Here is a 48,784-nt window from a genome sequence, read left to right as displayed (position 1 = left end):
CGTTTCTTCTTCATCGGCATATCCATGATCTTTAGTCCTCATGATATGCCCCGCCCACAAAATCCCGGATAGGCCCTGCCAGACGCGTGCTACGACATGTCCGCCAGGGGCGGATTCAACAGCCGATCTTGGCTTCCTGGCCGTAGCCGAACGGCCAGCGGCGGCGGGTGGGTTCGGGCTTGGTGGTTTCTTCTTGCATGGTCTTCTCCTTGTCTTGCATTCCCGAGGATTCTATTTCCCCGGATGTAACAGCATTGCAAGTGATCGTTAGCACTCTATCGGTCGAGGCGTCGGATGTGGCCACGGTGTCTCAATCGGCCGCGAACAGGGTGACCTGGCGTTCGAGCGCGTAGGTGGCGCGGTAGCTGGCGGGCGTGGCGCCGCGGTCGATCAGGAGCAGGCCTTCGCGTTCGGCGGCGGCCAGGACGTCGCGCAGCTTGGGGCCGCTTTCCAGGCCGGTGGCCTCTTGCAGGCGGCCCAGCGGCAGGTAGTCGCCGTTTTTCACGCCGGCCAGGCGCGGGAAGGCGCTGAGCCAGATGCTGCGTGGGGGCGGGGTGTTGATCAGACTGGTCATGGTCGGGCCTCCCGTGCGGTCTATGTACTGTATGAATAAACAGTATATCCGATCAGTCCTATTTCGCTGGGTGGTGATGTCGCATCGGTCTGATATTGGCCGCGCCCGTATGCGCCAGCAGGCAGGCGACCAGCGCGTCGAACACCACTTTGCAGCGCGGGCTGGCGCGCAGGTCTTCGTGCATGGTGATCCACGTTTCCAGGGGAAAGGCAGCCTGGCGCGGCAGCACGCGCACCAGGGCCTTGTCGCGCCGGGCCAAGGCGGCCTGGCAGACGCCGATGCCGGCGCCGGCGCGAATCAGCGCCAGTTGCGCCAGGTCGCTGTCGGCACGCAGCGCGAAGGCGTCGCGGTGCCAGGGGATGGGGAAGCGTTTGCCGGCTTCGCGCAGAAAGGGCGTCAGTGCGTCGTAGCCGATCAGGGCGTGGCTGGCCAGGTCTCTGGGCTGGGTGGGGGTGCCATGGCGGCGCAGGTAGTCTTTGTGGGCGAACAGGCCGATGTCGACGGCGCCGACCGAGCGGGCGATCAGCTGTTCCTGCTTGGGTGGGGCCATGCGCACGGCGATGTCGGCTTCGCGCAGCAGCAGGTTCTGCACGCTGTTGGTGGGCGCCAGTTCAAGGGTCAGGCCGGGATGATCGCGCCGCAGTTGCGCCAGGACCGGCGGCAGCACTTCGATGCCGATGACTTCGCTGGCCGAGATGCGGACGGTGCCGGTGACGCCTGGGCCGTGGCCGGACGCGGCGCGTTCCAGTGCGGCGGCGTTGCTCTGCATGGCTTCGGCGTAGCCGCGCAGCGACAGGGCGGCGTCGGTGGCGAGCAGGCCGGTTTGCGACCGGGTGAACAGCACCTGGCCCAGGGCGCTTTCCAGGGCGGCGATGTGGCGGCCCACCGTGGGCTGGGTGATGCCCAGGGCGCGTGCGGCGCCGGACAGCGAGCCTTCGGCCAGGACGGCCAGAAAGCTGCGGTAGAGTTCCCAGCCGATCGTGTTGGTCATGCATAAATGTATAGCTGCTAGGCAAGGTTCAGCAATTTATTTATTGCTAGCTCGGCACCAGAATGTTTGCCATGGGACGACAGGAGCAAGACCATGAGCATGGCAACGATGATTCAGGCGCAGCGGCCAGGCACGGCACTGGTGTTGGGCGCCACCGGCGGGGTGGGCGGTGAAACGGCGCGCCAGTTGCGCGATGCCGGTTGGGGCGTGCGCGCCCTGGCGCGAGGGCTGGCGACGGAAACGGCGCAGCAGGACGGCATGACGTGGCTGCGCGGCGACGCGATGAACCGGCAGGACGTGGCGCGGGCGGCGATGGGGTGCGAGGTGATCGTGCATGCCGTGAATCCGCCGGGCTACCGCCGCTGGGGCGAGCTGGTGCTGCCAATGATCGACAACACGATCTCGGTGGCGCAGGCGCAGGGTGCCACCATCGTGCTGCCGGGCACGATCTACAACTACGGGCCGGATGCGTATCCGGTGCTGACGGAAAGCTCGCCGCAGCATCCGCAGACCCGCAAGGGGGCGATCCGGGTGGAACTGGAACATCGGCTGCAGGTGGCCAGCGGCCGCGGCGTGCGTGTGATTGTGTTGCGGGCGGGCGATTTTTTCGGGCCGCGCGCCGGCAACAACTGGTTCTCGCAAGGGTTGGTGAAACCGGGGCGGCCGGTGACCGTGGTGCAGGCGCCAGGCGCGCGTGGGGTGGGGCATCAATGGAGCTATCTGCCGGACGTGGCGCGCACGTTGGTGGAGGTATTGGCGCGCCGCGACGCCTTGACGCCGTTCGCGGCATTTCATATGGCGGGGCATTGGGATGCGGACGGCACGCAGATGTCGGCCGCGATCGTGCGGGTGGCAGGGCGTCATGGCGTTCGGCCGCGAGTGCGCGCGTTTCCGTGGTGGCTGCTGCGGCTGGCCGCGCCGTTCGTGCCGACGCTGCGCGAGCTGATGGAAATGCGGTATCTGTGGCGCCAGCCGCTGCGCATGGACAATGCGCGGCTGGTCGAGCTGTTGGGCGCGGAACCGCTGACGCCGCTGGATGAGGCCGTGGAGGCGACCTTGCGCGGATTGGGCTGCCTGCCCGAGTCGCCTGTCCGGGCCAAGGCGTTGGCCTGACCGGGCAGGCAGGCAGGCAAGCAGGCCCGCATGCAAGCAGAGACACCCAGGCGACCAATCAGCCAAGCCAGCCAGCCTGTCGGCCCGCCCGGCTTGCCCCCGTCAGACCCGGACATGCACAATGGCGCCACGCGGCCGTTGCCGCGCCGCGGGAGCCCCCGATGTCCGACCTGCCTTTTCCCGCGCCGCTGGATGCCAGCGAGCGGGTGACGATTGCCTTTGGCCCCCATCGCGCCGAGTTCGCGCCGGGGGGCGGCGGGCGCCTGACGCGCCTGTCGACCGACGCGCACGACTGGATCGTGCCGTTGGCCGAATCCGAATGGCCACCTGCGAAGTGGCCGCGCGCGGGTTCCTATCCGCTGGCGCCGTATTCCAACCGGGTGCGCGATGGCGTGTTTACCTTCAACGGTGCGCGGCATCCCTTGCAGTCGTTGCCGGGACGGCCGCTAGCCATTCACGGCAGCGCTTTGTACCAGGCCTGGCAGGTACGCCACCTGGCCGACGATGCGGTGGATCTGGTGCTGGACCAGCCCGCCGGCGTGCTGGGTTGGCCTTGGGCATTTGAATGCGTGCAGCGCTATCGGCTGGACTCGCGCGGCCTGTCGCTGACGCTGCTGATGATCAACAAAGGCGATTCACCGATGCCGTTCGGCTGCGGCATTCATCCCTATTTCACGGCCGAGCGGGTGTCGCTGCATGCGCGCCGCCACTGGCCGGCGGATGCCGATGGCTTGCCCACGGGCAGCCAGACCACCCATGTGCGCGAGTTGGGTTGGTCGGCCGCGGGCTGCGATACCTATCTGTCGCAATGGGGCGGGCGTGCCACGCTGCATTGGCCGGATGGACACGAACTGGCGCTGCACGCCGATCCGGCCTTCGCGCACCTGGTGGTGTACACGGCGCCGGGCTCGTCGTTCCTGTGCGTTGAACCCGTGACCAACGTGGCGGATGCCTTCAATCTGGCGGCGGCGGGGGACACTCGTACCGGCCTGCAAGTGCTGGAGCCCGGCTCGCGTTTCAGCGCGACCCTGCTGCTGGCGCTGCAACCGCCCCGTTGAATCTGCCGGCCGGTGTGAATGTCCGCTGGCAAGCGCCCGCTGCTACGGCGATAATCCGGCAAAACCAGTCCAGGAGTCGTTACGTGAAAAAGCTCAGCACCGAACAATTGCAGGCCGCGGCCGAGACGCTGCGCCGGGTCCAGGCCAAGCTGGCCCGCTCGGGCAACCTGCCGCTTGAGCCGACGATCTACGCCAGCGCCAAGGGCTTTCGGCGCAACGTGCCGGAATACGTGTGGTCGTGGCTGTCCGGCCTGCTGGCGCCGCACAAGAGCCTGTCCGCCTGGATGGATGCGCATCAGCCGGGCTGGCGTGAAGGCAAGACGCCGTCCGCGGTGGTGTATGCGCGCACCGAGAATGGCTGGTTCGATTGGCTGATCGCTCAATTGGATGCCGAGATCAGCGACCCCCATGCCCGCGCCAAGCGCGAGGGCCAGGCCTGACCCGGCGCGGTCTGCGCCCAGGCCGAACAGGGCGGGTGATTGATCCGTACCAACGGCCCGCGCCGTCAACGACGCCGCCGCATCCCGCCTATTTCACGACGATGGCGCGGCCTTCCACGAATTGGGCGGTGACGTCGCTGCTGCTGGCGTGGCGGCTGTGCTTGTCGTAGGTCGTGGTGGTGTCGGTACCCGTGACGCGTGCGCCATTGCCGGTCAGCAGGACGCCGTTGGCCCCCAGGCTGGCGGCCTGTTTCTTCAGTTCCTCGATGGCGTATTCCATCGATTCCTGCGCGCTGATGCCGGCCGAGCTTTCGGCCTTGACCAGGCCCACGACTTCATAAGGCGCATGCGGCGGGTCGGAATACAGCCGTACCGACGACGCCAGCGACGGCGCGTAGCGGTTGCCGGTGGGGATGGCGGTGCCGTCGGCGCAGCCTGCGCAGAGGGCCGCCAGGGACATGAGCACGGCGGCTCGGGCGGTTTTCATGGATCGATCTCCGAAGGGAGTCCACGGCCGTCGGGCGGCCGGACATTCGGCATTCTGATGCCGGCGGCCAGCGTTTTTTAACGGGATTTGATCAAGCTCTGTGAAGAAGCTTGCAGCGGCGTCAACGGGATGTAACCGCGCCGCCGACGGGGGCGGCATAGCCTGCCTTGCGGGTCAGGTCCGGGACCGCAGGCTGCGGGCGCGCAACCGCTGCAGCAGCAGGAACAGCCCTTCCAGCACGGCGGCCACCAGCAGGGCGGCCAGCACCGACCCCAGCACCAGCGAATCCCACATGCGCGGCGGGCCGACCCGGAACTGGATCGTGTCGAACACCAGCCCGGCGGTGACCCCGGCGACGACGGCCGCTTTCCACCCTTGCAGGGGGACCAGCCGCAGCATCAGCAAGGCGAACGCCACCATGCCCCAGAGCATGGGTTCCGCGGCTTGGCCGAACAGGTGACAGATCAGAGCAAACTCCTGAAAACGCGGCGACAAGCCGAAAGCCTGCCGCGCGCAGTCGAGTTTGTACCTCTTTCTTTACGGCAATGCGAGACAGCCGTCCTATTTTTTTCAGGGCCCGCCCGCGTCGTTTCTGAAACGGGCGGGTGGGTGTCAGAAGCCTTCCAGCACTACCTTGCCCTGGGCCTTGCCGCTTTCGATGAAGGCGTGCGCGCGGCGCAGGTTTTCGGCGTTGATCTTGCCGTAGTGCTCGCCCAGCGTGGTGCGCAGGGTGCCGTTGTCGATCAGCCGTGCGGCCTGGTTCAGCAGTTCGTGCTGGGCGATCAGGTCGGGCGTGCCATGCAGCGGGCGCGCGAACATGAATTCCCAGTGCAGCGAGGCCGACTTGCCCTTGAGCAGGCGCACGTCGATGGCCGCGGGATCGTCGATCAGGGCGATCTTGCCTTGCGGGGCGACGGCCTCGGCCATCTGCGCGAAGTGCTTGTCGGTCTGGTTCAGGCCAGCAATGAAGCTCACTTGCGGATAGCCGATGCGCTTGAGTTCTTCGGTCAGCGGCTTGCTGTGGTCAATGACATGGTGGGCGCCCAGCTCGCGCACCCACGCCTGGGTTTCGGGCCGCGACGCGGTGCCGATGACGGTCAGGCCGGTCAGTTGGCGGGCCAGCTGGACCAGGATGGACCCTACGCCGCCCGCCGCGCCGATGACCAGCAAGGTGCCCTGGCTGGGGGCGGCGTTGTCCAGCACGCGCAGGCGGTCGAACAGCAGTTCCCACGCGGTGATGGTGGTCAGCGGCAGGGCGGCCGCCTGGGCGAAGTCCAGGCTTTGCGGCATGCGGCCGACGATGCGCTCGTCCACCACGTGCAGCTCGCTATTGGCGCCGGGGCGCGTCAGGGCGCCGGCATACCAGACGCGGTCGCCGGGCTTGAACAGGCTGGTCTTGGCGCCGACGGCGCGCACGATGCCGGCGGCGTCCCAGCCGATGATTTCGGGCTGGCCGTCCTTGGGCTTGCGGTTGGCGCGGATCTTCACGTCCACCGGGTTGACGGATATGGCCTTGACCTCGACCAGCAGGTCGTGGTCGCCGGGCGCGGGGTCGGCGGCGGTGATGTCCTGCAGCGATTGGGGATCGTTGGCGGGCAGGTTCTGGAAGTAGGCGATGGCTTTCATGGGGGCTCGATGAGTCAGGGTTCGAAAAGGGGGGATCAGGCGATGGTGCGCACCACGCCGCCATCGACGCGCAACGCGGCGCCGTTGGTGGCCGATGCCTGTTTCGAGCAGGCGTACACGACCATGTTGGCGGCTTCTTCCACGGTGGCCAGGCGGCGCAGCAGCGAGCTGGGGCGGTGCTGGGCGATGAAGTCGCGTTCCATCTGGTCTTGCGACACGCCCTGTTCCCTGGCCATTTCGGCGAAGAAGTCGGCCACGCCTTCCGAACGCGTGGGGCCGGGCAGCACCGCGTTGACGGTGACGCCGGTGCCCGCCGTCAATTCCGCCAGGCCGCGCGACACGGCCAGCAGCGCGGTCTTGCTGACGCCGTAGTGGATCATTTCGGTGGGGATGTGCAGCGCCGATTCGCTGGAAATGAAGACAATGCGGCCCCAGTTGGCGGCCAGCATGCGCGGCAGGTAGTAGCGAGACAGGCGCACGCCGCTCATGACGTTGGTGTCCAGCATGGTCTGCCAGTCGTCGTCGGTGATTTCCGTGAACGACTTGGGCTCGAAGAAGCCAGCGTTGTTGACCAGGATGTCGATGTCGGGATGCGCGGCGCAGATCGAGGCGGCGCCGTCGGCGGTCGCGATGTCGGCCTGCACGGTGCTGACCTGCGCGGCGGGATATTGGCGCGCGATGGCGTCGGCGGCCTGCTTGAGCTTATCGGCGTTGCGGCCATGCAGTACGACTTGTGCACCGGCCTCGGCCAGGCCCTGGGCGATGGCCAGGCCGATGCCGCCGGACGATCCGGTGACCAGGGCCTTCTTGCCGTTCAGTTCGATTTTCATGGGGGACTCCATTGCAGGTTCGGGGGGGTATGGCCATGATTACCTGTCCGCGGACAATGAAAAACCGGCTAGCATCGGACTCAGTTTCAATAATTTTTTGAAAATGAGCCCATCATGCTTCGGTTTGAAGACCTGCGGATCTTTGTCGCGGCGGCGGATCACGGCAGTTTTTCAGCGGCGGCGCGCGAGCTGGACCTGACGCCCGCGGTCGCCAGCGCGGCGCTCAAGCGGCTGGAACTGACGCTGGAAACACGGCTGTTCGTGCGGTCCACGCGCAGCCTGCGCCTGACCAGCGACGGCGAGCGCTACCTGGAATATGCGCGCGCCGCGCTGTCGACCTTGCAGGCGGGCCAGAATGCGCTGGCACGCGACAAGACCGCGATTTCGGGCACCTTGTCGGTGTCGATTCCGTCGGACCTGGGCCGCAATGTGCTGCTGCCCTGGCTGGACGAATTCCAGCTGCGCCATCCGCGCGTGAGCTTCCAGGTGCGCATCAGCGACCGGCTGGCCGACCTGTACCGGCAGCCGGTCGATATTGCCCTGCGCTACGGCACGCCCAACGATTCCAGCCTGGTGGCGCTGCCGCTGGGCGAGCACAACCGCCGGGTGGTGTGCGCATCGCCCGCGTATTTCGCGCGCCATGGCATGCCGCAGGCGCCGGCCGACCTGCGCCGCCACAACTGCCTGTGTTTCGTGCTGGGCGAATCGCTGCATGACCGCTGGATGTTCGAGCGCGGCGGCGCCAGCCAGGTGGTGCCGGTCAAGGGCGACCGCGTTGGCGACGACGGCGACCTGGTGCGGCGCTGGGCGCTGGCCGGGCACGGCGTGGCCTACAAGTCGCGCTACGACGTGCTGGGCGACCTGCGCGCCGGCCGGCTGGTCGAGGCGCTGCCCGACTACGCCAGCGAGCCGTCGCCGCTGTACCTCTTGTGCGTGCACCGCATGCTGCTGTCGCCGACGGTCAAGCGCTTGCGCGAGTTTCTGCAGGCGCGCTTGCGCGACTTCGAGGCGGGCGTAGAAACCGGGCAGTGATGCGGCAGCAAGCATTGCCCGGCAACGCTGCCAGGCATCAATGATGCGCGGCGGCTCGTGCATTCGCCGCCCGGGTGCGCGCCGCCTTTTTGGCCGCAGCGGAACGGCCCGCCGCGCCCTTGGTGGCCGCGGCTTTCTTGGCGGCAGCCGAGCGCTCCGCGGCGGTGCGCGATGTGGCCGCCTTGCTGGCATGGCGCGACAACGCGGCCTTGGAGGCCGGCTTGGTGCTTTCCTGCTTCAGGGCGCGCGTCGTGGCGCGGGCGCGCGTGGCGGACTTGGCGTGGCCGTCGTGGGCGGCCTGGCTGTCTTGTTCCGCCTTGCGTTGGGTGGCGGCGCTGGCCTTCTTGGGGGCGGGCAGGGCGACGCCGGCGCGGCGCGCCTGCGACAGGCCGATGGCGATGGCCTGCTTGGTCGAGCGCACGCCGTGCTTGCCTTTGCGGACGCGGTCGATTTCGTCGCGGACGAATTCGCCGGCCTGGGTGGATGCCGATTTGCCTTGCTGCTTGTCGCGCGAGGCGCGTTGCAGGGTTTTCCGTTCTGGCATGACGAGACCTCCTTGCTAGCGGTTGCGAAAAGCGAGTGGCGGGTCGCGACCGAGGCCGCGGACGTCGGAACTCGTAACACCACTCTAGCGCGCAGCAGGTATCCTGGGTGTTCGAATGGATTGCCGGTCGTAAGCGCCGGAACATCGCGCGCTGCCGACGATTCGCGACTCACCCCTCTACACCGGAGACGAGCTATGTCGAACCATGTCTACAAGCAGATCGAATTGGTGGGCTCTTCCACCAAGTCCACCGACGACGCCATCACCCAGGCCATCGCGCGCGCATCCGAAACCCTGCGCAATCTCGATTGGTTCGAAGTCACCGAGGTGCGTGGCCACATCAAGGACGGCAAGGTGGCCCACTGGCAGGTCGGGTTGAAGATCGGCATGCGCCTGGAAGGCAACGAAGGCTGACGACCGCGCCGCGGGCGGGACGCTGTGCCGCGGGACGTGTCCGCGCGGATGCCCGGAAGGCGGTCGGGCTTGCCGGGCGTCTGCTCATTTTGTGAGCGCTCATTCCAAGTGATTGTTGGATAAGGCGTTTTTCAGCTTGTCATGCGGCTGTTCAGAGGTTTGTCCACATTCCATGGGGACAAGCTTGGGCCGCCATGGGCTGCCGTCGGGATGCCGGTCCGCGGATGCGGACTGGGCCCCGGCCTGATCGTTTATTGCCCGCCCCTCGCAAGGTCTTGCTGGCAAAGGAATTTTTGCGTCTGCCCGCAGGCTGTCCTCAGCCTTATCCACATTTCCCGGGGACAACATGGCGCCATCCCCCGCCGATTTGGGCCTTTCTTGACCACCCCTTGCAGGTCATTGATGCGCAAGGGAAATATGTACCTGCCCTCAGTCTGTCCTCATGCTTGTCCACAGAATGCTGGGACAAATGCACAACCGCGGCATGAGGCGGCGCGGCAACGTCTGGCAAGGCCCGATTCATCCCCATGGCAGTGGATAAGTGGCCCAAAAATGAGCCAAATGGACGATTGCGCAATTTTTGACCGGCTATCGCAAGTGCTTGGCGCCACACGGTTTTTCGAGACTGCCCCACACCTGTCCTCAAGCTTCTCCACAGTTCAGGGGGATAAGACGCGCGCATAAAAAAACCCCCCGACGTATCGGGGGGCTTGATCGCCCGGAGGTAAGCGGGCGATCGGTGCCGGGCGGGGAGGCGCCCCGGACCCGGCCACGGCGGCGATCAGGCGTTGAACTTCTTGATCCAGTCGACGTAGCGGTCGATCCAGCCTTGCAGGAACTTGCGCGTGCCTTCGTTGGTGATGTTGTACTGATCGTCGACCAGGCCATCGGTGTACTGCAGGAAGACTTCCGGCGTGGTCAGGGCCGCGGCGCCTTCGGCAGCCAGGATGTTGCGCAGGTGCTGCTGCATGAGCGCGGTGCCGGCGGCGCTGGGCGAGGTGCCCACGATGCCCACGGCCTTACCGGTCCAGGAATTCTGGCCCCACGGACGCGAGCCCCAGTCGATCGCGTTCTTGACGGCGGCGGGCAACGAGCGGTTGTGCTCGGGCGACACGAACAGGATGCCCTGTGCGTCCTGGATCTGCTGCTTGAGCTTGGCGGCGGGCGCGGGCAGGTTGTTCTCGTTGTCCTGGTTGTACAGGGGCACATCGCCCAGGCTGACGTAGTCGAACTTGAAGTCCGCAGGTACCAGTTTTTCCAGCGCACGGGCCAGGCGCAGGTTGATCGACGCGGCGCGCAGGCTGCCGACGAAGACAGCGATCTTGTAGGTGCTCATAGGGCGGATGCTCCAGGGGACTAGGGAAAGGCCAGTGTAGACCTGTCCTCGTGACGGCTCAATGCCATAGGGCCAATAAGGTTATGGCGCGGCTTGAAGCGGGTCAGGCCTTGCTGCCGGGTCAGCCCGCCATCAGGCTGACGTGGGCCGACACCACGCGCCAGCCCGCTGGCGTGCGCAGCCAGGTCTGGCTCTGGCGGCCGATGCGGTCGCTGCCGTCGCGCTGGAATTCGATGTTGGCAGTGGCGAAATCGCGGCCATAGGTGGTGATCGCCGTGCGCAGTACGCGGCGCGCCAAGCCTTGCGGCGAGCGGCCCGCGCGGAAGGCGCGGATGGCGTCGTAGCCGTACAGGTTTTCGCCGGCGCCATAGCGCAGGGTGTGGGGACTGTTCCAGAACAGCTCGTCCAGTACGTCGACCTGGTTGTTGACCAGGGCGGTTTCATAGCGGGCGAAAGCGGCGGTGACCTCGGCGACGACGTCGGGCAGATTGATGTCCATCGAATTCCTGCTTGCTCATGCACCGTCATGGTGCGTTATTTAGGGTAATCACCAATATGGTGTCTGCTGCGGTGCGCAATTTCTGCGGCGGTGGTCAATATCGCTCTTGCTGCGGGGCAGATGCTGCGCTGCAAGGCTGGCATGCGGCTTGCTAGGGTAAACACTGCATAACACGCTGTACGCTGCCCCAGGAGTTCCGCCATGTCCAGTTCCGCAGTTTCCGCCCCGGTCACCATGCTGGTCACCCGTCACATCACGCCCGAACGCTACGGCGATTTCCTGTCCTGGATGCGCCAGGGCGAAATCCTGGCCGCGGGCTTTCCCGGCTTTCTCGGGTCGGGCGTGCTGCAACCGCCCGAAGGCGGCGACCAGTACCAGATCGTGCTGCGTTTCAACGACGAGGCCAGCCTGACGCGCTGGGAAAAGTCCTTGCCGCGCCGCATGTGGCTGGAACGCGGCGCCAACCTGGTACGCGCCAGCCATGCGCGCCGCGTCAGCGGCATGGACGCCTGGTTCGGCACGCAAAGCAGCAGCACGCCGCCGCGCTGGAAGCAGGCGGTCAGCATCTGGCTGGCGTATTTTCCGGTGCTGCTGGCGTTCTCGTTGCTGGTCAGCGAACACCTCACGGTGCTGCCGGTGTTCTGGCGCGCACTGATCACCAGCGTCGCCCTGACGCCGGTGATGGTGTACGTGTGCATCCCGTTCGTCACGCGGCGGCTGGACCGCTGGCTGCGGCCGCGCTGAACGACACGGTGCCGCGGGCGGCGGGCGCAGGCCCGCTCGCTGCGCGGTGTCGGTTGTCATGCCGAAGCGCCTAGGCCGCCTGCGCGCGGCGCGTGGCGTACATGCGATGCAGCGTGATCTTGCGCACGGCGGCCTGGCTGTCGCCGATATGCGCTTGCAGCAGCGCGGTCGCTTGCCCGGCATCGCGTTGCAGGATGGCGGTCAGGATGGCGCCGTGTTCGGCATAGGTGCGGGCGATGCGTTCAGGCTGGGTGAAATCCAGTTGCCGCACGATGCGGATGCGCTCGGTGGCCGCGCGGTGCACCCGCGCGATTTCGGGGTTGCCGGCCGCGGCGACCAGGTCCATGTGAAAGCGCTCGTCCAGGTTGGCCAACCATTCGCCATCATGGGAATGGTCTTCGGCATCCACCAGCCAGGTGTCCAGCAGCGGTTGCAGCGCGCGCAGGGGATCGGGAATCTGGCCTGGTGCACACAGGGTGCGCACCGCCGCCGTTTCCAGCACGCTGCGCAGTTCGTAGAAGTGGTCCAGCGTGTCGAAGTCCAGCGGCTTGACCAGCCAGCCGTTGCGCTGGCGGACCTCCAGGTAGCCCTCGCGTTCCAGGCGGAACAGGGCTTCGCGCACCGGCGTGCGGCTGACGCGCAAGCGGTCGGCGATCTCGGTTTCGGTGAAGCGGTCGCCGGGCGCCAGCCGGAAATCCAGGATGTCGCGCTTGAGCGTGCCGTAGGCGGCATCAGCCAGGTTGCGGGGCGTATCGAGGACGGCGAATGGGGAGTCCATGGGGGGGCCTGGGGTGACGGTCGATGGGCGGATTTATGCCGCAGCCTCTGAGGCGGCTGGGGCGGCGGCTACAGCGGCCGTGACGGTGCGCACGCCTGCCGCGCCGGCCTGCTCCAGCCGGTGTGCGGCCAGCAGGCAGTCGGCTTCGCGCCACGGCGCGCCGATCAATTGCACGCCCAGCGGCAGGTGCGCGTCGCGGCCGACGCCTGGCCAGGTCGGCGCGGCGCACACAGGCAGGCCCAGGCACGAGATCGGCTGGGTCAACAGGCCCATGCTGGCGCGCGCGGGTAACTGCCGGCCGGCCAGCGTCAGGCTGTCGGTGCCGATCACGGTGGCGGGCACGGGCGTGGCGGGGGCGATCAGCACGTCGTAGTGGTCGAACAGCGCCAGGGCTTCGCGGTACACGCGTTGGCGGATGCGCTGCGCCTGCTGCACCCAGGCTGCGGGCACGAGGCTGCCGGCCGCCAGGCGGGCGCGGGAATGCGGTTCGTAGTCGTCGTATTGCGTGGTGAGGCGGCGGCGATGCAGCGCACCGCCTTCGGCCGCCGTGATGATGAAGGCCGCGGCGCGGGCCTGCTCGGCGCCGGCCAGCTCCACGGTATCGACGGCGCCCAGCGCGCGGGCGGCGATGTCGACGGCCAGGCGGGCCTCGGGGCCGGTCCAGTGGGCGAAGTAGCCGCCCAGCACCGCCACGCGCAGCGGCCGGTCCGACGCCAGGCCGGCCAGTGTCGGTTCCGCGGCGCGTTGCGCGCAGGCGTTGTCGTCGCGGTCGGGGCCTTGCAGCGCGTCGTAGGCGGCGGCCAGGCCTGCGGCATCGGCGGCAAAGGGCCCCAGATGGTCCAGGCTGCCGACAAAGGGGTAGGACCCGGTGCGCGCCAATCGGCCGAAGGTGGGCTTCAGGCCGAACACGCCGCACAGTGACGCGGGCACGCGGATCGAGCCGTTGGTGTCCGACCCCAGCGTCAGCGGCACCAGGCCGCCGGCCACCGCGGCGGCGCTGCCACCCGATGAGCCGCCCGCGATGCGGGTGACGTCGTGCGGATTGCGGCAGGCGCCGTAGTGGGTGTTTTCAGTGGTGAAGCCGTAGGCGTGTTCGTCCATGTTCAATGCGCCCACCAGCACGGCGCCGGCGTCGCGCAGACGCGTCACGAGCGTGGCATCGCGTGGCGCGGGCGGGTTGCCGGCGTTGACGCGGCCGCCGGCCAGCGTGGTCTCGCCGGCGATGTCGAACAGGTTCTTGACCGCGTAGGGTACGCCAGCCAGGGGCGGCAGAGTCTCGCCGCGCGCACGTCGGGCGTCGATGGCGGCGGCCTCGGCGCGGGCGCGGGCCTCGACGACGGCAGTGAAGCCGTTGTACTGCGGGTCAAGCTCGCGCACGCGGGCCAGCGTGGCCTGCAGCACCGCGACGGCGCTGCGTTCGCCGCTGTGCACCTGCCGCGCAATTTCCAGGACGGCGCTGCTCACGGGCGGAACACCGATGCCGATTCCAATTCCACCGGCAAGGCCTCGTCGATGAACGTGGCGGCGATGTCCTGGATGCGCGAGAACTGCTGCACGACGTCGGCAGTATCCGCCTCGCGCAGCGCATAGCCCGACAGCGCCAGTGCGCTGCGGACGTATTGATCGATGGTTTCCTGGGTCATGGCGGATTCTCCGGAAAAGGGCGGGTATGACTAGCGGCGCACTTCGCGCTGGAAGATTTCCAGGCTCAGTTTCTTCATGCCGATGAAGTTGGGTTCGGACAGGGTCTCGACGGTGCGGGGACGGGCATCGCCGTAGTCCAGGATTTCGGCCACGCGGGTGGGCCGCTTGGTCAGCAGCAGCACCTGGTCGGCCAGGTACACGGCTTCTTCCAGATCGTGCGACACCAGCAGCATGGTGGTGCCCGTCTGCATGAAGACTTCCTGCAGCTTTTCGCGGATGAACAGCGTCATCTCGAAATCCAGCGCGGAAAACGGCTCGTCCAGGAACAGCACTTCGGGGCCAGGGGCCAGCGCGCGCATGATCGAGGCGGTCTGCTGCTGCCCGCCCGACAGTTCATACGGATAGCGTTTGAGATCGAACTTGACGTCGAACGACGCCACCAGTTCTTCCACCCGCGCGTCGACCTCGGCCTTGCTGCGGCCTTCCAGCCGCAACGGATAGGCGATATTGTCGATGGTGCGCAGCCACGGGAACATGGCTTCGCGGTAGTTCTGGAAGACGTAGCCGATCTTGGTCTGCGCCAGCGACTTGCCGTCGAACAGGATCTCGCCGGCATCGATGGGGATGAGCCCCGCGATCATGTTGATCAGCGTGGACTTGCCGCAGCCGTTGGGACCGAACACCGAGACGATCTTGCCCTTGGGGATGTCCAGGTTGAAGTTCTCGTACAGCGGCCAGCCGGCGAAATACTTGGTCAGGCCGCGAATCGTGATGTGCGTGCCGGCCGGGCCCGGCTCGAACGGCGCGGGCGCGGGGGCAGGGGCGATGACGGGGTTGATGACAGTGGACATGGTTATCGGCCGCTCCAGTGGACCACGCGCTTTTCCAGCACCAGAAAGACAATGTTCAGCACATAGCCGAGGGCGCCTGCGGCCAGGATCGACGCGTACATCTCGCGCACGTTCAGCACCTGCTGGGCATTGATGATGCGATTGCCCAACCCGCTGTCGGCGCCGATGAACATCTCGGCTACGATCACGATGACCAGCGCCATCGACACGCCGCTGCGCAGGCCCACGAAGGTCGGCTGCAGGCTTTCCCAGATCAGCACGTCCTTGAAGATCTGCCAGCGTGAAGCGCCCATGACCCGCGCCGCCATCACGCGTTGCTTGCGGGCGTTGATGACGCCATAGGCGCTGTTGAACAGGATCACCAGCACGGCCGCGAAGGCGGCGATGGCGATCTTGTTCATGTCGGTCACGCCGAAGATCATCAGGAACAGCGGAATCAGCGCGGACGACGGCGTCGAGCGAAAGAAGTCCACCAGGAATTCCACGCTGCGATAGGCCTTTTCGTTGCTGCCCAGCAGCACGCCCAGCGGCACGCCGATCACCCCGGCAATCACGAAGGCTTGCAGCGTGCGGTTGACGGACGCCAGGAAATCGCCCAGCAGCGGGCCGCCTGCCATGCCCTTGGCCAGCGCCACCAGCGTGGCGCCCGGCGTGGGCAGCAGCACGGGGCTGACCAGTTGCAGCCGCACCACCAGGTCCCACACCACGAACAGCGCCAGCGGGCCGATCAGCGGCAACAGGCGTGTGGCGGTCCATTTGCGCGGCGGGCGTGACGTCGGCGCGCCAGTGATGGCAGGGGGCGTCACCGTGGCGGCCGGCTTGGCGGCCACGGCGGCGGCCGGTGCGCCGGGCGCGCGGTTGGCGTTGATCGCATCCATGGCTCAGCCCTTGTACAGCATCGAGGCCACGTCGACCTTCTGCGCGAAGATGCCCTTGTCGGCGAACAGGTCGAAGAACTTCTGGAAGTACTGGATGTCGCCGGGGGTGAACTCGTTGTAGAGCGTGTAGGCGGCCAGCGGCACGGCGTCGGTCATGGGGCCTTCGATGGCGGTGTAGCCCTTCATGAAGGGGCGCGCCTCGTCCGGTTTGGTGCGAATCAGCTCGATGCCGCGCGCGTACGCGGCGATGAATTTCTTGCTTTCCTCGGGATGCTTCTTCAGGAACGCGGTGGTCAGCGAGGCCGAGCCGCCGAACCACGGCGCCATCGGATCGCCCAGCACGTACTTGGCGATCACGCCCGCTTCCAGCACGCGGGTGGTGCCGTTCAGGCGGCCGACCGTGCCCGTGGGTTCCAGCGTGTAGCACGCGTCCAACTGGCCGGCGGCAACCGCGGCGACGTGCTGGCTGATTGCCAACTCGACCACGGTTGCCCCGGTTGCGCCGGCGCGCTCCAGCACTGCTTTGGCCAGCGTGGCATTCTGGATGCCGGGTCCAGAACCGACCTTTTTCCCCTTGAGGTCTGCGATGGATTGGATGGGACTGTCTTTCGCGACGATGAACTCGTCCAGCACGTTCTTGGCGTTGCTGGGGTTGGACGCAAAAATCTTGAACAGGCCGGGCGAGGCGATCTCGCCGATGGCCAGGTTGGCGGAACCCGTGCCATTGGCGCTGCCGTCGGCGCGGCCGGCCAGCATGGCTTCCATGACCTGCTGGGCGCCGGCGAACTTCAGCGCCTCGACATTCAGGCCGGCTTCCTTGAAGTAGCCCTTTTCGATGGCGGCATAGAACGGCAGCCCGGCTGCCACCGGCCAGTAGCCGATGCGGATGGTCGGGCCGGATTGCGCGCGCACCAGCGCGGGCGCGGCCAACGCGGCGGCCCCCAGCGCGGCGCCCTGCATCAGCTTGCGGCGGGTGGCGTTGAAGGCAAAGGGCGCGGGGCGGTCGGTCATGCGGAACTCCTGGTCGGCGGGATGGGCGCTTGTAGACAAGCTTGCATACCAGGGACACAAGCAAGACGCGTGCCAACTTGTAAACATGGCAGGGTCTCCCGGGGCGACGCACGGGGCGGCGCCATCGTTGGGGGCCGGCGTGAACCAGATTGGTGCATGATCGGCACCGCGGCAGGGCGGCAGTGGCGGCCGTGCGCCGTCAGGCGGTAGGATGTGGGCGGATCAAGGCTTGCCGCCTTGGCTTACCTGGAAAGGGGCGCGTCGCCAGGCGCGCCGCGCATATGAATACCCGTTTTGTCGAAGCATTTCTGTGGTCCGCCCGCCTGGGCAGTTTCCGTGCGGCCAGCGACCGCCTGCACATCACCCAGGCCGCGGTGGCCAACCGCATCGCCTCGCTCGAAGAGGACATCGGGGCGCGGCTGTTCGAACGCGATGCCAAAGAGTTGCGGCTGACGGCGGTGGGCACGCGCCTGCTGGATTACGGTGAACGCCTGCTCGAACTGCGCCAGCAGATCCTGTCGCTGGGCCGCACCGGCGACGAAGTCTTCGGCCTGGTGCGTATCGGCGCCATCGAAACCGTGGTGCATACCTGGCTGATCGGCTTTCTGACCAACCTGAGGTCCACCTATCCGGGCATCGAGGTGCAGCTGACTTCCGAAACCACCCGCGCACTGCATCGCGGCCTGCGTGAAGGTACGCTGGACATCGCCTTCCAGACCGACTTGCTGACGGACACGGGCGTCATCAGCACGCCGTGCCTGCCGATGGAGATGGGCTGGGTCGGGCCGGCGGGCGACGAAGAAACGCTGACGGTGCAGCAATTGCTGAGCGAACCCGTGCTGACCATGAGCCCCGGGTCGCAACCGCACGAAGCGCTGAAGAACCTGTTTCGCGAGGCCGGCATTCCGCTGGGCAAGGTGCACTGTGTCAGCTCGATCTCGGCGCTGGCGCGACTGGTGCGCAGCGGTTTCGGCCGTGCGCTGGTGCCGTTACCGCCCATCTACGAATACGTGGCGCGCGGCGAGATGCAGGTGATTCGCAGCGACATGCCCGTGCCGCCGCAATTGCTGGTGGTGAGCTACCTGGAAGGCGCCGGGTCCGATGCCATTCGGCTGGTGGCCGAACTGGCCAGCCGCGCATCCGACCAGTACACCGCGTCGGTCACGTCGCCTAAATTCGGTTCGACGCAATAGAGTTATCCCTTAGTGGGCTTTCAGTAATTCTGTTGCCGCCGCGAAAAATTACTCGTTTGGCTGGAAAAGGCCTGTCGGCCGAAGATGACCCCCTTCTGCAACCGAAGGGTTTTTCTTCTTGCCATGAGCCAAGCCAACACGTCTTCCACGCTGCCGCCCAACGGGATGCTGTTCGTCGCCTGCGACGTCGATCCCGCATTCGAAACCGATTTCAATCGCTGGTACGACCGAGAGCACGTCCAAGAGCGCGTGCGCATCCCGGGCTTCGTGTCGGGGGCGCGCTATTTCTCGCTGTCGGGCGGACGCAAATACCTGGGCCTTTACCGCACGGAATCGCTGGGCGCCTTCACCACCGCCGACTACCGCGCGGCATTCGAACGCCAGACGCCGTGGTCGGTGACCAATCTTGACCGTATGCGCGACCCGATGCGCCGCGTCTGCGCCGTGCAGGCCGTGACCGGCTTCGGCAGCGGCAGCCATATCGCCGTGCTGCCGCTGGTGTTCGGTGGCGACGCCGCGGCGCTGGTCGACCGCGCCGCCGAGACAGGCGCCACGCTGGCCAAGACCGACGGCTTCGTGCAGTCGTACCTGCTGGCGCCGGATGCCGCCCTGAGCGGCCCGCTGCCGCGTGAGTCCACCGAAAACCGCCGCCTGGACCCGCTGTTCGTCGTCGAGGCCAGCTCGGCCGACGCGGCCCGGGCGCTGGCCGAGCAGGCAGCTGCGGCGCTGGGCGTACGCGCCGCCGACGCCTGGCTGCTGGCGCTGGGCTGGAAGCTGGCGGACGCCGACCTGCGCTGATCTGCGGCGCAATCCACACACCACACATGGGGAAACACAATGGCTGAAAACACGCTGCATGCGCCGGCAACCGCGCACCCGGCGGCCTCGCCGGACAAGATGAAACGGTTGGCCATGGCCAGCTCGGTCGGCACCACGCTGGAGTGGTACGACTTCACCATCTACAACCTGATGGCCGCGCTGGTCTTCAATTCGATCTTCTTTCCATCGTTCGATCCGCTGACGGGCACCATCCTGGCGTTCTCGACCTATGCGGTCGGGTACGTCTCGCGGCCGCTGGGCGGCTTCGTGTTCGGTCACCTGGGCGATCGCCTGGGCCGCAAGTTCGTGTTGGTCGCTACCTTGGTGATCATGGGCATCTCGACCGGCCTGATGGGCATGCTGCCCACCTACGCCAGCTGGGGCGTCTGGGCGCCGGTGGCGCTGGTGGCCTTGCGCTTCATCCAGGGCGTGGCGCTGGGCGGCGAATGGGCCGGCGCGGTGCTGCTGTCGATGGAACACGGCAAACCCAACCAACGTGGCCGCAACGCCTCGTTCACGCAGGTCGGACCGTCGTGCGGCACGCTGATCGGCACCGGCTTCATCGCCGTGATCTCGGCCTGGCTCAGCCCCGAGGAATTCCAGGCCTGGGGCTGGCGCGTGCCGTTCATTTCCAGCGTCGCACTGGTGCTGTTCGGCCTGTGGCTGCGCCGCGGCGTGGAAGAAACGCCGGTGTTCCTGGAGATGGAACAAAAGCGCGAAACCGCCAGCACGCCCATCAAGGACGTGCTGGGCCAGCACTGGCGCCAGTTGCTGGTGGCCGGCGGCTCACGCATCGGCTCGGACGTGCTGTACGCGCTGGTGGTGGTGTTCACGCTGACCTACGTGACGACGGTGCTGCACCTGTCACGGCCCATGGCGCTGACCGCGACCATGCTGGGCGCGGCATTGAATGCCCTGGCCGTGCCGCTGTTCGGGCACCTGTCGGACAAGATCGGGCGTCGTCCGGTGTACCTGGCCGGCGCGGCGCTGGGCATGGTGTGGGCGTTCGTCTTTTTCACGCTGATGGACACCGCGCACCCCGTCGCCATCTGCGTCGCCGTGGTGGTGGGCCTGTTGATCCACGCAATGATGTACGGCCCCCAGGCCGCCTTCATCACCGAGCAGTTCCCGGGCCGGGTGCGCTACGCGGGGTCGTCGCTGGCCTACACGCTGGCGGGCATCGTGGGCGGGGGCTTTGCGCCGCTGATCATCGCCAGCCTGTTCAAGTCGTGGAACGCCACCCTGGCGATCTCGCTGTATGTGGCCGCCGCGCTGCTGGTCACCGCCATTGCGGTGCTGGCGGCCAAGGAAACGGCCAAGGCGCCGCTGCAACGCTGATGACGCGCCGGGGCCAGGCTGGCCCCGGCTGCGCGACAGGGCCCGGGCCTTTTTTTCGTCTGGAGACCGGAAAATAGCGGTGGATTCGTTCGGTGAAATGTCAGGTATCTGACTTTTCGCTGAATATCAAACGAAAATTGTTTACACTCGCATCCACAAAATTCAAGGTTGAATGGGGCCGCCGCGGGGCGGAACTCCATTCGAGTTACGGGAGAAAGTCGATGCGCAAGTTGTTGTTGGGAGCGGTACTGGCTGCCGCGGTATTCGGGGGAACGGCGCACGCCGCAGTGCAGCCCAAGGCCGTGGTCACCACGTATTCGGACCTGGCGCTGGCTGGCTACGAAGATTCGCTGACCGCTGCCAAGACGCTGCGCGATGCCATCAATGCCCTGGTACACAAGCCCAGCGAGCAGACGCTCAAGGCCGCCCGCGACGCCTGGCTGGCCGCGCGCGTGCCCTACCAGCAGACCGAGGCGTACCGCTTCGGCAACCCCATCGTCGACGACTGGGAAGGCCGCGTGAACGCCTGGCCGCTGGATGAAGGCCTGATCGACTACGTCGATGCGTCCTACGGCACCGAAAACGACGAGAACGCCTACTACGCCGTCAATGTCATCGCCAATTCCAAGATCTCGGTGGGCGGCAAGACGGTCGATGTCAGCAAGATCACGCCGCAACTGCTGTCCGAAGTGCTGCACGAAGCCGACGGCAACGAAGCCAACGTGGCCACCGGCTACCACGCCATCGAATTCCTGCTGTGGGGCCAGGACCTGAACGGCACCGGCCCCGCGCCGGCCGACCGCAAGGGCACGCCGCAAGAGCGCCACGCCGGCAACCGCCCGCACACCGATTTCGATCCCAAGCAGTGCACCGGCGGCCATTGCGAACGCCGCATCGAATTCCTGAAGGCCGTGACCGACCTGCTGGTGACCGACCTGGAAGAAATGGTGGGCAACTGGAAAAAGGACGGCGCCGCGCGCAAGGCGGTCGAAGAAGACCCCAAGGCCGGCCTGATCGCGATGCTGACCGGCCTGGGCAGCCTGTCGTACGGCGAACTGGCTGGCGAACGCATGAAGCTGGGCCTGATGCTGCACGATCCCGAAGAAGAGCACGACTGCTTCTCGGACAACACCCACAATTCGCACTTCTACGACCAGATCGGCATCCGCAATGTCTACCTGGGTTCGTACACGCGCATCGACGGCAAGACCGTGGAAGGCGCCAGCCTGTCCGAACTGGTGAAGGCGCGTGATCCCAAGCTGGACGTCGAAGTGCGCGCCAAGCTGGACGCCACCGTGGCCGCCATGCAGGCGCTCAGGGTTCGCGCCGAAACGATCGAGACCTACGACCAGATGATTGCGGACGGCAACAAGGAAGGCAACGCCGTGGTGCAGGCCGCCATCGACCGCCTAGTCGACCAGACCCGCAGCCTGGAACGTGTGATCACGTTGCTGGACCTGGGCAAGGTCGCCATCGAAGGTTCCGACAGCCTGGATAAACCCGACGCCGTATTCAAGTGAAGCTCGTATTCGCCGCTGTACTGGCGGCGTCGGCCCATGCCGGCGCCGCCGCCGCTCCCCCCGCGCCCGCCGGGCGCGATGACCTGACTGCCGAAGACCTCAAACGCGTCCTCGCCATTACCGCGCCCACGTCGGACTTCTCCAAGGCCGAGACCTTCGAGACCATGCAGGCGGGCGCCACCACCACCAACAAGCTCATCAACGCCGACATCTTCTCGCAGCCGTCGGCCAACATGAGCTTCGAACGCCGCCAGGAATTCCAGGTCGGCAATGGCCTGTTCCGCAAGGACTGGGTCTCGGCGCCCGCGTCCACGCAGGCGTCCGATGGCCTGGGGCCGCTGTTCAATGCGCGGTCGTGCCAGGCCTGTCACACCAAGGACGGGCGCGGCTCGGTGCCGGGTTTTGATCCCCTCGAACGCCCCGATGCCGTTGCATTGCTGCTGCGCCTGGCCGTGCCGCAAGGCCCGGACCGCGGCCATCCCAAGCTGGCGCCGGGTGAACTGGCGATGCTGCCCGAGCCGGTCTACGGCGTGCAGTTGCAGAACTTCGCGGTGGCGGGCCTGCCCGCCGAAGGCCGCATGGAAATCGAATACACACCGGTCACCGTCGCGCTCAATGGCGGCGAAACCGCCACGCTGATGCAGCCCGTGTACCGCATCGAAAACCCGGGCTACGGCCCCATGCGCAAAGACACGCAGATCTCGCCGCGCCTGGCGCCGCCGATGATCGGCCTGGGGCTGCTGGAATCCATCCACGAATCGGACATCCTGGCCAACGTGGGCGCGGACAAGCGCGACGGTATCGTGGGCAAGCCCAACTGGGTCACCGACGTGCGTACCGGCGCGCGGGTGCTGGGCCGCTTCAATTTGAAGGCCGGCCAGCCCACGGTCGAACAGCAGAGCGCTGCCGCCTTTTCCAACGACATGGGGCTGTCTTCGCCGCTGTTCCCCAACCACTACGGCGACTGTACGCCGGCCCAGACGCAGTGCCTGAAGATGCCGCATGGCGCACAGCCGCGTTTCGGGCCCGAGGAAGTGCCGGCCAAGCTGATGGACTTCGTCACCGTCTATTCCACCAACCTGGCGGTGCCGCAGCGGCGCGACGCCGACGATGCCCGCGTGCTGGCCGGCAAGAAACTGTTCTACGAGGCCAACTGCGTGGCCTGCCACGTGCCCAAGTACGTCACCAGCCGCAACGCCAGGCAGGCCGAACACCGCTTCCAGCTGATCTGGCCCTACACCGACATGCTGGTGCATGACATGGGCGACGACCTGGCCGACGGCGTCGCCGACGGCGAGGCCACGGGCCGTGAATGGCGCACGCCGCCGCTGTGGGGCATCGGCCTGACCAAGACCGTGAACCCCACCGCCACCTGGCTGCACGACGGCCGCGCCCGCACGCTGCTCGAAGCCGTGTTGTGGCACGGCGGCGCGGGCCAGCCCGCGCGCGATCGCGTCGTGGCGATGACGCCCGAAGAACGCGCCGATCTCATTCGTTTCCTGGAGTCGCTGTGATGCCATTCCCTGTTGCACGCCGGTCCCTGCCGGCCAAGGCCTCGGCCGCCGCGCTGTTGCTGGCCGGGGCATCGGCCTGGCCGCTGGCGGCCCGCGCCGAATTGCCCGCCGACCTGGGCGAGCGCCTGGCGCAGGGCTACGCCCGGCCAGCGGTGGCCGCCATGGCCGAGGCCGCCGGCGCACTGGAAGGGGCGCTGGGCCCCTGGTGCAGCAAGCCGGACGTGGCGGGCGCCAAGCGCGTCGAAGACGCGTTCGCCGGGTTGGCGCAGGCGTGGGCACGCATCGAGTTCCTGCGCTTCGGGCCGCTGGTGCAGGCGAACCGCTTTGAACGGCTGGCGTTCTGGCCGGACACCCGCGGCGTGATGCCCAAGCAGGTGCAGGCGTTGATCGCCGCGCAGGACGCCGAGTTGCTCAAGCCCGGCGCGCTGGCCGGCCGCAGCGTGGCCGTGCAGGGCCTGCCGGCGCTGGAATACGTGCTGTATGGCGAACCCGCGCTGCTCAAGCAGGCGGGCACCACGCAGCCCGCCACGCCGACATTCCCTTACGCCTGCGGCTACGCCGTGGCGGTGTCGGCCAACGTGGCCGCCATGTCGCGCGACGCGGCCCAGGCCTGGAGCGCGCAGGGTGAATTCGGTCGCCAGTTCACCCGACCGCAGGCCGGCAACGACCTCTATCGCGATCCGCAGGAAGTGGCGGCCGAAGCGATGAAGGCGCTATCCACGGGCTTGCAGTTCGCACGCGACGTGAAGATCCTGCCGGTGCTGGGTGATTCAGCCGCCAACGCCCGGCCCAGGCGCGCCGCCTTCTGGCGCAGCGGCCTGACCACGCGCACGCTGGCCGCCAGCCTGGACGGGCTGGCGGCGTTCTACACCGCGGGGGGCTATGTGCTGCCCAAGGGCGGCGAATGGATGGCGGGATCGGTGCTGGGTGAATTGGCCAGCGCGGCGGCGACGCTGCGCGAGGTGCCTGCGCCGCTGGACCAGGCATTGGCCGACGCCGAGGGGCGCCGGCAGCTGGAGCTGGCCGCGCTGACCTTGAAGAACGGCAAGGCTATCGTCGACCAGGACCTGGCGCCCGCGCTGGGCGTCACCATCGGATTCAACGCGCTCGATGGCGACTGATCGTTCCTCGGCGCGCGGGGCAGGGCGGGCTGGCGGGCTGCCGCCCGCGCAGCTGACTCGCCGCGACTTCCTGGCGCGCGCAGCGGCCAGCGCCTTGGGCGTGCGATTGAGCGTGGCCCTGGGTGGCACATTCGGTGGAACACTCAGTGCTGCAGCGGGCGGCATGGTCGGTGCCGGCCTGGCTTGGCCGGGGGGGGCGCAGGCCGTGCCATCGCCGGGCGACGCTGCGCTGTACGTCACGGCGCGCCAACGCGGCGGACGCGACGAAGTGGTGGTGCTGGACGCCACCGGCCAGGACCACCGCGTGCTGCCGATGCCCGCGCGCGGTCACAGCTTTGCCATCGATCCGGCCGGCGAGCGCGCCGTGGTGTTCGGCCGCCAGCCGGGCTTTTTTGCCCTGGGGTTCGACCTGCGCGGCGAGCGCGCGCCGGTGGAACTGCCGTTGCCCGACGACCGGCATTTTTTCGGCCACGGTGCCTATTTCGACGGCGCCCGGCTGCTGGCGGCCACCGAGAATGACTTCGACGGCGGCCGCGGCGTGCTGGGCCTCTACGATGCCACGCCGGGCGGCAACTACCGCCGCATCGGCGAATTCGACAGCGGCGGCATCGGCCCGCACGAAGTCGTATTGATGCCCGACGGCAAGACGCTGTGCGTGGCCAACGGCGGCATCCTGACGCACCCTGACTACGGCAAGCTGGAACTCAACCTGGACACCATGCGCCCGTCGCTGGCGTATATCGACGCGGCCAGCGGACGCCTGCTTGAACGGGTCGAACTCGCGCCTGAACTCCACCGCCTGTCGATCCGTCACCTGGCGCTGGCGGCCGACGGCAGCGTATGGTTCGGCTGCCAGTACATGGGGCCGGCCGGCGACCGCCCCGCGCTGGTCGGCCGCCACCGCCGCGGCGCCGCGTTGGAACTGTTCGCCGGGCCCGCGCAGGCGCTGCGCGATATGCGCAACTACGTGGGGTCGGTGACGGTGGATGCCGCCGGCAAGGTGGTTGCCACGTCCAGCCCGGTGGGCGGACAGGTGCTGTATTGGGATGCCGAAAGCGGCCGCAGCCTGGGGCTGACGCGCCTGGCCGACGGCTGCGGCGTGGCGCCCGCGCAAGAGGCGGGCTTCCTCATCAGCAGCGGCCTGGGCGCCATGCTGCGCACCGACGCCGCGGGTGCGGAACATCCGCTGTTGCCGCCTTCGCGCGAGCGGGCCTGGGACAACCACTTCCGCAAGGTCGCCGGCGCGACGCGCGGAGCGAATCCTTACAAAGCTTGACACACCGGCTTCATCATCTCGCCCTGCCTGCAAGCCGCATCTGATAAAGTTTTCGGCTGTCTTTTTGCAAGAGGGAGCGTTAACGATGGAAGACGCCTTGAACGAATTCAATGCCTGGGCCCCCAGGTTGGTGGACATGGGCATCAATCTGCTGGTGGCCCTGCTGATCCTGGTCATCGGCTGGTGGGTGTCGGCGCTGCTTGGCCGCTGGGTGCGCCGCATCGCCACGCGTTCCAGCAAGATCGATCCGACGATCGTGCCGATGTTCTACAGCACCGTGGTGTGGGCGGTGCGCATCTTCACGCTGATCGCGGTGCTGGCGCGCTTTGGCGTGCAGACCGCCAGCTTGATCGCGGTGCTGGGCGCTGCCGGCCTGGCCGTCGGCCTGGCGCTGCAAGGCACGCTGCAGAATATCGCGGCCGGCATCATGCTGTTGATCCTGCGGCCGGTGCGCGCAGGCGAATACGTGGGCTTGAGCACCGGCGCCGAGGGTACGGTCGAAGAGGTTGGCCTGTTCCTGACCCGGCTCGTGCAAGGCGACGGCATCCACCTGACCTTGCCCAACAGCACGGTCTGGAATGCCACCATCACCAACTACAGCCGCAACAAGACGCGTCGCCTGGATATCCCCGTGCCGGTGCGCTATGGCGACGACCTGAACGCCGTGCTGGTCAAGCTGCAAGGCATCGTCGATGCCAACGCCAACGCCCTGAAAGACCCGAAGCCCCTGGTGAAGGTCGTCGACTACAAGGAAAACGGCGTGGTCGTGAACGTGCGCGTGTGGGCCGAAGCAGGCAAGTATTGGGACCTGCGCTGGGGCCTGTACCAGGAAATCCGCAGCTCCCTCGAAGCCGCCGGCTTCCAGGCGCCGATCCCGCTGCGCGAGATCCAGAACCCCAAGACCGGCGCGCCGGCCTGAGCGGTTCGCGCAAACAGAAAGGGCGTCCGTGCTGGCACGGACGCCCTTTTTTTGTGGGCAACACGGGCGGCCAGGGCGGTGTTGCAGGCGAGGGTTTCGCCGCCGGCCTGTTGGCGGTCGGTTGCCGGGCCCGGCGTCAGGCCTGCACGGCCAGCCGCGCCAGTTCGCCCTTTATCCACCCCGCGATTTCGCGCTGGCGCTGCGCCGGCATGCGGTCGATGATGGCCGTGACGCTGACTGCCAACAGCGGCGCGCCTTGCGCATCGAGCAGCGCGCAGCCCACGCCCAGCGCGCCGCGCACGGCGTGGTTGCCCACCACCGAATAGCCGCGTGCACGGGTGTTTTCGATCAGGCGGAACATTTCCTGAGGCGTCATGCCGCCGTACTCGTCCAGCCGGCTGGAATTGCGCTCGACGATGCCGCGGGCAACGTCGTCGGGCAGCGCGGCCAACAGTGCCATGCCGCCCGATCCCACGCCCAGCGGCTGGCGCTTGCCGGCATAGGTGGCCAGGATCTGCACCGGGTAACTGCCGATTTCTCGGTGCAGGCTGATGGAATCGTCGTCGTCGCGCACGACCAGGAACACCGCGTCGCCGGTCCGGTCGGCCAGCCGGCGCAGCACGGGCAGCAATTGGCGCACCCGCGGATCGCGGGAACGGGTGTCGGGGTCCACCGCCAGCTGGGCACGGTATTTCTTGGTGCCCGTGACAGGCAGCACCAGGCCCGCATCGAGCAGGGCGGCCAGCAGCCGGTAGATGGTGGGACGCTGTATGCCCGTGAGCCGGGCGATATCAGTCACGCTGAGCCCGTCGGGCCCTTGGTCCCGCAGGGCGGCCAGAACGGCCAATCCGCGCCGCAATGTGCGTGGGCCTGCGGCCGCGGCATCGCTGTCTTGCATGCAACTCTCTGAAAACTTGGGGGGTTATTGCGGAACGGTCAAGGGAAAACCATAGTCCGTAGCGTGGACTCTACCTTGATGCCTCGCTCGTGTATAGATCAAAATGCGTCATCCAATAATTCAAAACGTCCATCTAATGGACAGTATCTGCACGGAGACTCTATGATTACCGGTCAAAAGCCTGGTCTGCGGCGCTTTGCCGCCACGCTGCTGGCTACCGCCGCCAGCGCTTTCGCAATGGGTTCTGCCCAGGCTGCCTACCCCGACAAACCTGTCCGCATCGTGGTCGGCTTTTCCGCCGGCGGCACTACTGACGTGATCGCCCGCATCATGGCCAAGGAGCTCACCGAAGCCCTGGGCCAATCGTTCGTGGTCGAAAACAAGCCGGGCGCCGGCAGCAACATCGCCACCGACCAGGTCCAGCGCGCCGCGCCGGATGGCTACACGCTGCTGTTCGTGGCGGTCACCAGCGCCATCAACCAGACGCTGTACAAGAACGTCACGTTCGACCTGACGAAGGACTTCACCCCCGTGGCGCTGGGCGCCAAAGTGCCGAACATCCTGGTGGTCAACCCCCAGGTGCCGGTCAAGACGGTGCAGGAACTGGTGGCCTACGCCAAGAAGAACCCCGGCAAGCTGGCGTTCGCCTCGTCGGGCAGCGGCACGTCCATCCACATGGCGGGCGAACTGTTCAAGATGCAGGCCGGCATCGACGTGCTGCACGTACCGTACAAGGGCAGCGCCCCGGCCATCACCGACCTGATCGGCGGCCAGGTGCAGTTCATGTTCGACAACATGCCGTCGGCCTGGCCGCACGCGCAATCGGGCAAGCTGCGCGCCCTGGCGGTGACCACGAGCGAGCGCTCCAAGAGCGCGCCGGACGTGCCCACCATGAAGGAAGCCGGTTTCGCCAACTTCGACGTGTCGTCGTGGTTCGGCCTGATCGCTCCGGCCGGCACGCCGCCCGACGTGGTCAACAAGCTGAACGCCGCCATGGTCAAGGCGCTGGACAAGCCCGAAGTGCAACTCAGCTTCGAAAAGCTGGGCGCCGTGGGCGTGAAGACCACGCCGGCCGAATTCGGCCAGTTCATCAAGTCGGAAGTGGAAGGCTGGGCCCCGGTGGTCAAGGCCTCGGGCGCCACGGTGGACTGATTGTCTTCGTGCCGCGGGCGGTCAGCCGCCCGCAGCCGATGCGCAGGGACGGGCGATGCCCGTCCCTATTTTTTTGTGCGCTCGCCCCGGGCGGTGGCCAGCATGGCGGTGCAGACGCCGCGCAGCATGTCGACTTCGTCGCGGGTCAGGCCTGCACGCGAAAAAAGGTGCCGCATGCGCGGCATCAGCTTCTTGGGATGGGCCGGGTCCAGGAACTGCACGCCCACCAGCGCTTCTTCCCAGTGGGCGAGGAATGCCTGCACGGCCTCGCCGGAGGCCGGCTGGGCGCCGCGCGACGGTTCTTGCGCGGTCGAGGCTGGCAGCAGGGCGGCGCCCTGGTCCACCAGCAGGGCGTAGCGCAGCTCCCAAGCGGCCAGTTGCAGCGCCTGGGCCACGTTCAGCGAACTGTATTCGGGGTTGGCGGGGATGTGGCAGATGCGGTGGCACAGCCCGATCTGCTCATTGGTGAGCCCGGCGCGCTCGGTGCCCAGCACGATGGCGGCGCTGCCCTCGGCCGTTTCGGCCAGGTGGGCGCAGGCCAGATCGGCCGCCTGGCGGATGTCGCAGGGCGGGGGGCCCAGGTCACGAACCCGGGCGGTCAAGGCGAAGGCCAGGGTGACCGGCGCCAGGGCTTCTTCCAGGGTATCGTGGATACGGGCGTTTTCCAGCACGTCCAGGGCGCCGCTGGCCAGCGCCACGGCTTCCGGCTGGGTGGTCACATCGGCGAATTTCGGGCCCACCAGGACCAATTCGGAGAAGCCCATGGTCTTGATTGCACGGGCCGCCGAACCGACGTTTCCGGGGTGGCTGGGGTTCACCATAATGAACCGAACGCGTGAAAATGCTTGAGTCATTTAAAATGGCACGTTTGGCTTAGTGCCTTCCTGGTTTTTTGGGTCGATTTCCCCTATGGGGACAACGGCCGGCCCGGGGGGGCGGCTAGCGGCCTGTTCACCGCATACGTACGGAATTTTATGCACCCGATGCTCAACATCGCCATCAAGGCGGCCCGGCGTGCCGGCACCATTATCAACCGTGCCAGCATGGATTTGGAACGACTCAGCGTGGCTCGCAAGGGGCCGCGCGATTATGTCACGGAAGTCGATCGCGCCGCCGAGGAGTCCATCGTCGAGACGCTGCACGCCGCTTACCCGGATCACGCAGTCCTGGGCGAGGAATTCGGCTTGCAGGGCCCCGACCAGGCCGAATTCCAATGGATCATCGATCCCCTGGACGGCACGACCAACTTCATCCACGGCCTGCCCAACTACGCCGTGTCGATCGCGCTGACGCAGCGCGGCCAGGTCACGCAGGCGGTCATCTATGATCCGTCGCGCAACGAACTGTTCACGGCCAGCCGTGGCAGCGGCACGTTCCTGAACGACCGCCGCGTGCGCGTCTCGGGCCGCACCCGCTATCACGAGGCCCTGCTGGGCGCGCACTGGCCCAATTCCGGCGATCCGGAACAAGGCTCGGCCCGTTTCCGCAACATGGCTGAAGGCAGCACCGGCGTGCGCCGCCTGGGCGCCACCGTGCTGGATCTGGCCTACGTGGCCTGCGGCCGCCTGGACGGCTTCTGCGGCGTCGGCCTGAAGCCCTGGGACCTGGCGGCGGGCAGCCTGATGGTGCTGGAAGCTGGCGGCCTGGTCGCTGACTTCGACGGCGAGCAGGGCTGGATGGATTCCGGCAACGTGCTGGCCGCCAGCCCCAAGATCTTCACGCAGATGCTGTCGGCCCTGAATCCGGCCCCGGCGGCCTGAGCCTGCTGCATGAACCGGCGGCCATGGCCGCCGGGCACGGCATCGATCACCGGCCCGTCGCGGCCGGTTTTTTCATGGCCTCGTCCACGCGCTTGATCGCCCCGTAACCCGCGGCCGTAGGGCGTCCGGACGAGGCGTGTCACCGGCGTGTCACGGATTTTCCATGTACGATTACCGGTCGTGTAACTTCTGGAGCTCCTGATGGAGTGGCTGCTGGACCCCGCTGCGTGGGTCGGCTTGCTTACCCTGGTCGTCCTTGAGATCGTCCTGGGAATCGATAACCTGATTTTCATCGCCATCCTGGCGGACAAGCTGCCCCCGTCGCAACGCGACCGTGCGCGCATCTTGGGCCTCAGCCTGGCGCTCGTCATGCGGCTTGGCCTCTTGTCGGTCATGTCGTATCTGGTCACCCTGACCACCCCCCTGTTTGCAGTCGGGCCCTTCTCGCCTTCGGGCCGAGACCTGATCCTCATGGTCGGCGGCTTCTTCCTGCTGTTCAAGGGCACGATGGAACTGCACGAACGCCTCGAAGGCGGCCAGCATGGCGGCTCGTCGGGGCCGCGCGTGTACGCCAGTTTCTGGGTCATCGTGACGCAGATCGTGGTGCTCGACGCCGTGTTCTCGCTGGACTCGGTCATCACTGCGGTGGGCATGGTCGATCACCTGGCCATCATGATGATTGCCGTGGTCATCGCCATCGGCATCATGCTGCTGGCGTCCAAGCCGCTCACGCGCTTCGTCAACGCCCACCCCACGGTGGTCGTGCTGTGCCTGGGCTTCCTGTTGATGATCGGCTTTTCGCTGCTGGCCGAGGCCTTCGGCTTCAAGGTGCCCAAGGGCTACCTGTACGCCGCCATCGGCTTCTCGGTCGCCATCGAGGCGCTCAACCAGGTGGCGCGCCGCAACCTGCTCAAGCTGGACGCGCGCCGCCCCATGCGCGAGCGCACCGCGTCCGCCGTGCTGCGCATGCTGGGCAAGCGCCCGCCCGCCGAAGAGCCCGACCTGCCCAGCGCCGACGGCCCGGCCATGCCGGCCTTCGGCGTCGAAGAGCGCAACATGGTCAGCGGCGTGCTGACGCTGGCCGAACGTTCCATCCGGTCGATCATGACGCCGCGCACCGACGTGTCGTGGATCAACATCGACGATGATCCCGACACCATCCGGCGCCAGATCACCGAGGCGCCGCACAGCTTCTTCCCGGTCTGCCGCGGTTCGCTCGACGAAGTGCTGGGCATCGCCCGCGCCAAGGACCTGGTGGCCGACCTGATCACCGAAGGCCGCGTGCGCCGTAACCGCTTGCGCGATCCGATCATCGTGCACGAGGCCATCGGCATCCTGCGCCTGATGGATACGCTCAAGCGCTCGCGCGGCCAGCTGGTGCTGGTGGCCGACGAGTTCGGTGCCATCGAGGGCCTGGTGACCCCGATCGACGTGTTCGAAGCCATCGCCGGTGAATTCCCCGACGAAGACGAACTGCCCGACATCGTCGCCGACGGCCCCAACATCTGGAAGATCGACGGCGCGGCCGACCTGCACCATGTCGAACAAGTGCTGGAAACCGAAGGCCTGGTCGACGACGCCCAGGATTTCTCCACGCTGGCCGGCTACCTGCTGTCGCGTTTCGGCCATCTGCCCAAGCCGGGCGATGTCTGCGAATACGAGATCCACCACGACCATTTCCGCTTCGAAGTCCTGGAAATGGACGGCCGCCGCATTGCCCTGGTGCGCGTTGAAAAACGCGCGCCCGAACTGCTGGACGAAGACGCGTCGCTGACCAACGACTAGCGCTGCCAACCCCGGACCCGACCTCATCTACCTGGAACCCGCTATCGTGACCGATTCCACGCTCTACCTGATCAAGGCCTTCATCCTGGGCATCGTCGAAGGCCTGACGGAATTCATCCCCGTGTCCAGCACGGGCCACCTGATCCTGATCGGCGACTGGATCAATTTCGAATCCAGCCAGGGCAAGGTGTTTGAAGTCGTGATCCAGCTGGGTTCCATCCTGGCCGTGATGTGGATCTTCCGGGCCCGCCTGCTGCAGCTGATCCGCGGCACGCTCACCGGCGTGCCCAGCGAAGTCGCCTTCACCCGCAACCTGATCATCGCCTTCCTGCCGGCCGCCGTCATCGGCGCCATCTTCATCAAGTCGATCAAGCAGGTGTTCTACCACCCCGGCGTGGTGGTGGTGACCCTGGTGCTGGGCGGCCTGATCATGCTGTATGTCGAGCGCCGTACCCGCCACACGCCGGGCGACGTGCCCGGCGCCGCGGACGACACCGCGTCCGACGAACACGCCACCGCCCGCACGCTGGAACAGATCACCTGGAAGCAGGCGCTGGGCGTGGGCGTGGCCCAATGCCTGGCCATGATTCCCGGCACCTCGCGGTCCGGCGCCACCATCATCGGCGGCATGATCGCGGGCATCCAGCGCAAGACGGCCACCGAGTTCTCGTTCTTCCTGGCCATGCCCACCATGCTGGGCGCGGCCGTGTACGACATGTACAAGAACATGGACCTGCTCACCCAGCACGACCTGTCCGGCATCGCCGTGGGCTTCGTGGCGGCCTTCCTGAGCGCCATCGTGGTGGTGCGCGCGGTGCTGCGTTTCGTGGCCAACCACACCTACCGCGTGTTCGCCTGGTACCGCATCGTGTTCGGCGCCATCGTGGCGGCCTGGATCTTCCTCTGATGCCGCCTGGCGCGGGGCCCGGGTCCCGCGTACAGGCAAAAAAATGGGCCGCGTCACATGACGCGGCCCATTTTCCTGGAACGTGGCGGGGGCGGGCCCCAGGCCTACGCTTCGATGTCGAGATCGTAGAACTGCAGGCCGTCCTGGTCGATGACCAGCCAGCCGCCGCGGGGCGGTGAAACGTGGTCGCAGTCCCAGTCGGGCAGTACCCAGCGTTCGCGCTTCTTGCCGTCGACGTCAAGCACGTGGCGGGCGGGGCGATGGGTATGCCCATGCACCAGCACGCTGACGCCCGAGTCGCGGAAGACCTGCGCGATGGCGCCGGCATTCACGTCCATGATTTCCATCGACTTGGCCTGGTTGGCGGCCTGGCTTTCGCCGCGGGCCTGCTGCGCCATGGCCAGGCGCTCGGGAATGGTCTTGGACAGGAATTCAGCCTGCCATTGCGGGTTGCGAACCATCTGGCGGAACTGCTGGTACGCGGCGTCGTCGGTACAGAATTCGTCGCCGTGCGTCAGCAGCACGTTGCCGTAGTCGGTCCGCAGCAGCGCCGGTTCGGGCAGCAGCTTGGCACCCACGGCGGCAGCCAGTTCCTCGCCGATCAGGAAGTCGCGGTTGCCGCGGCCCAGCCAGACCGGAATGCGCGCGGCGGTGGCCTGCAGCGCCTTGAGCACCGTGGCCAGCCACGGCGGCGCGGCGCGGATCACGTCGTCGCCGATCCAGGCATCGAAGATGTCGCCCGGCAGCAGCAGGGCGGCAGCTTCTTCTTCGGCGGCCTGCAGGAAGGCCAGGAAGGCCTCGGAGGTGGCCGGCGTTGCCGGCCCCAGGTGCAGGTCGGATGCCAGCCAGATCGGGCCGGCCAGGGCAAGCTTATTCAAGAACTTCGGCCTTCTCGATGATCACGTCTTCGTTGGGGACGTTCTGGTGGAAGCCCTTGTTGCCGGTCTTCACGCCCTTGATCTTGTCGACCACGTCGGTGCCTTCGGTGATGCTGCCGAACACGGCGTAGCCCCAGCCATTGGGCGTGGGCGCGGTGAAGTTCAGGAAGTCGTTGTTGGACACGTTGATGAAGAACTGGGCAGTCGCCGAGTGCGGGTCGCTGGTGCGGGCCATCGCCAGGGTGTACTTGTCGTTCTTCAGGCCGTTGTTGGCCTCGTTTTCGATCGGGGCATGGGTTTGCTTCTGCTTCATGCCGGGTTCGAAGCCGCCGCCCTGGATCATGAAGCCGTCGATCACGCGGTGGAACACCGTGCCGTTGTAGAAGCCTTCCTTGACGTAGGTCAGGAAGTTCTCGACGGTCTTGGGCGCCTTGGCGGCGTCCAGGGTGATGACCATGTCGCCTTGGTTGGTGTGAAGCTTGACGCGGGGATTGGTGCTCATGGCTTTTGTGCCTTCAGAGGGAGAGGTTGAGGGGGCGGCCGCGGGCGCGGCGCTGACGAGCGCTGGGGCAAAGGCGGCCAGCGCGAACGAGCACGCCGTCAGGCGCAGCAGGTGGAGAGGGGAATAGCGGGACATCATTTGTGTTGCCTATCCTTCAGCATGGTTTCGACTTCGCGAGCCTTGTCCTGCATGCCCGGCACGCCTTCCTTGGCGGCCTGCTTGTAGGTGCGCAACGCCTGCAGCAATTGCAGGTCGCCCAGGTTGGCGCGCGCGGCGGCGTAGCCCGGGTCGGCGCGCAAGGCCTGTTGCAGGGCGTCTTGTGCTTTTTCAAGTTCGCCCCGGCTGGCATATAGAGCCGCCAGGTTGTTCCAAGGTTCCGGCAGTTCCGGGAATCGGGTCGTCATCTCGGTGTAGATGTCGATGGCCTCGGCCTTGCGATCCAGGGCGGCCAGCGCGCGCGCGTGCTGGAACATCAGCTGCACGTCGGTGCCGCGCTGGTCCTTGATCTGGGCCTCGCGTTTTTCGATCATCGCCAGCGCCTCGGCGTTGTCGCCATGGTTCAGCAGGCGTTCGATGTGGTTGGTGATCTGCGAGGCGCTGGGCTGCAGCCGCGTGTCCACGCTGGGCTGCACGGACTTGAGGACGTTGGCCAGGCCTTCCCAGCCGCCTTCAGGCGGAATGGGGTCCAGCGTGGTGCGGTTGGCGTTCGGGTTCTGCCCCGAGCCGCCCATGGATTGGGCAAAGGCGCCGGCAACCGGCGCGCCGGCCAGGGCCAGTGCGAGCAGGGTGACGCAAAAACGCGGCTTGATAGTCACGTGGGCATCCGTTAAAAGTCGTGGCTGGCGCGCGCTTACGCGCGCGACCGGGCCGCTTGCTATACTTGACGACCGCCATTTTAGCCTCGGTTCAGTTTTTGGCTCGACATTGAGGCAAAACGCTGGCCGACAAGTGTGTCGGGATGGGCCGACAAGTGTGTCGGGGTGGGCCGACAAGTGTGCCGGGATGGGCCGACAAGTGTGTCGGGGTGGGCAAGCCCTGGGCTTGAACCCCCTGGGCTTGAACCCCGCGGGCGGCAATCCTGGCAAGGTCGGCAACCCTTCGGCGGCAAGCCCTGAAGGTATCGTCCTTCGGGCACAACGTTTTCCGCAGCCGCCTCGGAAAAAATTTGGACAACCTCAAAAGCGCCATGCTGCAAATCTACAACACGTTATCGCGTACCAAAGAACCGTTCAAGCCGGCCCAGGCTGGTCAGGTGCGCATGTACGTGTGTGGCATGACCGTGTACGACTTCTGCCACCTGGGCCATGCCCGCATGCTGGTGTCGTTCGACGTGGTGCAGCGCTGGCTGCGCGCCAGCGGCCTGGCCGTCGATTACGTGCGCAACATCACGGATATCGACGACAAGATCATCCGCCGCGCCGTCGAAACCGGCCGCCGCATTGGTGAAGTCACCGAGTTCTACATCGCCGCCATGCACGCCGACGAGCGCGCGCTGGGTGTGGACACGCCCGACCGCGAGCCGCGCGCCACCCAGTACGTGGGCGAGATGCTCGACATCATCGGCAAGCTCGAACAGAAGGGCCTGGCCTACCAGGCCGACGACGGCGACGTGAACTACGCCGTGCGCGGCTTCGAAGGCTACGGCAAGCTGTCCGGCAAGACGCTGGACGACCTGCGCGCCGGCGAACGCGTGGCAGTGGGCTCGTCCAAGCGCGATCCGCTTGATTTCGTGCTGTGGAAATCGGCCAAGGCCGAAGAACCCGCCGACACCAAGTGGGAATCGCCCTATGGCATGGGCCGTCCGGGCTGGCACATCGAATGCTCGGCCATGAGCAAATCGCTGCTGGGACTGCCCCTGGACATCCATGGCGGCGGCCCCGACCTGAAATTCCCGCACCACGAAAACGAGATCGCCCAGACCGAAGGCGCTTTCGGCGGCGTGTTGGCCAACATCTGGATGCATTGCGGCCCGCTGATGGTCGATTCGGACAAGATGTCCAAATCGCTGGGCAATTTCCGCACCATCCGCCAGACCATCGCCCAGGGCGACCCCGCGGCCGACCAGGCCGATTACCGGGTCAACCCGCGCGAAGCCGAAATGGTGCGTTTCTTCATCGTGCGCAACCACTACCGCAGCCCGCAGAACTACACGCCGGACAACCTGGTCGACGCCCAGAACGCGCTGGACCGCCTGTACCAGGCGCTGCAGAACGTGCCGGCCGACGACCAGGGCATCGACTGGAACGACCCCCAGGCGCAGGCCTTCAAGGCCGCCATGGATGACGACTTCAACAGCTCCGGCGCGGTCGCGGCCCTGTTCGAACTGGCGTCCGAGGCCAACCGCAGCAAGAGCGCGCGCAGCGCCGGCCAGCTGAAGGCGCTGGCCTCGCTGCTGGGCCTGCTGCAACAGGACCCGGCCGCCTATTTCCAGTCGTCCACCCGCTATTCGGCGGCCGCGATGGAACAAGGCGTACGTAGCGAACTGGACGCCGACGCCATCCAGACCCTGATCGACGCCCGCGCGGCCGCCAAGGCGGCCCGCAACTTCGCAGAGGCGGATCGCATCCGCGCCGAGCTGCGCGATGCCGGCATCGAACTCGATGACAAACCGGGCGGCCTGACGCAGTGGCGTCGGGCGTGAACCCCCAGGAAACGCCCCACATGTCCATCGTAGATACCGACATTCCCAAGCCTGAGTATTGGGAGGCCGCCGTCGCCCACCTGATGCGGCGCGACCGCATCCTGAAAAAGATCATCCCCCAGCACCCCGAGGTCTGGCTGACCTCGCGCGGCACGCCTTTCGTGACGCTGGCGCGGGCGATCATCGGCCAGCAGGTCTCGGCCAAGGCGGCCGACGCCGTCTGGGACAAGTTCCTGGAAGCCGCCGGCAAGCGGCCCACCCCCGTGGCAGTGCTACGGGTGGGCCTGGAAGGCCTGCGCAATGCCGGCCTGTCGCAGCGCAAGGCCGAATACGTGCTGGACCTGGCCGTGCATTTCGGCGAACGCCGGGTCCACCCTGAAAAATGGGCGGCCATGGACGACGAAGCCGTTATTTCTGAATTGACCGCCATCCGGGGCATCGGACGCTGGACGGCGGAGATGTTTTTGATTTTCAATCTGCAGCGGCCTGATGTTCTGCCGCTGGATGATCCTGGGTTGCTCAAGGCAATCTCGCTACACTATTTCAGCGGCGAGCCTGTCTCGCGCTTCGAGGCTCGCGAAGTCTCGTTGGCGTGGCAACCCTGGCGTACCGTGGCTACCTGGTATCTGTGGCGCAGTCTGGAACCGACGCCGGTCCAATACTGACGCAAACCAGGTCGCCCATCTACGGAACCACACTACATGCGCAATACATTTCTGGAATTTGAACAGCCGCTCGCCGAGCTTGAAAACAAGATCGAGCAGCTGCGCTACGTGCAGGCCGATTCGGCGGTAGACATCTCCGACGAGATCGGGCGTCTGCAGCAGAAGAGCCAGTCGCTGGCCAAGGAAATCTACGCCAAGCTCACGCCTTGGCAGACGGCGCTCGTCGCCCGCCACCCCCAGCGTCCCTATACGCTGGACTACGTGCGCGAAATCTTCACCGACTTCCACGAACTGCACGGCGACCGCATGTACGCCGACGACCAGTCCATCGTGGGCGGCCTGGCGCGCTTCAACGGCACGCCCTGCATGGTGATCGGCCACCAGAAAGGCCGCGACACCAAGGAACGCGCCGCCCGCAACTTCGGCATGCCGCGTCCGGAAGGCTATCGCAAGGCCCTGCGCCTGATGCGCCTGGCCGAAAAGTTCGGCATCCCCGTGTTCACCTTCGTGGATACCCCCGGCGCCTATCCCGGCATCGGCGCCGAAGAGCGCGGCCAGTCCGAGGCCATCGGCCACAACCTGTACGCCATGGCCGAACTGAAGGTCCCCGTGATCGTCACGATCATCGGCGAAGGCGGCTCGGGCGGCGCCCTGGCCATCGCCGTGGGCAACGCCGTGCTGATGCTGCAGTACGCCACCTACGCCGTGATCTCGCCCGAAGGCTGCGCGTCCATCCTGTGGCGCAGCGCCGACAAGGCTCCCGAGGCCGCCGAAGCGCTGGCCATCATCGCCCCGCGCCTGAAAGACCTGGGCCTGGTCGACCGCGTCATCAACGAACCGGTGGGCGGCGCCCACCGCGACCCGCGCGTCATGGCGCGCCTGTTGCGCCGCGCGCTGGGCGATGCCCTGCGCCAACTGCAGGGCATGACGCCCGAGCAGCTCGTGGAACAGCGCGTCCAGCGCGTGCTGTCCTACGGCGCCTTCCAGGAAGTGCGCGCTTAAGAGCGCCCCGCGCGCCGGCTCGTGCCGGCGCCGCGGCCAGGCTCTCTTCGCGCCGTCCGCCATGACCCGCCCCCCCGCCGCATCCGATCCGTCTGACGCGGCCAGCGCGGGGCAGTCGTTTCCCTATCCCGTATCGCCTGACCTGGCCGCCGCCTTGCGGCGTGCCTTGCAGTCCCTGCCGCAGCCGCCGGAGCGCATTGCCGTGGCCGTCAGCGGCGGCGCCGATTCAGCCATGCTGGCCGTGCATGCGGCGGCCGTGGCCCGCGCCGCGGGCGTCGAGGCGCTGCTGTTCCACGTGCATCATGGCCTGCAGGCGGCTGCCGATGGCTGGAGCCAGCAAGTGCGGGTATTGGCCGATCTGCTGGGCCTGCCGCTGCGGCTGGCGCGGGTTCAGGTGGACGAGGCCACCGGCAAGGGCATCGAGGCCGCCGCGCGCGACGCCCGCTACGCCGCCCTGGCCCGCCTGGCCCGGGAGGATGGCGTGACGCTGGTGCTGCTGGCCCATCACCGCAACGACCAGGCTGAAACCGTGCTGTTGCGCCTGTTGCGCGGCACGGGTCTGGCCGGCATGGCGGCCATGGCGCCGCTGACCCGCCGCGATGGCCTGACCTACCTGCGCCCCTGGCTGGACGAGGGCAGGGACGCCATCCTGCAAGCCGCCGCCCAATTCGCCGACGCCACCGGTTGGCGGCCGGTGCAGGACCCCACCAACGCCGATCCCCGCTACACGCGCGCCGCCTTGCGCGAACTGCTGGCGCCCGCGCTGGATGGTCGCTGGCCTGGCTGGCGCGCCATCGTCGCCCGCCACGCCCGCCACATGGCTGAAGCCGCCGAGATCCTGGACGAAGTCGCCCGCGACGACCTGGCCGGCCTGGAGCCCGGGCCGGACGGCGCCAGTTTCTCGCTGGCCGCCTGGCGCAAACTGTCGCCCGCGCGTCAGGCCCAGGCGCTGCGCTACTGGCTGGCGCAGAACGGCGCCCGCATGCCCACCGATGCACGCCTGCGCGATGTGCTGCGCCAACTGCGTGAACTGCACAGCCTGGGGCACGACCGCCAGTTGCGGGTGGAGCAGGCCGGGCACGTGATCCGTTGTCACCGGGGGCGGGTGTGGCTGGAAGCCCGGCCCCTCGATGGCCAACGGTCGGCGAATCCGCGTCCGGTCCCGGCCCCAGAGCCGGAAAATTCAGCGAAAGACGACAAAATCCGCGAAAAATGACCGTGGAATGGAAAGAAAATTCCACGCGCTGCGCAAATTTTTACCGCCGCGATAGAATATGAGGTTTTGCCCGTCAACACTTGCGGCGGGTTCCCAGCCAGAGTACGAGATGTCCCTGATCGTTCATAAATATGGCGGTACTTCGATGGGCTCGGTAGAGCGCATCCGGAACGTGGCGCGACGCGTCGCAAAGTGGCACGCTGCCGGCCACCAGGTTGTCGTGGTGCCCTCGGCCATGGCAGGCGAAACCAATCGCCTGCTCGGCCTGGCCCGCGAAATTACGCCCCAGCCCGACGCGCGCGAGCTCGACATGATCGCCGCCACCGGCGAACAAGCCAGCAGCGGCCTGTTGGCCATCGCGCTGCAAGCCGAAGGCGTGGCCGCCCGCAGCTACGCGGGCTGGCAAGTGCCGGTGCGCACCGATTCGTCGTTCACCAAAGCGCGCATCACGTCCATCGACGACGCCCGCATTCGCGCCGACCTCGACGCCGGCCGCGTGGTCATCGTCACGGGCTTCCAGGGCGTGGACCCGGAAGGCCACATCACGACGCTGGGCCGCGGCGGTTCCGACACCTCGGCCGTGGCCGTGGCGGCGGCGCTCAAGGCCGACGAATGCCTGATCTACACCGATGTGGATGGCGTCTACACGACCGATCCGCGGGTGGTGCCCGAAGCGCGCCGCATGGCCGTCGTTTCCTTCGAGGAAATGCTGGAAATGGCGTCGCTGGGCTCCAAGGTCCTGCAGATCCGCTCGGTGGAATTCGCCGGCAAATACCGTGTGCCGACGCGGGTCCTGTCGTCCTTGACCGACCCGCTCATCCCGCTCGACCAGGAAATGGTTTCGGGCACGCTGATTACTTTTGAGGAAGACGAAAAAATGGAAGCCGCCGTTGTCTCCGGCATCGCCTTCAGCCGCGACGAAGCCAAAATCACCCTGCTGGGCGTTCCCGACAAGCCCGGCATCGCCTTCTCGATCCTGGGCCCGGTTGCCGCCGCCAATATCGATGTCGACATGATCGTGCAGAACCAGTCCGTGGCCGGCACGACCGATTTCTCGTTCACCGTGAACCGCAACGAGTTCGCCCGCGCCGTCGACCTGCTCAAGCGCGAAGTCATCCCCGCCGTGGGCGCTCGCGAGCTGTCCACCGACGAGAAGGTCGCCAAGGTCTCGATCGTCGGCATCGGCATGCGCTCGCACGTCGGCGTGGCCAGCCTGATGTTCCAGACGCTTTCGCAAGAAGGCATCAACATCCAGATGATCAGCACCAGCGAAATCAAGACGTCGGTCATCATCGACGACAAGTACATGGAATTGGGCGTGCGCGCACTGCACAAGGCCTTCGGCCTGGACCAGGCGCCCGCCACCAAGGCCTGAGGATCGCAGTTCCGGCACGATTTTTTTCTCGGGCAGGCCCCGCCAGGGAAAAACCGTTAAAAAGTCGTGCTAGAATCTCGTTCTCTTCGGAGATGTGCCCGAGAGGCTGAAGGGGCTCCCCTGCTAAGGGAGTATGTGGCTAAAAACTGCATCGTGGGTTCGAATCCCACCATCTCCGCCAGATTCTCAGCCTGGCTTTGCCAAGCTGAATAAAAGCCCGCAGAACTTTCGTTCTGCGGGCTTTTTCGTTTGGCACGTCCGTCAGCCGACTACTTGATCTTGCTGCAACGAAACGCCTCGATGCCTTTCTCGACGTAGTGCGGTTCACGCGCGCAGGCGGCGCGCATGGCCTGGTTGGCCAGGGTCATCAGGTTGGCGGCGTTGGTCATGGCTTCCAGGCCGTCCTGGCTGGGGCCGATCTTGTCGTAGCGTGCCTTGTACTTCTCGGCTTGTTCGCCATAGGCAAAGGCACGCATCACGTCGGCATAGGCGATGGCGCGCGAGATGTCGCCGGGCGTGGGTTTCTTTTCGGCGGCGAAGGCGGGGTTGGCCAGCAAGGCCAGGGCGATCAAGGGAGCGAAGGTGGCTTTCATGGTCGTCATCGGGAATGGGTTCGCGGGTTGTCCGAGGTGGGGCGGGCTGGCGGCCGCAGGGGCGGCGCGCGGCGCGTTGCCATCACCACATCTTGCACGTCGTGCCGTGGTTGACGAGGTCGCCACCGACGATGATGCCTTGCTCATTGACGTGGAGCATGGTGTAGCAGCTGGCCACGCCCGTGCGCCGTTGATAGAGGGTCCCGGTGTTGTTGCCGAAGCCGTAGCTGACGCCGCCGGGCGGGGGCACGTAGAAGGTGCCGACGGCTTCATCCCACGAGACTTCGCCGGAGGTCTGCCACTGGTAGACCAGTTGGCCGACCGGCAGGTCGTCACTGGCGTAGACGCGATCGGGGACGCCCCATTCGGCCACGATGTCGTTCACGGGTTTGCCCTTGTGGCGCATCATCGCCACATCCCAGGTGGTGCAGCCGCTCAGCACGGCGCCGATCAGGCCGGCCAGCAGGGCCTTGAAAAAGCTGAATCGCACGTTTGTTTTCCTTGTTCAGATGCCAGACAGGTTTCCTACGCGCCGCATCATGCCAGCAGCTTGTGCGCCTGGCGAGTGGGGGTGTGGTGTGGATTCAACAGCCTGTTCGCACCCCTTTTTTGTCGGCAAATCGGTTTTGCCGGGGTTCCCATCGGGCAAGGTTCGGGGAAAGCGAGGGCGCTTCATAGCGCGGCAGGCATTGACGAGCGCGTGGCCAGGCGTCAGGCGCAGACGGGGTGTTCGCCGCGCCGTTCTGATTTATTTACTTTTGTTACGCGGCCCGGTACATGCGGCATCCTTAATGGGCACCCGCAGGGCCGCGGGCCGAAGCCTCGGTCAGAACGTGTACCTCGCCGTGAGCAGGAACGACCTCGGGGTGCCGAAATGGTTGTTGTCCTGGGTGCTGCCGATCGCCTGGTAGTAGTACTTGTCGAACAAGTTGTAGACGTTCAGGCGCAGGTCGAGCTGCGGGCTGGCGCGATACGCGACCACGGCGTCCCAGATGCTGTAGCCGGCTTGACGTACGCGATAGGCCGGCAGGCTGATAGCGCTTTGCATGCGCACGGCGCCGCCCACGCGCCAAGCGTTCAGCGCCCCTGGCAGCGTGTACATGGTCGATAGCTTGAACAGATGGCGTGGGGTCTGCGTATCGTAGGGCGCGCCGGCAGGGTTGCTGCCCGAGGCTTCCAGGTATTTGGATCGATTGAAGGTATAGCCGGCCGAAATCTGCCAGCCGGGCGTGAGGGCGCCGGCCACCTCGACTTCAAAGCCCTGGCTCTCGACCTTGCCCGAGGGCGCGTAGCACTCGATCACTCCGGGGGCGCAAGCGGATGTGTCCAGCGCGACGGGCCGGTTGCGCTGGCGAATCTGGAACACGGCGGCGCTGGCGTTCAGACGGCCGTCGAAGTACTCGCCTTTGACGCCCGCTTCCAGGTTGGTGCCGATGACGGGGTCCAGCGGCGTGCCGCTGGCCGACTGGCTGCCTTGCGGCTGGAACACGCTGGTCCAGCTCGTGTAGACGGAGTGATGCGAGTCCAGGTCGTAGATCAGCCCCGCGTAGGGCGTGAGCTCGTGATTGACCGTGTAGCCGGCCGGCGGGCTGACGTAGTCGCCCGACTTCAGCGTCATGTCGTACGCGTACCAGTCCAGCCGTGCACCCAGCATGAGGGTGAGCGGGTCCGCCAGGCTCAGGCGGGTGGTGGCGTATCCGCTCACTTGGCGTTGGTAGCCTTTGCGCGACCAGGGATAGTCGAACTGCGGCTTGGCTACAGCGCTGGAATTCCAGCTTTCGGGATCCACGGTCATGTCGTAGGCGCTCGGCCATCCGCCGGGGCCGTCGTTGTCGCGGTTCTTCAGGAAGCTGCCGCCCAGCACAAGTTCGTGCTTGCGTCCCAGCAGCGTGAAGGGGCCGCTGAGATAGGCGTCCAGGCTGTATTGCGTCTTGTCGTAGTCATACTGCCCCAGCCCCTGGCCGAAGTATTCGGAGTCTTCCAGGGGATAGAGATAACTGCCAAGCATGTTCATGCGTGCGCGCAGCGTGCGCGCCGTGACTTTGCCGGACCAGTCCTTGTCGAAACGGTGGTCGAGCTCGGCGAAGAAGCTGGTGTTCTCCTTGTTCCAGTAGGCCCAGTCCGGCGAGAGGCGGGTGGATCGCTTGAAGTCGTAGAAGCTGCCGTCGCGCCGGGTGGGCAGGCCATTCCAGTCGGCACCGGGGCTGTCTTCGCGGTTGTAGTAGCCGCCGATGCTGAGCGTGGTGCGGGCGGTGATGTCGGCCTCGATCGTGCCGTAGTACAGCTGGCGCTGGTGTTCGTAGGCTTTTTTGAAAGTGTTGGAGTCCTGGTATGAGATGACGCCGCGCGCGCGTACGTTACCGCTCTGGTTCAGCGCACCGCCGCCGTCGACCTCGCCGCGGTAGTTGTCCCAGCTGCCAGCGCTGGTGGTCACCGAGAATTGCGGGAGGCTCGTGGGACGCTTGCGTACCAGGTTGATGGTGCCCGACGGATTGCCGGCGCCGGTCATCATGCCCGCGGCACCGCGCAGCACTTCGATGCGGTCGTACATGGCGAGTGTCGCTACGCCCTGGGTGTCGTAGTCGTACGCCAGCGGCACGCCATCGGCCAGAAAGGAACTGATCTCGAAGCCGCGCGAGAAGAACTGGGTGCGTTCACCGCCGCCAATCTGGCGTGTCGTCAGGCCAGGCACGTCGCGGGCCACATCGTCGAGAGACTGAAAGCCGCGGTCTTCGATCTGCTGGCGCGTCACGACGCTGACCGACTGTGGCGTCTCGCGCGGCGACAGTGCCAATTTGGTGGCCGTCGCCATGGAGGCGGTGGTGTACGAATGGGTGCCTTCGGTGGTCGCGCCCAGGCTGGCCTCTACGGTCACCGGTGCTAGCGTCGCCGTGTTGGAGAGCACGATGGTCAGGGTGCCGTCCTGCGCTCGGCGCAGTTCCAGGCCGCTGCCACTGAGCGCCCGCGCAGTGGCCTGCTCGACCGTGAACCGGCCGGAAACAGGCGGGGCGGACTTACCGGTGACCAGGTGGGCGGGGAACGAGATGACGGCGCCCGCGACGCGTGCGACCTGCGTTAGCGTGATGTCGAGCGGACCTGCGGGCAGATCGTAGTGGCGCAACGACTGGGCCTGGGTGGCGCCGGCGGCGGCCGCAAGCACGCAAGCGGCAGGAAACCTTAGGGACAACATGGAACACTCCGAGGATGCGTAAGGACGCGTTCCTGGTATGTGCATCGCCGCGTAGAAAAAAACACCTGCTGAGCGTTTTTTTTTAAGCAAGGTCGACCATGACGTACCACCCGCTCAAGCGCTGGAGCCGGATCGGCAGGGTGTTGCGCAGCGCCTCCAGCGCCCGGTCGCTGTCATCGAGCGGGAATAGTCCGGTGACGCGCAGGCGAGCCGCCTGGGGCGAAACTCGTAGCCAGCCAGGGCGGTAGCGGGCAAGTGTGTCGATCACGGTTTGAAGGGGAGCATCGTGCACCTCCAGTTCGCCGTGCTGCCAAGCCGCCAGGTATTGCTGGCCGGTCTGGGGTGCCTCGATCTGCCGCGCATCGAACCATGCGCTTTCACCGGCCGCCAATGGCTGGTGGGCGCCGGACCGCGTTTGAATCTCGGCGCTGCCGCTCAGGACAAGGCTGAAGCTGCGGCGGTCCGTGCAGCGCACCATGGCTTGGCCAGGAGTCAGTCTGACCTCGCCTTGCGGCAGGCGCACCTGCAGGCCGGCCGGGGACGCTACAGTGAACAGCGCGGTGCCGGCGGTCACCTGGACCGCCCCTGTGCCGGCCAGCGATGCGGCACTGCGCGCGTCCAGCTCCATCTGGCTGCCGTCGGGCAGGGCCACGTGGCGCCTTTCGCCGGTGCGAGTGACGTAACCCGCCGCCAGGTGGCGCAATGGAACATACCTGTCGGCCGCGCCCGCCCCTAACAACAGGACGCCGCCAGTGAGCGCGAGTTTGGCCAGCCGGCGCCGTTGCGCCAGTTGCGGCTGCACCAGCGAGCGCCGTAGCGGATGTTCATCTGCGAGCAGACGGATGTTCAGCCGGTGGAGCGTTTGGTCAAGCGCTGCATTGAGTCGCTGCCAGGCCCTTTCATGGCTGGGACTCTCGGCCAGCCAGTGGGCGAAGGCGGCACGGTCCGCCTCGCTTGCCGCGCCGCTGGACAGACAGACCTGCCACTGGATTGCGGCTTCCCGGGTGCGCTGTTCGGCGGGCGTCATAGGTCGAACGCGTTGCAGCAGCGGCGCAGGGCCTGGGCGATGTACTTGCGCACCATCGTGGGCGACACGTTCAGGCGCGCGGCGATCTCAACGTGGGTCATGCCATCAAGTTGGCTATACAGAAACGCCATTCGCGCCTTGGATGACAGGCCGTCAAGCGCGGCGTCGAGCACTTGCAGGGATTGCAGGGTCTGGACGCGTTCCTCGGCCGAGGGCTCGAGGGCCGCGGGTTGCTGGCGCAATACTTCCAGCCAGGCATTTTCGAGTTCGCGACGGCGCCATAGCCGCCAGGTGATGCGGCGGGCGATGGTAAGGAGCATCGCGCGCGGTTCGTTCAGGTGTTCCAGCGCGGGCAGGCTCAGCAACTGCGTGAATGTCTCGCCCGCGACATCCTCGGCATCTTCGCGATTGCGCAAGCCATTGACAAGGCGGCGCTCCAGCCAGGGATGGTCATTCTTGTAGATGGCGGAAAACCGGCTGTCACGAGTGGAATCCACGGCTGGGGCTGCAAATAAATGGGAATCGTTATCAATTATCTCATGGCATGCCCAGAAGCCCAAATGGAACGGTGACAGGCGGGGTTATCGTGGGGTCGTGAAGATCCGGTGTCCTGAAGGGGGCGTGCTCTTAACGATGGGAGGACAGCGTTGCCAGGATCTGGCCGGCCAGTTCGTCGACGCCTTCGTCGCGCTCATCCTGGCTGGGCTGCGCCGCCAGGCGCGTCAACTGCGGTTCCACCGCCATGGCGAGGGGGGCGGATGCACTGACCAGATAGGCCAGAACGTTGTAGGTCCAGATGGGGTCATCGGACGCGAGGATCGTGCGCACGTGGTCGGCCAGCGGCGCGCCGATGCTGGCCAGAAAGGGCGCCAGCACGCGGGCGACGGGCCAGTTGATGTCCTGCATCCAGACGAGCAGGGCGGGCAATTGCGCGCGCACGGCGGGATAGCCCGACGCCACGATGATCTCTGCGCCGAGCAGGTCGTGTTTGTCGGTGGGCACCGCGTTGGCGGGATTGCGGGAGGAGTCTGCGTCGGCAGGCAAGGGGGGGCTCCTTGAGTGCCCGGGCCCGGCGCGTTGGCGACGGCATGCGCGGGCCGGGATCGGATCAGTCGGTCAAGGTGTCAGCGGTTCAACGCCTGCGCATACTTGGCACAGGCGTCGATCGTGCCATCGTACGAGATGTTGCGGATGCGTTGCTGCTCGTCGACTTCGGCGTCGATCTTGCAGGTGGCGCTGGTCTGCACGGTAGTACCGCCGATGGTGGAACCGGAGTAGCGCGCATCGCCGGACTTGGCGGGGACTTTGCCGGTGGTGTAGCTGGTCGTCGGCTGATACCGCGACACGAGTTCGGTGTTCGTCCAGGTATAGACGTGACGCCCGGCTATGGTGCGTTCGCTGCTGGGCACGCCCAGGCTGTCCATCGCCAGGGAGACCGGTTGGCCTCGCAGGCGGGCGAAGCCGCTGTTCAGTTGATCGGTGACGCAGGCCGTCAGCGGCAGCAGCGCCAGCAGCGCAAGAGTTGCCTTCACGGTGGGGATTCTCCAGTGTGTGTCCAGGGGGATGGCGTGTGCACCCTGCGATGCACGGTGCGCATGATATACCAAATTGGTAGATTAAAAACCAAAATGGTTTGTTCTGGATTTGGCCGGGTACTGAAGGTGGGATTGCGCGCGGCTTGCCGTGGCGCGAGGTGGTGCTTCTGTATTGCCCTTGATACCGATAGACGAAGCCGCTGCGAGCAGTTGCCGGGGTGAGCAACTCATGCGTCGGACCCGCTGAACAGCACCGCGAAACGCGGATGGGGATCGATGCCTTGCCGCTGCATTTGGGCAGCGAGTTCGACGTTCATCGCGAAAGCGGTTGCGGCATCGGCGGGAACGCGCGCTTCGAGTGCCATGCCGATGAAAATGTCGGGCACATCGGTGGGGTGATGGCAGAGGATGGGCCGGGGAAGGCCGCGTGCCCGGCGGATGCGGTCCATCAGATTGAGTTGCTCGCGAACGCGTGCATCCGGGACCCCAATTTTTCGGGCTGCTTCAATAGTGTGAATCGTGCGAAGCGGGGGACGGAGCAAGCTGCGGGCCTGTTCGGGAGCCGGTGCGAAAAGTGTATCGTCGCGATCGACTCCTGGTGCGTCAGGTTGCCACAAGCAGGACGATGAAACCTTGCGGATTCACGCAGTCCTTTCGGTAGCAAGCCTGGCAGGACGCACCGCCTTTGAGAATATTCTCAACCCTGCCGCCAACGCCGAATTTTATGATCGATTCATGATCGTAAAGCCCCGCATGCGGGAAGCATTGACGGCGGCGGCCCCTGGTTTGCCCATGCTTCTTCTTCACCTGTTCGCCGTCGCCCTGACGGCCTGCATTCTGGTGGGAACGGCGCTGTACGCCTATTGGTCGTTCACGGGGGAAGTCTCGAAATACCGTCGCCGCATGAATGCCGGCGCATACAACGCGCAGCTGTATTTCGACCAGCGCGAAGCGCTGCTGCGGTCCGTGGCGGCGTCGGCGGTGCGCAATACCGATCGCATGCCGGTGTCGCGCACGCCGCGCACGTTTGGCGAGACGGGGCAGATCAGCGTCGCCCCGCTCATCGAGACGAATGGGGGCTATGAATGGGCGCTGATCCTGACGCCGC

52 protein-coding genes and 1 tRNA gene (1 of these 53 running past the window's edge) are annotated in these 48,784 nt (G+C 66.5%); 25 read left to right on the top strand and 28 right to left on the bottom strand.

The genetic code is table 11. The annotated features are described in order from the left end of the window. Positions 1–310 precede the first annotated feature (310 nt). Positions 311–574 carry a hypothetical protein gene (locus tag AC3WMR_RS20820; RefSeq protein WP_025138028.1) on the bottom strand — a complete coding sequence of 88 codons (264 nt, stop codon included), beginning with the start codon at positions 572–574 and terminating at the stop codon, positions 311–313. Positions 575–632: 58 nt separating this feature from the next. Beyond that, positions 633–1,565, bottom strand: a complete 933-nt coding sequence (locus AC3WMR_RS20815; RefSeq protein ID WP_492264516.1) for a LysR family transcriptional regulator — start codon at positions 1,563–1,565, stop codon at positions 633–635. Between the two features lie 93 nt (positions 1,566–1,658). On the opposite strand from AC3WMR_RS20815, the gene AC3WMR_RS20810 reads away from it, so the two are divergent. From AC3WMR_RS20810 to AC3WMR_RS20800, 3 genes are all read left to right on the top strand, one after another. Then, entirely contained in the window at positions 1,659–2,678 is a 1,020-nt protein-coding gene (locus AC3WMR_RS20810) for an NAD-dependent epimerase/dehydratase family protein (RefSeq protein WP_492264517.1), read from the top strand. 161 nt (positions 2,679–2,839) lie between these two features. Then, on the top strand, positions 2,840–3,736 hold the full coding sequence (locus AC3WMR_RS20805; RefSeq protein WP_492264518.1) for an aldose epimerase family protein: 897 nt from the start codon (positions 2,840–2,842) through the stop codon (positions 3,734–3,736). A gap of 83 nt (positions 3,737–3,819) precedes the next feature. Further along, positions 3,820–4,176 (top strand): hypothetical protein, encoded by a 357-nt coding sequence (locus tag AC3WMR_RS20800; RefSeq protein ID WP_492264519.1) that lies wholly within the window; start codon positions 3,820–3,822, stop codon positions 4,174–4,176. Between the two features lie 88 nt (positions 4,177–4,264). Here AC3WMR_RS20800 and AC3WMR_RS20795 read toward each other — a convergent pair whose 3' ends face one another. From AC3WMR_RS20795 to AC3WMR_RS20780, 4 genes are all read right to left on the bottom strand, one after another. Next, positions 4,265–4,663, bottom strand: coding sequence for a hypothetical protein (locus tag AC3WMR_RS20795; RefSeq protein ID WP_157838807.1), 399 nt, complete (start codon positions 4,661–4,663; stop codon positions 4,265–4,267). 174 nt (positions 4,664–4,837) lie between these two features. Next, positions 4,838–5,158, bottom strand: coding sequence for a hypothetical protein (locus AC3WMR_RS20790; protein ID WP_492264520.1), 321 nt, complete (start codon positions 5,156–5,158; stop codon positions 4,838–4,840). Between the two features lie 117 nt (positions 5,159–5,275). Then, positions 5,276–6,289: a zinc-binding alcohol dehydrogenase family protein gene (locus tag AC3WMR_RS20785; protein WP_492264521.1), complete on the bottom strand. Its 1,014-nt coding sequence runs from the start codon at positions 6,287–6,289 to the stop codon at positions 5,276–5,278. Between the two features lie 35 nt (positions 6,290–6,324). Beyond that, positions 6,325–7,119: an SDR family NAD(P)-dependent oxidoreductase gene (locus tag AC3WMR_RS20780; RefSeq protein ID WP_492264522.1), complete on the bottom strand. Its 795-nt coding sequence runs from the start codon at positions 7,117–7,119 to the stop codon at positions 6,325–6,327. 114 nt (positions 7,120–7,233) lie between these two features. On the opposite strand from AC3WMR_RS20780, the gene AC3WMR_RS20775 reads away from it, so the two are divergent. Continuing rightward, positions 7,234–8,151, top strand: a complete 918-nt coding sequence (locus AC3WMR_RS20775; RefSeq protein WP_492264523.1) for a LysR family transcriptional regulator — start codon at positions 7,234–7,236, stop codon at positions 8,149–8,151. 37 nt (positions 8,152–8,188) lie between these two features. On the opposite strand, the gene AC3WMR_RS20770 is transcribed toward AC3WMR_RS20775, so the two are convergent. After that, complete coding sequence (locus AC3WMR_RS20770; RefSeq protein ID WP_492264524.1) at positions 8,189–8,695, bottom strand: DUF6496 domain-containing protein; 507 nt, start codon at positions 8,693–8,695, stop codon at positions 8,189–8,191. A gap of 195 nt (positions 8,696–8,890) precedes the next feature. Here AC3WMR_RS20770 and AC3WMR_RS20765 point away from each other — a divergent pair, with 195 nt between their 5' ends. Continuing rightward, on the top strand, positions 8,891–9,109 hold the full coding sequence (locus AC3WMR_RS20765; RefSeq protein ID WP_025138019.1) for a dodecin: 219 nt from the start codon (positions 8,891–8,893) through the stop codon (positions 9,107–9,109). A gap of 781 nt (positions 9,110–9,890) precedes the next feature. Here AC3WMR_RS20765 and AC3WMR_RS20760 read toward each other — a convergent pair. Both AC3WMR_RS20760 and hpxZ read right to left on the bottom strand, forming a co-directional pair. After that, positions 9,891–10,445, bottom strand: coding sequence for an NADPH-dependent FMN reductase (locus tag AC3WMR_RS20760; protein WP_025138018.1), 555 nt, complete (start codon positions 10,443–10,445; stop codon positions 9,891–9,893). 121 nt (positions 10,446–10,566) lie between these two features. Beyond that, positions 10,567–10,944 carry an oxalurate catabolism protein HpxZ gene (hpxZ, locus tag AC3WMR_RS20755; RefSeq protein ID WP_492264525.1) on the bottom strand — a complete coding sequence of 126 codons (378 nt, stop codon included), beginning with the start codon at positions 10,942–10,944 and terminating at the stop codon, positions 10,567–10,569. Between the two features lie 201 nt (positions 10,945–11,145). Between hpxZ and AC3WMR_RS20750 the strand changes: the two genes are divergently transcribed. Beyond that, complete coding sequence (locus AC3WMR_RS20750) at positions 11,146–11,688, top strand: antibiotic biosynthesis monooxygenase (RefSeq protein WP_025138016.1); 543 nt, start codon at positions 11,146–11,148, stop codon at positions 11,686–11,688. Positions 11,689–11,758: 70 nt separating this feature from the next. Here AC3WMR_RS20750 and AC3WMR_RS20745 read toward each other — a convergent pair whose 3' ends face one another. From AC3WMR_RS20745 to AC3WMR_RS20720, 6 genes are read right to left on the bottom strand one after another with little or no spacing between them, the layout of a single operon-like run. Beyond that, the gene (locus AC3WMR_RS20745; protein ID WP_492264526.1) at positions 11,759–12,466 is read right to left on the bottom strand and encodes a GntR family transcriptional regulator; all 708 of its coding nucleotides are present in this window, start codon (positions 12,464–12,466) and stop codon (positions 11,759–11,761) included. Positions 12,467–12,499: 33 nt separating this feature from the next. Further along, on the bottom strand, positions 12,500–13,930 hold the full coding sequence (locus AC3WMR_RS20740) for an AtzE family amidohydrolase (RefSeq protein ID WP_492264527.1): 1,431 nt from the start codon (positions 13,928–13,930) through the stop codon (positions 12,500–12,502). Further along, positions 13,927–14,109 carry a DUF4089 domain-containing protein gene (locus AC3WMR_RS20735; RefSeq protein WP_492264528.1) on the bottom strand — a complete coding sequence of 61 codons (183 nt, stop codon included), beginning with the start codon at positions 14,107–14,109 and terminating at the stop codon, positions 13,927–13,929. The genes AC3WMR_RS20740 and AC3WMR_RS20735 overlap by 4 nt, the downstream gene beginning before the upstream one ends. Positions 14,110–14,139: 30 nt before the next feature. After that, a complete protein-coding gene (locus tag AC3WMR_RS20730; protein WP_492264529.1) occupies positions 14,140–14,961 on the bottom strand; it encodes an ABC transporter ATP-binding protein in 822 nt (273 codons plus the stop codon). Positions 14,962–14,963: 2 nt separating this feature from the next. Next, positions 14,964–15,839: an ABC transporter permease gene (locus tag AC3WMR_RS20725; protein ID WP_492264530.1), complete on the bottom strand. Its 876-nt coding sequence runs from the start codon at positions 15,837–15,839 to the stop codon at positions 14,964–14,966. Positions 15,840–15,842: 3 nt separating this feature from the next. Continuing rightward, positions 15,843–16,850 carry an ABC transporter substrate-binding protein gene (locus AC3WMR_RS20720; protein ID WP_492264531.1) on the bottom strand — a complete coding sequence of 336 codons (1,008 nt, stop codon included), beginning with the start codon at positions 16,848–16,850 and terminating at the stop codon, positions 15,843–15,845. 281 nt (positions 16,851–17,131) lie between these two features. On the opposite strand from AC3WMR_RS20720, the gene AC3WMR_RS20715 reads away from it, so the two are divergent. The 8 genes from AC3WMR_RS20715 to AC3WMR_RS20680 all read left to right on the top strand — a co-directional run bounded on the left by AC3WMR_RS20715 (position 17,132) and on the right by AC3WMR_RS20680 (position 26,550). Then, positions 17,132–18,043: a LysR family transcriptional regulator gene (locus AC3WMR_RS20715; protein ID WP_492264532.1), complete on the top strand. Its 912-nt coding sequence runs from the start codon at positions 17,132–17,134 to the stop codon at positions 18,041–18,043. A 123-nt stretch (positions 18,044–18,166) separates the two neighbouring features. Further along, positions 18,167–18,841 carry a hypothetical protein gene (locus AC3WMR_RS20710; RefSeq protein ID WP_492264533.1) on the top strand — a complete coding sequence of 225 codons (675 nt, stop codon included), beginning with the start codon at positions 18,167–18,169 and terminating at the stop codon, positions 18,839–18,841. 39 nt (positions 18,842–18,880) lie between these two features. After that, a complete protein-coding gene (locus AC3WMR_RS20705) occupies positions 18,881–20,200 on the top strand; it encodes an MFS transporter (RefSeq protein ID WP_492264534.1) in 1,320 nt (439 codons plus the stop codon). A 221-nt stretch (positions 20,201–20,421) separates the two neighbouring features. After that, on the top strand, positions 20,422–21,720 hold the full coding sequence (locus AC3WMR_RS20700) for an imelysin family protein (protein ID WP_492264535.1): 1,299 nt from the start codon (positions 20,422–20,424) through the stop codon (positions 21,718–21,720). Further along, positions 21,717–23,234, top strand: a complete 1,518-nt coding sequence (locus AC3WMR_RS20695) for a di-heme oxidoreductase family protein (RefSeq protein WP_492264536.1) — start codon at positions 21,717–21,719, stop codon at positions 23,232–23,234. The genes AC3WMR_RS20700 and AC3WMR_RS20695 overlap by 4 nt, the downstream gene beginning before the upstream one ends. Further along, the gene (locus AC3WMR_RS20690; protein WP_492264537.1) at positions 23,234–24,355 is read left to right on the top strand and encodes an imelysin family protein; all 1,122 of its coding nucleotides are present in this window, start codon (positions 23,234–23,236) and stop codon (positions 24,353–24,355) included. Before AC3WMR_RS20695 ends, AC3WMR_RS20690 begins: the two co-directional genes overlap by 1 nt. Next, the gene (locus AC3WMR_RS20685; RefSeq protein ID WP_492264538.1) at positions 24,345–25,631 is read left to right on the top strand and encodes a DUF1513 domain-containing protein; all 1,287 of its coding nucleotides are present in this window, start codon (positions 24,345–24,347) and stop codon (positions 25,629–25,631) included. The genes AC3WMR_RS20690 and AC3WMR_RS20685 overlap by 11 nt, the downstream gene beginning before the upstream one ends. An 85-nt stretch (positions 25,632–25,716) precedes the next feature. Further along, a complete protein-coding gene (locus AC3WMR_RS20680) occupies positions 25,717–26,550 on the top strand; it encodes a mechanosensitive ion channel family protein (RefSeq protein ID WP_492264539.1) in 834 nt (277 codons plus the stop codon). 136 nt (positions 26,551–26,686) lie between these two features. Here AC3WMR_RS20680 and AC3WMR_RS20675 read toward each other — a convergent pair whose 3' ends face one another. Next, the gene (locus tag AC3WMR_RS20675) at positions 26,687–27,448 is read right to left on the bottom strand and encodes an IclR family transcriptional regulator (protein ID WP_025138001.1); all 762 of its coding nucleotides are present in this window, start codon (positions 27,446–27,448) and stop codon (positions 26,687–26,689) included. A gap of 162 nt (positions 27,449–27,610) precedes the next feature. On the opposite strand from AC3WMR_RS20675, the gene AC3WMR_RS20670 reads away from it, so the two are divergent. Beyond that, a complete protein-coding gene (locus tag AC3WMR_RS20670; RefSeq protein WP_492264540.1) occupies positions 27,611–28,600 on the top strand; it encodes a Bug family tripartite tricarboxylate transporter substrate binding protein in 990 nt (329 codons plus the stop codon). 65 nt (positions 28,601–28,665) lie between these two features. On the opposite strand, the gene AC3WMR_RS20665 is transcribed toward AC3WMR_RS20670, so the two are convergent. Beyond that, a complete protein-coding gene (locus AC3WMR_RS20665) occupies positions 28,666–29,454 on the bottom strand; it encodes an RNA methyltransferase (RefSeq protein ID WP_492264541.1) in 789 nt (262 codons plus the stop codon). 120 nt (positions 29,455–29,574) lie between these two features. Here AC3WMR_RS20665 and AC3WMR_RS20660 point away from each other — a divergent pair, with 120 nt between their 5' ends. From AC3WMR_RS20660 to AC3WMR_RS20650, 3 genes are all read left to right on the top strand, one after another. Then, positions 29,575–30,360 carry an inositol monophosphatase family protein gene (locus AC3WMR_RS20660; RefSeq protein ID WP_175192733.1) on the top strand — a complete coding sequence of 262 codons (786 nt, stop codon included), beginning with the start codon at positions 29,575–29,577 and terminating at the stop codon, positions 30,358–30,360. 201 nt (positions 30,361–30,561) lie between these two features. Continuing rightward, a complete protein-coding gene (locus tag AC3WMR_RS20655) occupies positions 30,562–32,145 on the top strand; it encodes a TerC family protein (protein WP_492264542.1) in 1,584 nt (527 codons plus the stop codon). A gap of 46 nt (positions 32,146–32,191) precedes the next feature. Then, positions 32,192–33,052: an undecaprenyl-diphosphate phosphatase gene (locus AC3WMR_RS20650; RefSeq protein ID WP_175192731.1), complete on the top strand. Its 861-nt coding sequence runs from the start codon at positions 32,192–32,194 to the stop codon at positions 33,050–33,052. Positions 33,053–33,156: 104 nt separating this feature from the next. Here AC3WMR_RS20650 and AC3WMR_RS20645 read toward each other — a convergent pair whose 3' ends face one another. From AC3WMR_RS20645 to AC3WMR_RS20635, 3 genes are all read right to left on the bottom strand, one after another. Next, positions 33,157–33,930 carry a UDP-2,3-diacylglucosamine diphosphatase gene (locus AC3WMR_RS20645; RefSeq protein ID WP_492264543.1) on the bottom strand — a complete coding sequence of 258 codons (774 nt, stop codon included), beginning with the start codon at positions 33,928–33,930 and terminating at the stop codon, positions 33,157–33,159. Next, positions 33,923–34,432 (bottom strand): peptidylprolyl isomerase, encoded by a 510-nt coding sequence (locus tag AC3WMR_RS20640; protein ID WP_025137994.1) that lies wholly within the window; start codon positions 34,430–34,432, stop codon positions 33,923–33,925. Before AC3WMR_RS20640 ends, AC3WMR_RS20645 begins: the two co-directional genes overlap by 8 nt. A 134-nt stretch (positions 34,433–34,566) precedes the next feature. Next, positions 34,567–35,247: a tetratricopeptide repeat protein gene (locus tag AC3WMR_RS20635; RefSeq protein WP_492264544.1), complete on the bottom strand. Its 681-nt coding sequence runs from the start codon at positions 35,245–35,247 to the stop codon at positions 34,567–34,569. A gap of 371 nt (positions 35,248–35,618) precedes the next feature. Here AC3WMR_RS20635 and cysS point away from each other — a divergent pair, with 371 nt between their 5' ends. The 6 genes from cysS to AC3WMR_RS20605 all read left to right on the top strand — a co-directional run bounded on the left by cysS (position 35,619) and on the right by AC3WMR_RS20605 (position 41,512). After that, positions 35,619–37,073 (top strand): cysteine--tRNA ligase, encoded by a 1,455-nt coding sequence (gene cysS, locus AC3WMR_RS20630; RefSeq protein WP_175192871.1) that lies wholly within the window; start codon positions 35,619–35,621, stop codon positions 37,071–37,073. 20 nt (positions 37,074–37,093) lie between these two features. Further along, on the top strand, positions 37,094–37,738 hold the full coding sequence (locus AC3WMR_RS20625) for a DNA-3-methyladenine glycosylase family protein (protein ID WP_025137991.1): 645 nt from the start codon (positions 37,094–37,096) through the stop codon (positions 37,736–37,738). Between the two features lie 36 nt (positions 37,739–37,774). After that, entirely contained in the window at positions 37,775–38,740 is a 966-nt protein-coding gene (locus tag AC3WMR_RS20620; RefSeq protein WP_492264545.1) for an acetyl-CoA carboxylase carboxyltransferase subunit alpha, read from the top strand. Positions 38,741–38,894: 154 nt separating this feature from the next. Then, positions 38,895–39,956, top strand: a complete 1,062-nt coding sequence (gene tilS, locus AC3WMR_RS20615; RefSeq protein WP_492264756.1) for a tRNA lysidine(34) synthetase TilS — start codon at positions 38,895–38,897, stop codon at positions 39,954–39,956. Between the two features lie 109 nt (positions 39,957–40,065). Next, positions 40,066–41,331, top strand: a complete 1,266-nt coding sequence (locus tag AC3WMR_RS20610; protein WP_025137988.1) for an aspartate kinase — start codon at positions 40,066–40,068, stop codon at positions 41,329–41,331. An 88-nt stretch (positions 41,332–41,419) separates the two neighbouring features. Further along, positions 41,420–41,512, top strand: a tRNA-Ser gene (locus AC3WMR_RS20605). A gap of 88 nt (positions 41,513–41,600) precedes the next feature. Here AC3WMR_RS20605 and AC3WMR_RS20600 read toward each other — a convergent pair. The 8 genes from AC3WMR_RS20600 to AC3WMR_RS20565 form a co-directional block, all read right to left on the bottom strand. Further along, the gene (locus AC3WMR_RS20600; protein ID WP_492264546.1) at positions 41,601–41,924 is read right to left on the bottom strand and encodes a hypothetical protein; all 324 of its coding nucleotides are present in this window, start codon (positions 41,922–41,924) and stop codon (positions 41,601–41,603) included. A gap of 82 nt (positions 41,925–42,006) precedes the next feature. Continuing rightward, positions 42,007–42,414: a hypothetical protein gene (locus AC3WMR_RS20595; RefSeq protein ID WP_492264547.1), complete on the bottom strand. Its 408-nt coding sequence runs from the start codon at positions 42,412–42,414 to the stop codon at positions 42,007–42,009. Positions 42,415–42,750: 336 nt separating this feature from the next. Further along, a complete protein-coding gene (locus AC3WMR_RS20590) occupies positions 42,751–45,114 on the bottom strand; it encodes a TonB-dependent siderophore receptor (protein WP_492264548.1) in 2,364 nt (787 codons plus the stop codon). An 82-nt stretch (positions 45,115–45,196) separates the two neighbouring features. Next, positions 45,197–46,141, bottom strand: a complete 945-nt coding sequence (locus tag AC3WMR_RS20585; protein WP_492264549.1) for a FecR family protein — start codon at positions 46,139–46,141, stop codon at positions 45,197–45,199. Continuing rightward, complete coding sequence (locus AC3WMR_RS20580) at positions 46,138–46,638, bottom strand: sigma-70 family RNA polymerase sigma factor (protein WP_492264550.1); 501 nt, start codon at positions 46,636–46,638, stop codon at positions 46,138–46,140. The genes AC3WMR_RS20585 and AC3WMR_RS20580 overlap by 4 nt, the downstream gene beginning before the upstream one ends. A gap of 130 nt (positions 46,639–46,768) precedes the next feature. Then, on the bottom strand, positions 46,769–47,185 hold the full coding sequence (locus AC3WMR_RS20575; RefSeq protein WP_492264551.1) for a DUF5071 domain-containing protein: 417 nt from the start codon (positions 47,183–47,185) through the stop codon (positions 46,769–46,771). Between the two features lie 80 nt (positions 47,186–47,265). After that, the gene (locus AC3WMR_RS20570; RefSeq protein ID WP_157838806.1) at positions 47,266–47,673 is read right to left on the bottom strand and encodes a hypothetical protein; all 408 of its coding nucleotides are present in this window, start codon (positions 47,671–47,673) and stop codon (positions 47,266–47,268) included. Between the two features lie 230 nt (positions 47,674–47,903). Further along, the gene (locus AC3WMR_RS20565; RefSeq protein ID WP_492264552.1) at positions 47,904–48,125 is read right to left on the bottom strand and encodes a hypothetical protein; all 222 of its coding nucleotides are present in this window, start codon (positions 48,123–48,125) and stop codon (positions 47,904–47,906) included. Between the two features lie 343 nt (positions 48,126–48,468). On the opposite strand from AC3WMR_RS20565, the gene AC3WMR_RS20560 reads away from it, so the two are divergent. Beyond that, on the top strand, positions 48,469–48,784 hold the beginning of the coding sequence (locus AC3WMR_RS20560; RefSeq protein WP_492264553.1) for an ATP-binding protein. 2,474 nt of this gene lie beyond the right edge of the window; 316 of the gene's 2,790 nt are visible here — the first part of the coding sequence; it begins with the start codon at positions 48,469–48,471; its stop codon lies off the right edge, out of view.

The organism is Achromobacter sp. FW305-C-28 (genome assembly GCF_058783235.1).
This window is presented reverse-complemented; position numbering and strand designations above follow the sequence as displayed.

Bases quoted from the DNA above. Each gene is read 5' to 3' on its own strand.
- AC3WMR_RS20795 (WP_157838807.1), bottom strand. From the start codon at position 4,663: ATGAAAACCGCCCGAGCCGCCGTGCTCATGTCCCTGGCGGCCCTCTGC.
- AC3WMR_RS20765 (WP_025138019.1), top strand. From the start codon at position 8,891: ATGTCGAACCATGTCTACAAGCAGATCGAATTGGTGGGCTCTTCCACC.
- AC3WMR_RS20690 (WP_492264537.1), top strand. From the start codon at position 23,234: ATGCCATTCCCTGTTGCACGCCGGTCCCTGCCGGCCAAGGCCTCGGCC.
- AC3WMR_RS20665 (WP_492264541.1), bottom strand. From the start codon at position 29,454: ATGACTCAAGCATTTTCACGCGTTCGGTTCATTATGGTGAACCCCAGC.
- AC3WMR_RS20585 (WP_492264549.1), bottom strand. From the start codon at position 46,141: ATGACGCCCGCCGAACAGCGCACCCGGGAAGCCGCAATCCAGTGGCAG.
- AC3WMR_RS20730 (WP_492264529.1), bottom strand. From the start codon at position 14,961: ATGTCCACTGTCATCAACCCCGTCATCGCCCCTGCCCCCGCGCCCGCG.
- AC3WMR_RS20700 (WP_492264535.1), top strand. From the start codon at position 20,422: ATGCGCAAGTTGTTGTTGGGAGCGGTACTGGCTGCCGCGGTATTCGGG.
- AC3WMR_RS20660 (WP_175192733.1), top strand. From the start codon at position 29,575: ATGCACCCGATGCTCAACATCGCCATCAAGGCGGCCCGGCGTGCCGGC.
- AC3WMR_RS20655 (WP_492264542.1), top strand. From the start codon at position 30,562: ATGGAGTGGCTGCTGGACCCCGCTGCGTGGGTCGGCTTGCTTACCCTG.
- AC3WMR_RS20680 (WP_492264539.1), top strand. From the start codon at position 25,717: ATGGAAGACGCCTTGAACGAATTCAATGCCTGGGCCCCCAGGTTGGTG.
- AC3WMR_RS20610 (WP_025137988.1), top strand. From the start codon at position 40,066: ATGTCCCTGATCGTTCATAAATATGGCGGTACTTCGATGGGCTCGGTA.
- AC3WMR_RS20750 (WP_025138016.1), top strand. From the start codon at position 11,146: ATGTCCAGTTCCGCAGTTTCCGCCCCGGTCACCATGCTGGTCACCCGT.
- AC3WMR_RS20720 (WP_492264531.1), bottom strand. From the start codon at position 16,850: ATGACCGACCGCCCCGCGCCCTTTGCCTTCAACGCCACCCGCCGCAAG.
- AC3WMR_RS20770 (WP_492264524.1), bottom strand. From the start codon at position 8,695: ATGCCAGAACGGAAAACCCTGCAACGCGCCTCGCGCGACAAGCAGCAA.
- AC3WMR_RS20760 (WP_025138018.1), bottom strand. From the start codon at position 10,445: ATGAGCACCTACAAGATCGCTGTCTTCGTCGGCAGCCTGCGCGCCGCG.
- AC3WMR_RS20625 (WP_025137991.1), top strand. From the start codon at position 37,094: ATGTCCATCGTAGATACCGACATTCCCAAGCCTGAGTATTGGGAGGCC.
- AC3WMR_RS20685 (WP_492264538.1), top strand. From the start codon at position 24,345: ATGGCGACTGATCGTTCCTCGGCGCGCGGGGCAGGGCGGGCTGGCGGG.
- AC3WMR_RS20810 (WP_492264517.1), top strand. From the start codon at position 1,659: ATGAGCATGGCAACGATGATTCAGGCGCAGCGGCCAGGCACGGCACTG.
- AC3WMR_RS20590 (WP_492264548.1), bottom strand. From the start codon at position 45,114: ATGTTGTCCCTAAGGTTTCCTGCCGCTTGCGTGCTTGCGGCCGCCGCC.
- AC3WMR_RS20725 (WP_492264530.1), bottom strand. From the start codon at position 15,839: ATGGATGCGATCAACGCCAACCGCGCGCCCGGCGCACCGGCCGCCGCC.
- hpxZ (WP_492264525.1), bottom strand. From the start codon at position 10,944: ATGGACATCAATCTGCCCGACGTCGTCGCCGAGGTCACCGCCGCTTTC.
- AC3WMR_RS20735 (WP_492264528.1), bottom strand. From the start codon at position 14,109: ATGACCCAGGAAACCATCGATCAATACGTCCGCAGCGCACTGGCGCTG.
- AC3WMR_RS20705 (WP_492264534.1), top strand. From the start codon at position 18,881: ATGGCTGAAAACACGCTGCATGCGCCGGCAACCGCGCACCCGGCGGCC.
- AC3WMR_RS20640 (WP_025137994.1), bottom strand. From the start codon at position 34,432: ATGAGCACCAATCCCCGCGTCAAGCTTCACACCAACCAAGGCGACATG.
- AC3WMR_RS20715 (WP_492264532.1), top strand. From the start codon at position 17,132: ATGAATACCCGTTTTGTCGAAGCATTTCTGTGGTCCGCCCGCCTGGGC.
- cysS (WP_175192871.1), top strand. From the start codon at position 35,619: ATGCTGCAAATCTACAACACGTTATCGCGTACCAAAGAACCGTTCAAG.
- AC3WMR_RS20820 (WP_025138028.1), bottom strand. From the start codon at position 574: ATGACCAGTCTGATCAACACCCCGCCCCCACGCAGCATCTGGCTCAGC.
- AC3WMR_RS20675 (WP_025138001.1), bottom strand. From the start codon at position 27,448: ATGCAAGACAGCGATGCCGCGGCCGCAGGCCCACGCACATTGCGGCGC.
- AC3WMR_RS20775 (WP_492264523.1), top strand. From the start codon at position 7,234: ATGCTTCGGTTTGAAGACCTGCGGATCTTTGTCGCGGCGGCGGATCAC.
- AC3WMR_RS20815 (WP_492264516.1), bottom strand. From the start codon at position 1,565: ATGACCAACACGATCGGCTGGGAACTCTACCGCAGCTTTCTGGCCGTC.
- AC3WMR_RS20710 (WP_492264533.1), top strand. From the start codon at position 18,167: ATGAGCCAAGCCAACACGTCTTCCACGCTGCCGCCCAACGGGATGCTG.
- AC3WMR_RS20780 (WP_492264522.1), bottom strand. From the start codon at position 7,119: ATGAAAATCGAACTGAACGGCAAGAAGGCCCTGGTCACCGGATCGTCC.
- AC3WMR_RS20600 (WP_492264546.1), bottom strand. From the start codon at position 41,924: ATGAAAGCCACCTTCGCTCCCTTGATCGCCCTGGCCTTGCTGGCCAAC.
- AC3WMR_RS20805 (WP_492264518.1), top strand. From the start codon at position 2,840: ATGTCCGACCTGCCTTTTCCCGCGCCGCTGGATGCCAGCGAGCGGGTG.
- AC3WMR_RS20670 (WP_492264540.1), top strand. From the start codon at position 27,611: ATGATTACCGGTCAAAAGCCTGGTCTGCGGCGCTTTGCCGCCACGCTG.
- AC3WMR_RS20785 (WP_492264521.1), bottom strand. From the start codon at position 6,289: ATGAAAGCCATCGCCTACTTCCAGAACCTGCCCGCCAACGATCCCCAA.
- AC3WMR_RS20745 (WP_492264526.1), bottom strand. From the start codon at position 12,466: ATGGACTCCCCATTCGCCGTCCTCGATACGCCCCGCAACCTGGCTGAT.
- AC3WMR_RS20565 (WP_492264552.1), bottom strand. From the start codon at position 48,125: ATGGACCGCATCCGCCGGGCACGCGGCCTTCCCCGGCCCATCCTCTGC.
- AC3WMR_RS20620 (WP_492264545.1), top strand. From the start codon at position 37,775: ATGCGCAATACATTTCTGGAATTTGAACAGCCGCTCGCCGAGCTTGAA.